General features: G+C 66.6%; 59 protein-coding genes (1 of these 59 only partly in view). 20 read left to right on the top strand and 39 right to left on the bottom strand.

The genetic code is table 11. The features are described 5' to 3' along the window. Positions 1-127, bottom strand: the beginning of a protein-coding gene (locus NA11_RS18315; protein ID WP_069163140.1) for a hypothetical protein. Its footprint begins 317 nt before the window's first position; the window shows 127 of its 444 coding nt (coding positions 1-127); the start codon lies at positions 125-127; its stop codon lies off the left edge, out of view. A 129-nt stretch (positions 128-256) separates the two neighbouring features. Here NA11_RS18315 and NA11_RS18310 point away from each other — a divergent pair, with 129 nt between their 5' ends. Then, complete coding sequence (locus NA11_RS18310; protein WP_069163183.1) at positions 257-1,048, top strand: helix-turn-helix domain-containing protein; 792 nt, start codon at positions 257-259, stop codon at positions 1,046-1,048. 70 nt (positions 1,049-1,118) lie between these two features. Here the strand turns inward: NA11_RS18310 and NA11_RS18305 are convergent, their stop codons facing one another. The 10 genes from NA11_RS18305 to NA11_RS18260 form a co-directional block, all read right to left on the bottom strand. Continuing rightward, positions 1,119-2,039, bottom strand: coding sequence for a LysR family transcriptional regulator (locus NA11_RS18305; RefSeq protein ID WP_069163139.1), 921 nt, complete (start codon positions 2,037-2,039; stop codon positions 1,119-1,121). Between the two features lie 133 nt (positions 2,040-2,172). Next, on the bottom strand, positions 2,173-2,763 hold the full coding sequence (locus tag NA11_RS18300) for a hypothetical protein (protein ID WP_069163138.1): 591 nt from the start codon (positions 2,761-2,763) through the stop codon (positions 2,173-2,175). Positions 2,764-2,767: 4 nt separating this feature from the next. After that, on the bottom strand, positions 2,768-3,178 hold the full coding sequence (locus NA11_RS18295) for a hypothetical protein (RefSeq protein ID WP_069163137.1): 411 nt from the start codon (positions 3,176-3,178) through the stop codon (positions 2,768-2,770). A 305-nt stretch (positions 3,179-3,483) separates the two neighbouring features. Further along, positions 3,484-5,049 carry a hypothetical protein gene (locus NA11_RS18290; RefSeq protein WP_069163136.1) on the bottom strand — a complete coding sequence of 522 codons (1,566 nt, stop codon included), beginning with the start codon at positions 5,047-5,049 and terminating at the stop codon, positions 3,484-3,486. Further along, positions 5,034-5,801 carry an ABC transporter ATP-binding protein gene (locus tag NA11_RS18285; RefSeq protein ID WP_069163135.1) on the bottom strand — a complete coding sequence of 256 codons (768 nt, stop codon included), beginning with the start codon at positions 5,799-5,801 and terminating at the stop codon, positions 5,034-5,036. Before NA11_RS18285 ends, NA11_RS18290 begins: the two co-directional genes overlap by 16 nt. A 67-nt stretch (positions 5,802-5,868) precedes the next feature. Then, complete coding sequence (locus NA11_RS18280) at positions 5,869-7,074, bottom strand: FAD-dependent monooxygenase (RefSeq protein ID WP_069163134.1); 1,206 nt, start codon at positions 7,072-7,074, stop codon at positions 5,869-5,871. Between the two features lie 186 nt (positions 7,075-7,260). Beyond that, a complete protein-coding gene (locus NA11_RS18275; protein WP_069163133.1) occupies positions 7,261-7,920 on the bottom strand; it encodes a PadR family transcriptional regulator in 660 nt (219 codons plus the stop codon). Positions 7,921-8,000: 80 nt separating this feature from the next. Continuing rightward, entirely contained in the window at positions 8,001-10,034 is a 2,034-nt protein-coding gene (locus NA11_RS18270; RefSeq protein ID WP_069163132.1) for an MDR family MFS transporter, read from the bottom strand. A 93-nt stretch (positions 10,035-10,127) separates the two neighbouring features. Then, positions 10,128-11,075, bottom strand: coding sequence for a sigma-70 family RNA polymerase sigma factor (locus NA11_RS18265; RefSeq protein ID WP_069163131.1), 948 nt, complete (start codon positions 11,073-11,075; stop codon positions 10,128-10,130). 77 nt (positions 11,076-11,152) lie between these two features. Then, positions 11,153-11,437 (bottom strand): hypothetical protein, encoded by a 285-nt coding sequence (locus tag NA11_RS18260; RefSeq protein WP_069163130.1) that lies wholly within the window; start codon positions 11,435-11,437, stop codon positions 11,153-11,155. A 101-nt stretch (positions 11,438-11,538) separates the two neighbouring features. Here NA11_RS18260 and NA11_RS18255 point away from each other — a divergent pair, with 101 nt between their 5' ends. Continuing rightward, complete coding sequence (locus NA11_RS18255; protein ID WP_069163129.1) at positions 11,539-12,174, top strand: TetR/AcrR family transcriptional regulator; 636 nt, start codon at positions 11,539-11,541, stop codon at positions 12,172-12,174. Here NA11_RS18255 and NA11_RS18250 read toward each other — a convergent pair. Further along, positions 12,159-12,797 (bottom strand): TetR/AcrR family transcriptional regulator, encoded by a 639-nt coding sequence (locus NA11_RS18250; RefSeq protein ID WP_069163128.1) that lies wholly within the window; start codon positions 12,795-12,797, stop codon positions 12,159-12,161. The genes NA11_RS18255 and NA11_RS18250 overlap by 16 nt on opposite strands. A 168-nt stretch (positions 12,798-12,965) precedes the next feature. On the opposite strand from NA11_RS18250, the gene NA11_RS18245 reads away from it, so the two are divergent. The 4 genes from NA11_RS18245 to NA11_RS18230 all read left to right on the top strand — a co-directional run bounded on the left by NA11_RS18245 (position 12,966) and on the right by NA11_RS18230 (position 16,399). After that, positions 12,966-14,372 carry a lipase family protein gene (locus NA11_RS18245; protein WP_069163127.1) on the top strand — a complete coding sequence of 469 codons (1,407 nt, stop codon included), beginning with the start codon at positions 12,966-12,968 and terminating at the stop codon, positions 14,370-14,372. A gap of 90 nt (positions 14,373-14,462) precedes the next feature. Beyond that, positions 14,463-15,338 carry an oxidoreductase gene (locus NA11_RS18240; protein ID WP_069163126.1) on the top strand — a complete coding sequence of 292 codons (876 nt, stop codon included), beginning with the start codon at positions 14,463-14,465 and terminating at the stop codon, positions 15,336-15,338. A gap of 99 nt (positions 15,339-15,437) precedes the next feature. Beyond that, positions 15,438-15,887 carry a transcriptional regulator gene (locus NA11_RS18235; protein WP_069163125.1) on the top strand — a complete coding sequence of 150 codons (450 nt, stop codon included), beginning with the start codon at positions 15,438-15,440 and terminating at the stop codon, positions 15,885-15,887. Between the two features lie 212 nt (positions 15,888-16,099). Then, on the top strand, positions 16,100-16,399 hold the full coding sequence (locus NA11_RS18230) for a DUF3817 domain-containing protein (RefSeq protein ID WP_069163182.1): 300 nt from the start codon (positions 16,100-16,102) through the stop codon (positions 16,397-16,399). Positions 16,400-16,737: 338 nt separating this feature from the next. On the opposite strand, the gene rdgB is transcribed toward NA11_RS18230, so the two are convergent. From rdgB to clpS, 10 genes are all read right to left on the bottom strand, one after another. Continuing rightward, positions 16,738-17,346, bottom strand: a complete 609-nt coding sequence (gene rdgB / locus NA11_RS18225) for an RdgB/HAM1 family non-canonical purine NTP pyrophosphatase (RefSeq protein ID WP_069163124.1) — start codon at positions 17,344-17,346, stop codon at positions 16,738-16,740. A gap of 2 nt (positions 17,347-17,348) precedes the next feature. Beyond that, the gene (gene rph, locus NA11_RS18220; protein ID WP_069163181.1) at positions 17,349-18,119 is read right to left on the bottom strand and encodes a ribonuclease PH; all 771 of its coding nucleotides are present in this window, start codon (positions 18,117-18,119) and stop codon (positions 17,349-17,351) included. A gap of 76 nt (positions 18,120-18,195) precedes the next feature. After that, a complete protein-coding gene (locus tag NA11_RS18215) occupies positions 18,196-18,960 on the bottom strand; it encodes a cyclic nucleotide-degrading phosphodiesterase (protein WP_084654733.1) in 765 nt (254 codons plus the stop codon). A 309-nt stretch (positions 18,961-19,269) separates the two neighbouring features. After that, on the bottom strand, positions 19,270-20,007 hold the full coding sequence (locus tag NA11_RS18210; protein WP_084654743.1) for a rhomboid family intramembrane serine protease: 738 nt from the start codon (positions 20,005-20,007) through the stop codon (positions 19,270-19,272). 126 nt (positions 20,008-20,133) lie between these two features. Next, a complete protein-coding gene (locus NA11_RS18205; RefSeq protein ID WP_069163122.1) occupies positions 20,134-21,096 on the bottom strand; it encodes a PLP-dependent cysteine synthase family protein in 963 nt (320 codons plus the stop codon). A 6-nt stretch (positions 21,097-21,102) separates the two neighbouring features. Further along, positions 21,103-21,375: a MoaD/ThiS family protein gene (locus NA11_RS18200; protein ID WP_069163121.1), complete on the bottom strand. Its 273-nt coding sequence runs from the start codon at positions 21,373-21,375 to the stop codon at positions 21,103-21,105. A 33-nt stretch (positions 21,376-21,408) separates the two neighbouring features. Then, entirely contained in the window at positions 21,409-21,831 is a 423-nt protein-coding gene (locus tag NA11_RS18195; protein WP_069163120.1) for a M67 family metallopeptidase, read from the bottom strand. A 206-nt stretch (positions 21,832-22,037) separates the two neighbouring features. Next, a complete protein-coding gene (locus tag NA11_RS18190; RefSeq protein WP_069163119.1) occupies positions 22,038-23,087 on the bottom strand; it encodes a P1 family peptidase in 1,050 nt (349 codons plus the stop codon). Positions 23,088-23,117: 30 nt separating this feature from the next. Continuing rightward, positions 23,118-23,687, bottom strand: a complete 570-nt coding sequence (gene aosR, locus NA11_RS18185; protein ID WP_069163118.1) for an oxidative stress transcriptional regulator AosR — start codon at positions 23,685-23,687, stop codon at positions 23,118-23,120. A 22-nt stretch (positions 23,688-23,709) separates the two neighbouring features. Further along, on the bottom strand, positions 23,710-24,060 hold the full coding sequence (gene clpS, locus NA11_RS18180; protein WP_069163117.1) for an ATP-dependent Clp protease adapter ClpS: 351 nt from the start codon (positions 24,058-24,060) through the stop codon (positions 23,710-23,712). A gap of 93 nt (positions 24,061-24,153) precedes the next feature. Between clpS and NA11_RS18175 the strand changes: the two genes are divergently transcribed. Beyond that, complete coding sequence (locus tag NA11_RS18175) at positions 24,154-25,506, top strand: nicotinate phosphoribosyltransferase (protein ID WP_069163179.1); 1,353 nt, start codon at positions 24,154-24,156, stop codon at positions 25,504-25,506. Positions 25,507-25,509: 3 nt separating this feature from the next. On the opposite strand, the gene NA11_RS18170 is transcribed toward NA11_RS18175, so the two are convergent. After that, a complete protein-coding gene (locus NA11_RS18170; RefSeq protein ID WP_069163116.1) occupies positions 25,510-25,698 on the bottom strand; it encodes a hypothetical protein in 189 nt (62 codons plus the stop codon). Between the two features lie 194 nt (positions 25,699-25,892). Here NA11_RS18170 and pncA point away from each other — a divergent pair, with 194 nt between their 5' ends. The 3 genes from pncA to NA11_RS18155 all read left to right on the top strand — a co-directional run bounded on the left by pncA (position 25,893) and on the right by NA11_RS18155 (position 29,433). Next, positions 25,893-26,459, top strand: a complete 567-nt coding sequence (gene pncA / locus NA11_RS18165; protein WP_069163178.1) for a pyrazinamidase PncA — start codon at positions 25,893-25,895, stop codon at positions 26,457-26,459. 55 nt (positions 26,460-26,514) lie between these two features. Further along, complete coding sequence (locus NA11_RS18160; RefSeq protein ID WP_069163115.1) at positions 26,515-28,560, top strand: ATP-dependent DNA helicase; 2,046 nt, start codon at positions 26,515-26,517, stop codon at positions 28,558-28,560. 177 nt (positions 28,561-28,737) lie between these two features. Next, positions 28,738-29,433, top strand: a complete 696-nt coding sequence (locus tag NA11_RS18155; protein WP_069163114.1) for a class I SAM-dependent methyltransferase — start codon at positions 28,738-28,740, stop codon at positions 29,431-29,433. Between the two features lie 149 nt (positions 29,434-29,582). On the opposite strand, the gene NA11_RS18150 is transcribed toward NA11_RS18155, so the two are convergent. The 10 genes from NA11_RS18150 to NA11_RS18100 all read right to left on the bottom strand — a co-directional run bounded on the left by NA11_RS18150 (position 29,583) and on the right by NA11_RS18100 (position 39,786). Then, positions 29,583-30,233, bottom strand: coding sequence for a hypothetical protein (locus NA11_RS18150; RefSeq protein WP_069163113.1), 651 nt, complete (start codon positions 30,231-30,233; stop codon positions 29,583-29,585). 1,543 nt (positions 30,234-31,776) lie between these two features. After that, a complete protein-coding gene (locus tag NA11_RS18145; RefSeq protein ID WP_069163112.1) occupies positions 31,777-31,995 on the bottom strand; it encodes a hypothetical protein in 219 nt (72 codons plus the stop codon). Beyond that, positions 31,992-33,317, bottom strand: a complete 1,326-nt coding sequence (locus NA11_RS18140) for an ATP-binding protein (protein ID WP_069163111.1) — start codon at positions 33,315-33,317, stop codon at positions 31,992-31,994. Before NA11_RS18140 ends, NA11_RS18145 begins: the two co-directional genes overlap by 4 nt. Before the next feature lie 167 nt (positions 33,318-33,484). Next, complete coding sequence (locus NA11_RS18135) at positions 33,485-34,252, bottom strand: ESX secretion-associated protein EspG (RefSeq protein ID WP_069163110.1); 768 nt, start codon at positions 34,250-34,252, stop codon at positions 33,485-33,487. Next, on the bottom strand, positions 34,249-35,613 hold the full coding sequence (locus NA11_RS18130) for a PPE domain-containing protein (protein ID WP_069163109.1): 1,365 nt from the start codon (positions 35,611-35,613) through the stop codon (positions 34,249-34,251). Before NA11_RS18130 ends, NA11_RS18135 begins: the two co-directional genes overlap by 4 nt. Beyond that, positions 35,613-36,023 carry a hypothetical protein gene (locus NA11_RS18125; protein WP_069163108.1) on the bottom strand — a complete coding sequence of 137 codons (411 nt, stop codon included), beginning with the start codon at positions 36,021-36,023 and terminating at the stop codon, positions 35,613-35,615. The genes NA11_RS18130 and NA11_RS18125 overlap by 1 nt, the downstream gene beginning before the upstream one ends. A gap of 34 nt (positions 36,024-36,057) precedes the next feature. After that, positions 36,058-36,639: a DUF3558 domain-containing protein gene (locus NA11_RS18120; RefSeq protein WP_069163107.1), complete on the bottom strand. Its 582-nt coding sequence runs from the start codon at positions 36,637-36,639 to the stop codon at positions 36,058-36,060. Positions 36,640-36,792: 153 nt separating this feature from the next. Beyond that, on the bottom strand, positions 36,793-37,188 hold the full coding sequence (locus tag NA11_RS18115) for a RidA family protein (protein ID WP_069163177.1): 396 nt from the start codon (positions 37,186-37,188) through the stop codon (positions 36,793-36,795). 546 nt (positions 37,189-37,734) lie between these two features. Beyond that, entirely contained in the window at positions 37,735-38,274 is a 540-nt protein-coding gene (locus NA11_RS18105) for a DoxX family protein (RefSeq protein ID WP_069163105.1), read from the bottom strand. A gap of 150 nt (positions 38,275-38,424) precedes the next feature. Next, positions 38,425-39,786, bottom strand: a complete 1,362-nt coding sequence (locus NA11_RS18100) for an NCS2 family permease (RefSeq protein ID WP_069163104.1) — start codon at positions 39,784-39,786, stop codon at positions 38,425-38,427. A gap of 138 nt (positions 39,787-39,924) precedes the next feature. On the opposite strand from NA11_RS18100, the gene NA11_RS18095 reads away from it, so the two are divergent. After that, positions 39,925-40,608 carry a hypothetical protein gene (locus NA11_RS18095; protein ID WP_069163103.1) on the top strand — a complete coding sequence of 228 codons (684 nt, stop codon included), beginning with the start codon at positions 39,925-39,927 and terminating at the stop codon, positions 40,606-40,608. 3 nt (positions 40,609-40,611) lie between these two features. Here NA11_RS18095 and glgP read toward each other — a convergent pair whose 3' ends face one another. From glgP to NA11_RS18085, 3 genes are all read right to left on the bottom strand, one after another. After that, a complete protein-coding gene (gene glgP / locus NA11_RS18090; protein WP_069163102.1) occupies positions 40,612-43,206 on the bottom strand; it encodes an alpha-glucan family phosphorylase in 2,595 nt (864 codons plus the stop codon). Between the two features lie 138 nt (positions 43,207-43,344). Further along, positions 43,345-43,566 carry a hypothetical protein gene (locus NA11_RS44855; protein ID WP_141717678.1) on the bottom strand — a complete coding sequence of 74 codons (222 nt, stop codon included), beginning with the start codon at positions 43,564-43,566 and terminating at the stop codon, positions 43,345-43,347. Between the two features lie 33 nt (positions 43,567-43,599). Beyond that, entirely contained in the window at positions 43,600-44,052 is a 453-nt protein-coding gene (locus NA11_RS18085) for a VOC family protein (protein WP_069163101.1), read from the bottom strand. A gap of 80 nt (positions 44,053-44,132) precedes the next feature. Between NA11_RS18085 and NA11_RS18080 the strand changes: the two genes are divergently transcribed. From NA11_RS18080 to glgB, 4 genes are all read left to right on the top strand, one after another. Further along, the gene (locus NA11_RS18080) at positions 44,133-44,729 is read left to right on the top strand and encodes a TetR/AcrR family transcriptional regulator (protein WP_069163100.1); all 597 of its coding nucleotides are present in this window, start codon (positions 44,133-44,135) and stop codon (positions 44,727-44,729) included. Between the two features lie 74 nt (positions 44,730-44,803). Then, positions 44,804-45,445 (top strand): LysE family translocator, encoded by a 642-nt coding sequence (locus NA11_RS18075; RefSeq protein WP_069163099.1) that lies wholly within the window; start codon positions 44,804-44,806, stop codon positions 45,443-45,445. 37 nt (positions 45,446-45,482) lie between these two features. Beyond that, positions 45,483-47,483 (top strand): alpha-1,4-glucan--maltose-1-phosphate maltosyltransferase, encoded by a 2,001-nt coding sequence (locus NA11_RS18070; protein ID WP_069163098.1) that lies wholly within the window; start codon positions 45,483-45,485, stop codon positions 47,481-47,483. After that, positions 47,483-49,639 (top strand): 1,4-alpha-glucan branching protein GlgB, encoded by a 2,157-nt coding sequence (gene glgB / locus NA11_RS18065; protein ID WP_069163097.1) that lies wholly within the window; start codon positions 47,483-47,485, stop codon positions 49,637-49,639. Before NA11_RS18070 ends, glgB begins: the two co-directional genes overlap by 1 nt. Positions 49,640-49,797: 158 nt before the next feature. Here the strand turns inward: glgB and NA11_RS18060 are convergent, their stop codons facing one another. From NA11_RS18060 to NA11_RS18050, 3 genes are all read right to left on the bottom strand, one after another. Continuing rightward, entirely contained in the window at positions 49,798-50,646 is an 849-nt protein-coding gene (locus NA11_RS18060) for a tetratricopeptide repeat protein (RefSeq protein ID WP_069163096.1), read from the bottom strand. Between the two features lie 61 nt (positions 50,647-50,707). After that, positions 50,708-51,076 carry a DUF3817 domain-containing protein gene (locus tag NA11_RS18055; protein WP_069163176.1) on the bottom strand — a complete coding sequence of 123 codons (369 nt, stop codon included), beginning with the start codon at positions 51,074-51,076 and terminating at the stop codon, positions 50,708-50,710. Between the two features lie 129 nt (positions 51,077-51,205). Beyond that, a complete protein-coding gene (locus NA11_RS18050) occupies positions 51,206-52,384 on the bottom strand; it encodes an acetyl-CoA C-acetyltransferase (RefSeq protein ID WP_069163095.1) in 1,179 nt (392 codons plus the stop codon). A 106-nt stretch (positions 52,385-52,490) separates the two neighbouring features. Between NA11_RS18050 and mce the strand changes: the two genes are divergently transcribed. The 5 genes from mce to NA11_RS18025 form a co-directional block, all read left to right on the top strand. After that, positions 52,491-52,952 (top strand): methylmalonyl-CoA epimerase, encoded by a 462-nt coding sequence (gene mce / locus NA11_RS18045; RefSeq protein ID WP_069163094.1) that lies wholly within the window; start codon positions 52,491-52,493, stop codon positions 52,950-52,952. Positions 52,953-53,038: 86 nt separating this feature from the next. Further along, a complete protein-coding gene (locus NA11_RS18040; RefSeq protein ID WP_069163093.1) occupies positions 53,039-54,040 on the top strand; it encodes a coiled-coil domain-containing protein in 1,002 nt (333 codons plus the stop codon). Positions 54,041-54,226: 186 nt separating this feature from the next. Then, positions 54,227-55,021: a DUF6585 family protein gene (locus NA11_RS18035; RefSeq protein WP_069163092.1), complete on the top strand. Its 795-nt coding sequence runs from the start codon at positions 54,227-54,229 to the stop codon at positions 55,019-55,021. Between the two features lie 197 nt (positions 55,022-55,218). Beyond that, a complete protein-coding gene (locus NA11_RS18030) occupies positions 55,219-55,527 on the top strand; it encodes a WXG100 family type VII secretion target (protein WP_167837668.1) in 309 nt (102 codons plus the stop codon). A gap of 3 nt (positions 55,528-55,530) precedes the next feature. Next, on the top strand, positions 55,531-57,324 hold a 1,794-nt coding region (locus tag NA11_RS18025; protein ID WP_141717677.1), incomplete at its 3' end, for a WXG100-like domain-containing protein.

Below are 57,324 nucleotides of genomic sequence, written 5' to 3'. Positions count from 1 at the left end.
GGGTCGCGGTGGGCGCCCAGAGCTCTCGGATCTGCTTGCGCCTGACCTCAGCGTCGGACTCGTTCCACAGTGCCGCGAACTGCTCGGCGAAGCGGGCCAGTTCGGTGTCGTTCAGTTGCTTGCTCATGGGACAGAGTTTTGCGAGCGCGACGATTCCGCGCGATTCCCAGCAGGGAATAGCCGAATCATGCCGCGGCTGCTTGCTCATACCCTCCGCGGAATCGCGCAGCCGTCCGTGCCCGGCCAGACTGAGCGCATGACAACGGTGATCGAGGCCGCCGGGTTCGCCCGCCAGCTCAAGCATTGGCGCACGCTGCGCCGGGTCAGCCAGCTCGACCTGGCGATCAAAGCAGACACCACGCAGCGGCATCTGAGCTTCCTGGAACAGGGCCGATCGCGCCCTGGTCGCACCATGGTGGTGCGGCTCGCCGAATCACTCGACCTGTCGCTGCGGGAACGCAACGGGCTGCTGCTCGCGGCAGGCTTCGCGCCCGCCTTCCCCGAGTCCACTTTGGACACACCGGAATTGGCGCCGGTGCGGGAGGCATTGCGCAGCATCCTCGACGGTCACCAGCCCTACCCCGCGCTGGTCGTCCGGCCGTACGGCATCCTGTTCGCCGCCAACGCGGCCTTCGAGGTGCTCACCGAGGGCGCCGCGCCCGAACTGCTGGAACCACCGGTCAACGTGCTTCGCCTCGCGCTCCATCCGGCGGGCCTCGCACGGCGCGTGATCAACCTGCCGGAGTGGGGGCGCCACGTCACCGAGGCGCTGCACGCCCGCGTCGCGCGCAGCCCAGATCCGGCACTCGACGAGCTGATCGCCGAGCTGGAAACCTATCTCCCCCAAGCCGATCCGGGACCGAACCACCTCGGCTTCGCGGTGCCGCTCCGACTACGCAGCGACGACGGTGAACTGCGACTGATCACCACCCTCACCTCCTTCGCCACCGCCGTCGACATCACCCTCGCCGAGCTGCACCTGGAAGCATTCCTGCCCGCCGACGCCCAAACCGCGGAAATCCTGCGCACCCGCGCCACGCGCACCTGACTTCGGGGGACACCGAACCAGCCGCTGGGGGCACAGGCTGGGACTTCGACACAGGCTCCAGGCTTGCCGACTACCAGTTTCGGGCCGCAGCGCGCAGCGTTGTGCATACCAGGTCGACGTGGGGGCGGGTGCTCGTGCCGGGGCGGCGGACCAGGAAGCCGGTGTTGATCGGCGGGTCCGGCGGCTCGAGCAGGGCCACCAGTCGGCCCGAATCAAGCTGTGCCGCAACGAGGTAGCGCGGCAGCACGCTGATGCCTGCACCTGCCGTCACCGCGGCGGCGACCGCGCGCAGGTCAGCGACGACCACGGACGCCTCGCCGATCAGTCGGATCCCGAACACATGGCGCCAATACCGCCGCAGGATCGGCAGCTCGCCCGCGTAGCTGACCAGCGGCACCCCGGCCAGCACGCCGGGGCCCGCCTGCAGCCGCGCGGTATCGATGCGTGCGGCCACTTCGGGTGCGGCGACCAGGACGAACTCCTCGTCGGACAGCGGCTCGGCCAGCACGGTCCGGCCCCGCGGCCGCATGGTCGACACCACCAGGTCGTAGGTCCCAGCGCGCAGCCCGGCCAGCAGATCCTCTGAAAGCCCGGCCGTCACGGTCAGCCGCACGCCACGCTCGATCAGCGGCGCGAGCGCGGGAAGCGCCTGCACCGCAAGCATTTCCGCGGGCCCGGCGAGCCGGACCGGCGGCTGCGGCACCGACTCTGTCGCGACGGACCGCCCGGCGACGGCAGTCAACGCGTCCAACGGCTCCGCGATGCGCGCCGCCAACTCGGCCGCCGCCGCGGTCGGCGCGACGCCACGCGGCAGCCGCTCGAACAACCGCCCGAGCCGCTTCTCCAGTGCCTGCAACTGCGCCGTCACGGTCGGCTGAGACAACCCGATCAGCCGCGCACCAGCGGTGATCGACCCCGCCCTGTACACGGCCAGAAACGTGCGCAACTGATTCAGATCCAGACTGCTGCCATCGGAATCCCTATCGCTCACCCCACCACTCTATTACTCCCCCGATCCGCCCACCGCGGCCCGTTCGGGCAGTCTCTAGCCACCGAGCAACACGTGGATGCCGCCGCCGACACCTCAACGAACTGCACCCGTCTGTCAGTGGGCGGTTCTCGGGTTACTGCTGCGCCGGGCGAACTTCGCTTGCCTTGCGGTACTTTCCGTGCCGGCCCTCGCCGACTAGCCAAGTCACCGGCATGCCTGGCGTGATGCGCTGTTCGTCGCCCTTGTATTGCCAGATGGAGAACGAGACATCGTCGCCGGAGCAACTAGCAATCAGGCCGTCGTAGCTGTGCGGAAGCCACCATCGGACCACACCGTCCAGGCCCGGGTCGGGATCCTTCGCCGTCTTGACCTGCCCGAACGGTATAGATCCAGCCAACCCGTGCCACCCGTTGTAGGTGGGGAGCAACGGCTGGTCTCCACCTGCCGGGTCGGCGGGCCATATCTTTCCGGTGCGAGCGAGGACATCATCGTGGATGCGCTGGGCTAGTTCGCACGCCACACCGCTGGGTGTGGATTCGCACGGGGTACAGCCGACAAGGACATTCAACGCAGGGATGGTGAATTCGATCCACCACCCCGGTGGGGAAGGTTGTCGGCGGAGGTGCTCCGGGATCGTTTCGTCGATGTGTACTTCGAAGCCGAGGGCCGACCTGATGTCGGTCGCAAGCAGCTCGGCACCTCGCCTCGATGTTCCTTGATCCATGTAGCTATCCTGCCGAATAGGGGACGGTACAACGGTTGATTGGGGTCACATACAGGTTTTTTCCGGCGGCATGCGAAGCGATTACGTGGATTTCATCCCCGGCTTCGTACACATATCGTCCGCCTTGATGCCGAGGGATCGTGAAGTGCAGGTTGTCATCCTTGTGGACCGTCTCCGTTTTCAAAGGCCTTCCGTTGACCAGTATCTGGTAGTCGTACCTGCCCGGTACATCAGCGAGGTTGTTGATAAACATGGCCCATGCGATGTTGCCGATGTAATCCGTTCCTACTGGCCTGGTATCGACTTCGACTCTGCCCCAGTTGGTCGTGACTCTGTAGTTGGTGCACGACTGATACGCGGCCCGTGCGGCTCCAGCGGCCTGCACACTCGCGATCATCAGGATCGTCGATACCACCGCGAGGAGAATTGTTCGACTGAATCTGCGCGCAGACCTCGACGTGGCTGCCCGATCCAGGTTCCATCGACTGAATCGGGCAGGCCAACCGGGAAGGCTCGCTTGCGTGGAAATACCGACCGTGTGGGAAAGGTTCATGAAGTGTTCCCCCGTGTGCACGACTGTGCATAGCAGCGCAGCTCCGAACCGTCGCAGGCTCGGAACTTGTTTTGTTACAGGGTTAGACGGCGCACCTCGCTGATCGGTTCCCCGGCTTCGGAAGATTTCCAACACGAATGCCGATTAGGGCGTGGCGGATGGTGGACTCAGCGGGCGCGAACGGCTTCGAGGAGTTCGGGGCCCTTGGTGGAGAGACGTTGCTCGGCCAGGCGGGCGCCGAGGAGAGCAGCGGTGATGCCGAGCGCGATGCCGACCGGGAGGGCAAGCCATTCAACCAATTTCAGCTCGGCGAAGTGCCCGACCAGCAGGATGACCAGGACAGGGAGCAACGCGAACATCTGACCGAAGACCATCGCCACCTGGATGAGTGCCTTGGCACAGCCTGGATTGCCCGACCCCGAGAACGGATTGCCGGTGCGTGGCGGCATCGGGTACGGCGCGATCACCGAAAGGATCAGTGCCGAGCACACGCCGACGCCGAGGGCCGCGGCGTGCAGCGACAGCACCCACGGATACATGCCCCACCGGCCGAGTGCACCGGGCAGGATCAGCGTGACCAGCAGCGTTGGCACGCCGATGACTACAAGCATGGCCAGCAGCCTGCCGCGGACATCCGCGCGCGCCGCACCCGGCGTGACGAGGGTTTGCCACACGGCGGTGCCGTCGTAGCCGTAGAGGTTGGCCCCGGCCAGCGCAGCGAACAGTGCCGCGGTCACACCGGCGAACGGCACGCCACCGGAGCTCCCGCCCTGGAAGACGGGGAACACCGGCATCATGACGCCGACCACGAGGATCGGCACCATGGTGGCCCGCCGACGGCTGTCCCGCCACCACGCGTGCAACTCCTTGATCGCCACCGCGCCGGTGGGACCGGTCTGCCGCACCCGGCTGAGCAGGCCGGCGCCCGAGGTTCCCGCCGTCGAGTTCATCGGGGTGGCGAGCCTGCGCGCGAGCAGCACCGACCACGCTTGCCACAGGCCGAGCGACAGTGCGGCGAGGCCGAGGATCCCGAGCAACGCGATCAGCCAATTCCCTTGCGCCGCACCCTCTACCGCAGCAGGTGCCCAGCCGAAGGGCAACCAGCGCAGCGCCGTCGCCGCCGCGGGCGGCACATCCTGCAAGGCGCTGATGTGCGAAAGCAACCAGCTCGCTGGGTAATACGCCAAGCCGAGCAGTCCGGCGAGCAGTACGCCGATGTCTTTACCGCGCCGCGATCGCATGGCGGCGCCGACCCAAGCCAGCATCACCCTGGACAGCAGCACCACGAACACCAGCTGCAGCACCACCCCGACCACGGCGACCAGTGTTGCCGCCCAACTCAATTGCGCGGCGAGCACGACGAGCCCGCCGAAGGCGATCAGGTTCACCACCGGCGCGGCCCCGGCGAACGATGCGGCCAACAGCCCGGTCGCCAGCTGCCTGTTGCTGAGCGGCAGCAGTCGCAGATGTTCCGGCTGCACCGTCTCGTCGCTGCTGCCGATCAGCACCGGCCCGCACAGCCAGCCCAGTGTCCACACGCCGTACACCGTTGCGGCGATGGTGATCGCGCGTGACACATCGCCGTCGCGCACCGAGAACCCGATCAGTGCCGCGGTGATGAGCGCGAAGACGAGCCCGACCACGATGCCGAGCACGAACGTGACGCCTTGCCACCCGTTGCGCAACGCCCGCTTGCTGAGCAGCAGGCGCATCCGAATCAGGACGCCAACCACGACAGCCCTTCTTCCCCGCCGACGCGCCCGCCGACCAGCCGGACGAACGTCTCTTCCAGCGTGGCCTCTCCGCGCACCTCGTCGAGGGTGCCTGCGGCGACCACCCGGCCCGCGGTGATCACCGCGACCCGGTCGCACATGTTCTCCACCAGCGCCATCACGTGACTCGACAGCACCACCGAGCCGCCCGCTGCGACGAAGCGCTGCAGGATGGTGCGAATCGTGCCGGCCGACACCGGATCCACCGCCTCGAACGGCTCGTCGAGCACCAGCAGTTTCGGGGCGTGCAGCAGCGCGGTCGCGAGGCCGATCTTCTTGCGCATGCCCGCGGAGTAGTCGACGACGAGAGTGCCCTCTGCGCCGGTCAATTCGAAGACCGACAGCAGTTCCTCGGCCCGCTCGCCGACGGTGCGCTCCGGCATGCCGCGCAAAAGCCCGGTGTAGGTGAGCAATTCGCGTCCGGTGAGCCGTTCCGGCAGCGCGAGCCCGTCCGGCAGCACCCCGGCCAAGGTCTTGGCGCGCACCGGGTCGGCCCAGACGTCGGCGCCGAAGATCTCGGCACGTCCCGCGTCCGGGCGCAACAGCCCGGTGGCCATCGACAACGTCGTCGTCTTGCCTGCCCCGTTCGGGCCGACCAGACCGAAGAAGGAGCCCGGCGGTACCGCCAGGCTCACGTTGTCGACGACCCACGGTCCGCCGAAGCGTTTACACAGGCCGTTCAGGTGCAGTGCGGGCTGGTGGTCGGGTTGCATTGTCCCCCCGTGTCCTCTCGGATCGATGTGCTCCAAGGGTACGGACCACCAGCCCGCGCGGTTCGAATCACACGGTGGCGAGTCCTGCCTGCACGGGCGCGTCCCAGTCGATCCGGTAGCGCTGCTCGGGGCCCATCGTCTTCTCCTGATTCATCATCTTGATGAACAGGGGCGCCGCGAGCGCCATCATCTTGCGCGCCACCGGACCGAGGGTCTTGCTGTGATTGGCCTTCGCGGCACGAGCCGCGACGCCTTCCACCCGACTCCGGCGCAGCTGCTCATAGGCAGCGAACGCCGCTGTCGGCGTTGGCATGTCGCGCAGGCACCGCGCCACCTGGACGGCGCTCTCGATGGCCAGCGACGCGCCCTGACCGGAACTGTTGGACGGCGCGTGCACCGCGTCGCCGACCAGCACCATGCGGCCGCGATACCAGTGCGGCACCGACGGCATGATGTGCAGCGCGCCGGTCACCTCCAACTGCTCCTCGGTGGTGCGCCTGGCGAACTCGCCGCCGGGTGTGTCGTCGGCGTAGGTCTCGCGCAGGATGGCGAGCCAGTGCGATTTCGGGATCGCCCGTGCGGCGGTGAGCGACAGGTACTCCTTGTGCGGCAGGTTCGCGCCCCACATCACCTGGCCGTCGCCGACCGATCCGTACAGGTAGTAGGCCTGTTTACCGAAGGCAAACGTCATCGATCCCGGCGCGACATCGCCGTCGAAATCGTCGATGACCGCCCCGAAACCGAGCATATTGAGGTATTCCGGTCCCGGCGCGTTCGGATCGATCAGGTCGCGCACCGTCGACCGGATGCCGTCGGCGCCGACCAGCACGTCGGCGGTGGCCGTGCTGCCGTCGGTGAACCTGGCAGTGATGCCCGACTCTTCCTCGACCACGTCGACCAGGCGCTTGTTGTACTCGAAGGGCACACCGGCAGCGACCGCGTGATCGTGCAGGACCCGGTGCAGGTCGCCGCGATCCACCAACTGCAACGGCGGCATCTCAGGAAGGCCCGGCACCGAAATCAGCTTGCCGCCGATCGACAAGCTCATCGTCGAGATCTGCTTCGCCATATCGCGGACCGGATCGCCGGCCCCGATGACATCAAGGGCGGCAATGCCGTTCGGCGCGAGCGCGAGCCCGCTACCGATGTTGTAGGACGGGCCGGGGTAGGCCTCGTAGACGCGGGCGTCGATGCCGGCCTTGCGCAGTGCGGTCGCGGCGACCGGGCCTGCGATGCCGCCGCCGATGACGAGTGCGGTACGTGTTTCAGACATGGGTGTCTCCAAGAATGTGCGATACGGGTTGTTGTTCGAATCCCCGAACCGACCCGTGCACCACGCACCCAGTTATTCTGTGGTTGCCAGCCTTGTAGCCGGGTGCGCGCATGCGGGCGCGGTTCGAGACTGTTCAATCGGGCTCGGCGGCGGTGTTGCCGCACCCCGCCGAGTCCGGTCTCGAGATCAGGATGATTCCGGTCTGGTCATCCCCCTCTCCACGGACGCGATGACTTCCGCCACTGGGATGTTGTCGGCGTGTATCTGCCGCCACCAGTCCACGCCGGGGAAGGTGCCCTCGCTGAGTTCCGCACGAAACGAACGTGCCCATGCCACTTCGGCTTCCAGCATCGCGATCCCGTATTCGGACTCGATGATGAACAGCCTCGGCAGCCCTGCGGCGACGGCCTTGGTTGTTTCGGCGCGCGCGCCGTCGATCGCCTGACTCAACGCATCGATGCGCCGGCCGAGCAATTCGATGACCTCATCGGGAGGTAGCACCGAGAGGATGGAAAGACCCGCGATGAACCTGGTCGCTTCCCACTCCGGGACGGCGACCAATTCCCTTGTCCAGTCGGCGAGTTCGGTGCGCCCGGCCTCGGTGATCTGGTAGATCACCCGCTCCGGCCGCGCGCCGTCACGCTCGCTGCCGACGATCTCCAGATAGCCGACCTTCTCCAGGTTCTGCACCACGGTGTAGAGCGAGCCCCACTTGATGGCCATGTCTTGCTCTTTGCCGCGGTCCTTGAGCGTCTGCGCGATCTCGTAGCGGTGCTTCGGCCGATCGATCATCACGGCGAGCACCGCCAACGCGAGCAGGTTGTTCACCTTGCGCTTCGTGGCCATCACACCTCCTTACTCGTCTACGAATATACGTGGACGAGTATTAGAGGCGCAATAGGGGTTCTCCCCGATATGGGCGCGTTTCAGACGCGGGCGGACTCGTGCTCGCGTGCTGCTTCCTCGAGAAGCTTGGCGGCGATGTTGTCCAGGGCCTGGTCGAACAGGGCGCGATCGGCAGGGTCGTCGTTGTTCCAGTCGTCGAGCCTGGTGTCCAGCCAGCGGCGCCACGCCGCCTTGACCCGATCGAGCTCGGCCCGACCGGAGTCGGTCAGCCGCAGCACCCGACCGTCGTCGACGAGGTAGCCCTTGTCGGCCACTCTGCGATAAATCGGCTCGAGCACATCGTCGGGCAGCTTGTGCGCCCGCGCGACCGAAACCAGTGTGGCCGTTGCGTTTACCCGATCGCGCAGATATACCTGACCGAGCGCCCATGCCTCGCCCCTGCTGAGGGTGCTGCCCGCGTCCGCGAGAATGCGTGGGCCGATCGGACCTTCGGCATCGGCTTTGCGCATGGATCCGGCGATGGCCCGTTCCAGGTGCACCACCCGGTCGGCCGAATTGGGCACCGAAAACCCTTCGCCCACATCGCCTGCGCTCGCCTTGGCGCTATCGCGCAGCGGCACTTCTTTGAGGAACCACGCGACCACGAAACCGACAAGCGCCACCGGAACCACCCAGATGAAAACGTGATCGATCGTTTCGGCGTAGGCGTCGATGATCGGCGCTGACACCTCCTCGGGAACCGCTTGCAGCGACTGTGGATTCGCCGCTGTCTCGGGCGGAACCACCCGCGCCTCAGCCAGCGCCGCACGCAGGTTTGGGCCGATCTCGTTGCTGTACAGCGTGCCGAAAATTGCGGTGCCGAAGGTACTTCCGAGTGTGCGGAAGAAGGTGACACCCGAGGTGGCGGTGCCGAGCTGCGCGTACGGCACGGTGTTCTGCACGACGATGGTGAGCACCTGCATGGTCAGGCCGATGCCGAGACCGAGCACGAGCATGTACAGCGATTCCTGCCAGAAGCCGGTATTGCGGCCCATGGTCGACATCAAGTACAGGCCGAGCGCCATCACCAGCGTGCCGACGATCGGGAAGTATCGATAGTGGCCGGTCTTGCCGACCACCTGCCCGGACAGGATCGACGTCACCAGCAGCCCGACGACCAGCGGCAGCGAACGCACGCCGGACATGGTCGCCGAAACCCCGTCCACGTATTGCAGATACGCGGGCAGGTAGGTCATCGAGCCGAGCATGGCGAAGCCGCAGATGAAGCTGAGGATCGAGCAGACCGTGAACACTCTGCTGCGGAACAGCTCCATCGGCAGCATCGGTTCCGCGGCGCGCAGCTCGATCACCACGAACGCCGCGAACAGCACCACCGACGCCGCGAACAGCCCGAGGATCATCGACGAGCCCCACGGGTACTCCTGCCCGCCCCATTCGAGCCCGAGGATCAGCGTCGAAACCGCAACGGCGACAAGCCCGATGCCCGCGTAGTCGATGATCGGCTTGATGACCGCGCGCACCCGCGGGATGGTGCGGGCCGACATCACGATCATGATCACCGCGATCGGCACGTTGACGTAGAAACACCAGCGCCAGCTCGCGTGGTCGGTGAACAGCCCGCCGATCGTCGGCCCGATCACCGTGGTGACGCCGAAGACCGCGCCGAGCGCGCCTTGATACTTGCCGCGCTGGCGCAACGGGATGGTGTCGGCGATGAGCGCCATCGCGGTGACCATCAGGCCGCCGCCGCCGAAGCCCTGGATGCCGCGCGCGATGATCAGCATCGTCATCCCGTTCGCCAGGCCCGCGATCATCGAGCCGACGATGAAGATCAGCGCGCTGAGCTGGAAGATCAGCTTGCGGCCGAACAGGTCGCCGAGCTTGCCTGCCAGCGCGGTCGCCACCGCCTCGGCGAGCAGATACGCCGTAATCACCCAGGCCATGTGCCCGGCCTCGCCGAGATCGGCGACGATCGTCGGCAGCGCGGTCGACACGATCGTCTGGTCGAGTGCCGCCAACAGCATGCCCAGCACAATCGTGGCGAACACCACATTGACCTTGGCGCGACTGAGCGGTTCCTGGGCTTTCTCGGCGACATCGACTGCACCGGTCATTGACTCAGTATGGTCCGAGTCCGTCGAGCTGTCCGTCCAGCGACACGCCAGCATCCCCCGTCGTCGCGCCGCGACGCGATGGGGGCGGTCGGCTCAGCCGAGCAATCCCTCCAGCACCTTGGCCCGCCCCGGTTGCCGCAGCTTGGCCATGCCCTTGGCCTCGATCTGACGGGCCCGTTCGCGGGAGACGCCGTAGGTCTTGCCGATCTCGTCGAGCGTCTTCGGCTCGGTGCCGTCCAGGCCGAAACGCAGCGCGATCACCCTGGCTTCCCGCTCGGTCAGCCCGGCGAGCACCCGGTTGAGTTGGCCGCGCACGGTGCGCGCCAGCACCGCCTCGGACGGGTCCGGCGCCGTGTCGGGGATGAACTCGCCGATCTCGGCGGCGTCGTCACCGATCGGGGTGTGCAGCGAAACGGGTTCGCGCGCATGGTCCAACAGCTCGCGCACCTTCGCCGGAGTCAGGTCGAGCTCGGCGGCCAGCTCGGCAGGCGTGACCTCGCGGCCGAGTCGCTGCGCCATAGCGCGCTGCGTGCGAATCACCCGGTTCAGTACGTCGACCACGTGCACCGGAATGCGGATGGTGCGCCCCTGGTCGGCCAGCGCGCGCCCGATCCCCTGCTTGATCCACCAGGTGGCGTAGGTGGAGAACTTCAGGCCGCGGTGATGGTCGAACTTGTCCACCGCGCGCATCATGCCGACAGTGCCTTCCTGCACCAGGTCGAGCAGCGACATGCCCGCCGGTGTCGGGTAGCGCTTGGCGATCGAGACGACCAGGCGCAGGTTGGCCTCGACCATGTGGTCCTTCGCGCGTTGTCCGTCGATGACCTGGCGACGCAGCGCACGACGTGCGGCGACATCGAGTTCGGCGTCGTCGGCGAGTCGCGCGGCGGCCACCGTTCCGGCCTCGATCCGCTCGCCGAGTTCGAACTCCTGGGTCCCGGTGAGCAACGGCGTGCGGCCGATGAGCCGGAGATAGTCCGTGACCTGGTCGTCGCTGACGGTGCCCGCGAGCCGGGCCGGGCGAGTCGTGCAGTACTGCATGGGAAAGTCCTTCCGAAGGGGGCGAACCGGTCGCCGACGCCTGCGCGCCGGCGACCGAGGGATGCTGCTCGGCGGCCTCAGCCGCGGCCGGGAATCCGTCGCGGGTGCTGCGCATTGGCACGGAAGGCCTGGTTGCGCGGCAGCCCGACGCCCTTTCGTTCGATCCGTGCGGTCACGGGAAACCCGTTGCCGCGGCGATGCTTTCGGTTCGGCACCGGTACTTCGCCCGGCGGCACGAGACGGCCGAGGACGGCTTCGGTGGCGGTCTGCGCGGTGGTCTTGTCGGCCATGGTGGCTGGTCCCTTTCGGTCGATGGTGAAGGTGGTGCTGGCCGGGATTGCCTCGACAAGTCCGAAATTCATACGCGGTGACGCTCCTTCGTTCTGAGTACGAGGACAAACTTAGATCGGACCTAAAAATATGTCAAGCATAAATTTTGGTCGATATCAGCTATGGTGATGCCATGGACATAGAGACCCTGGGGCTTCGAGACCGAAAAAAGCTCCAGACCAGGGAGAACATCTCCAACCAAGCGACCAGGCTCTTCCTCGAGCACGGCTTCGACAAGGTGACGATCGCCGACGTGGCGGCCGCCGCCGAGGTCGCCAAGATGACGGTGACCAACTACTTCCCGCGCAAGGAAGACCTGGCCCTCGACCTGCACGACGTCTTTGTCGACCTGCTCGCCCGCGTCGTCCGCGAGCGCGAGCCCGGCGAATCCGCACTGGCCGCGCTGCGCCGCGCCTACCTGACGGCGGCGGCCGAGCAGGACCCGGTGGTCGGCTTCTCCGGCCCCGAGTTCGCCACCCTGATCAACGACAGCCCGGCCCTCGTCGCCAGGCTCCGCGAATTCCATGACGAACGCGAACAGCTGCTCGCCGCTACCCTCGCCGCCGAGACCGGCACCGCGGCAACGGATATCACGCCGAGGGTGGCCGCGGCCCAGCTCGGCGGCGTGCACCGGGTGCTGTTCGACGAGACGATGCGCCGCACCCTCGCCGGTCAGTCGAACGACGAGATCGCCACGGCCATCACCGAATACATCGGCGTCGCGTTCGACGCACTCACGCCGTCACTCGGGCACTACGCGGTGCGCTGATCCGGCATTTCCAGCAGCGCCAGCGCGATCGGCACCAGCAGTTCCACCAGCAGGTCCGCGGGGGGACGTGGCTCGGCAAGCACCCATTCGTGCGTCAGGCCGTTGATCGCGCCGATGAGCGCGCTTGCGCCCCAGGCACCTCCACCACGAATCCGGGCGCCGGGCGCCACCGCCGGCACGACGACGGAATCGAGCAACGCCGCCCAGCTGTGCCGCCGCTCGCGCCGGTGCCGCTCCATCCGGTCGCTGACGCCGACCACTTCGATGAAGGCAACCTTGGCGCGATACGGGTCCGAGCCGATCGACCCCGAATACGCCGACACCATCGCGGTCATCGCGGCGGTCATGTCGTAGCGCGGATCCAGATCGGCCAGCGCAGCAAGCACGGCCGCCGCCGCGTCGTCCTGGATCCGATCGTAGGCGGCGACCAGCACGTCTTCCCTGGTCTGGAACTCCTCGTAGAACTGCCGCTTGGACAGGCCAGCGGCGGTGCAGAGGTCGGCGAGTGAGCAGTTCGCGTAGCCGCGTTCGGCGAAGATCCTGGTCGCCGCGACCAGGAAACGCAGACGGCGTTCGGCCTTGCGTTCGGTGACGGCACGTCCGCCGTATTGCCTGCTCACCATCGTCACGCTTCCACCGTAGACGAGCGGGCGCGCAGCAGCCGTGACCAGGCGAGAGACACCTCTCACTGACCGCTGTTTGTGATCCGCGTCATGACGCTGCATACTCGACCTCAGTCTGAAACCAACTGGGCTCACATAGACGGAGCTCTGCACCAACGAGGTTGTTCTGTGGTCACACCGCGCAAGCACGCATCGAAGCTGCTGATAGCCCTCGCCGTGGTGGCGGCCGGGCTGCCCTTCGCCCTCACCGGAGCGGCCGCCGCCGAACCGGGCACTCCCCCAGTGCAACCCGCGTTGCCGTTCCCGATTCCGCCGCTGCCGCCCGGCTTCGACCCGGCCTTCTACCGCCCGGCGCCGCAGGCCTACGCGAATCTGGCACCGGGCCAACTGATCGCGGCCAGGCAGGTGAATGTGGCGAACCTGTCGCTGATCCCGGTCAACGTCGACGCCTGGCAGCTGTCGTACCGATCGACCAACACCCGCGACGAGCCCATCGCCGCGGTGGCCACTGTGTTGAAGCCGCGCGGCTATATGCCCGACCGGCCGCTGTTCTCGTATCAGATCGCCGAGGACTCCACCGGCAACTACTGCATGCCGTCCTATCAACTACAGATGGGCTCCATCCCGGCTACGATCACCGGCTCCGTCCTGGTCGCCGGGCAGTTCCTGGAGATTCAGGCCGCACTCGCCCAGGGCTGGGCCGTGGTGGTACCCGACCATCAGGGCCCCGATTCCGCCTATGCCGCAGGGCCTTTGGCTGGTCGGATCACACTGGACGGCATCCGCGCCGCGGCCAACTTCGACCCGATGCAGTTGTCCGGCACCGCAACCCGCGTCGGCCTGATGGGTTATTCCGGCGGCGCCATCGCGACCGGCCATGCGGCCGAACTGAAGCGGAGTTACGCACCGGAACTCAACATCGTCGGCGTCGCCGAGGGCGGCATCCCCGCCGATCTGTCCGCCGCATTGCGGATGGCCAACGGCAACCTCTCCGCCGGACTGATCTTCGCGGGCGCGATGGGCGTCGCGCGCGAGTATCCGGAGCTGCGAAAGTTCCTCGACGACAACATGAACGGCCTCGGCAAGCTGATGATGGCGGCCAAGGAGCAGCTGTGCGCGAGCTACCAGTCGATCTTCTTCCCGTTCGCCGACAACATCGCCATGCTCGGCAAGAACCCGTTCGCCGATCCGACGGTTCTCGCGGTACTGGACAAGACCAAGATGGGCAAGGCGGTCCCGGACATGCCGATGTTCATGTACCAGTCGAACCCGGACTGGCTGATTCCCGTCGGTCCGGTCAACGATCTCGTCGGCTGGTACGCGCAGGATCCGAATGCCCGCGTCGAGTACACCCGCGATCACTTCAGCGAGCATCTGACCCTCGACCCGATCGGTGCGCCTCGAGCCTTGCTGTGGCTTAAGGACCGCTTCACAGGCTTGCCGGTCGCGCCGGGCGTCCGCACTATCGACGCCGGTTCGATGATGCTCGATCCGGCCACCTGGCAGGTGTGGGGCGAGACCGTCGGGACCACGCTTGCGGCCGCATTCCAGCAGCCCATCGGCAGTGGTCGGTGAGTGGCGGTCATCACACTCTGTCTGAGACACTTTGGCTAGGATTCGAGTGGATCTCTTCCCTCGGAACTTACTCAAGAGTAAGGTTGTCTCATGGCGTGGAAACCTACTGAAATCCCGGATCAGACCGGGCGCACCTTTGTGATCACCGGCGCGAACGGGGGATTAGGCGCTATCACCACCGAGGTCCTCGCGGCCAACGGTGCAACGGTCATCATGGCCTGCCGCAATGCGGAAAAAGCCAAGGCCGTCGCCGACGCGATCCCCGGCGACGTCCGGGTTGCCGAGCTGGATCTGTCCGACCTGGCCTCGGTCCGCAAGTTCGCCGACGCACAGGGCGAGTTCGACGTGCTGATCAACAACGCCGGGCTGATGAACGTCCCGTTCTCGCGCACCAAGGACGGCTTCGAGACCCAGTGGGGCGTCGACCACCTCGCCCACTTCGCGCTGACCGGTCTGCTGCTCGACCGCATCACCGACCGGGTGGTGACGCTGGCCAGCATCGCGCACCGGCAGACGCCGAAGCTGTGGGTCGACGACCTCAACTACGAGCACCGCCGCTACCAGCGCAATCTCGCCTACGCGCAGGCCAAGCTGTCGAACCTGATGTTCGCGCGGGAGCTGCAGCGCAGGCTGGCCGAGGCAGGCTCGGACAAGCGCTCGTACGCGGTGCACCCCGGCGTGGCGGCCACCGACCTGTTCTCCAGGACCGAGACGCCGATCGACAAGATCATCAAGCCGTTCGTCGCGCTGGTCGGGCACGCGCCGCGCAAGGCCGTGCACTCCACACTGTTCGCGGCCACCATGCCCGACGCCGACCCGCAGGTCTACTGGGGTCCGCGCCGGTTCTTCGAGACCCAGGGGCCGGTCGCCGCCGCGCCGTCCAGCAGGCTGTCGAAGAAGCAGGACCTCTGGAAGCGGCTCTGGGAAGAGTCCGAGCGCTTCACCGGCATCACCTACAAGTTCTGACCTCGGCGGTCCCGCCCGCGGGGAGGCGGGCGGGACGCTGAAGGGACAGGGCCCACCTGCCTCCTACGGATCGTGTAGTAGACGAGTACCGTAGTACCCGTGTCCGCTTCACCTCGCCGCTCGGCACACAATCGCCCGGCCCTCATCGCGCTGGTGACTGTCGCTACGCTCGGCTGCCTCGCGTTGGCGTGGTGGCAGTGGGAGCGGTTCGAATCGTCCAGCGGCACCGGCCAGAATCTGGGCTATGCGCTGCAGTGGCCGTTGTTCGCCGGCTTCGCGGTGTTCGCCTATTTCCGGTTCGTGCGGCTGGAACGGGAATCCGAAGAAGCCGAAAACCCGAGTGGCACCCCGAGGCCTGCCTCGAAACCTGTTGCACCGCGTGAGATTCCGGCAGGCATCCTGCCGGATCGCCCGAAAGCGGTGCGCGACGAAGACCCGGTACTCGCCGAGTACAACCAGTACCTGGCCGCATTGCACGCTCGAGACATCGATGATCAGGTCCGCGAGGCGGGCCTGCGCGCCCGCGACACCGAGAGGAGCGCCGGTTGACAACCCCCGGGAATCCCACCGACAGCGCGTCAGCGATCGAGGCCACGGAAGCGGCCGAGGAGCACATGCTGCACGCCAGCGACGCCACCGTGGCCTCGGCCGAGGGCGGCGCTCTCGCCGCCGCCGCGGCGACAGCGGCGCTCACCAATAGCGCGACATCGTTCGCTGAGGAGGAGGCAGCGCAGAACACCAAGTTCGCGCCAACGGACAAGATCAAGTCCGCGCTGCTGCGCTATCGCACGCTCGCGTGGATCACCGGCCTCTGGCTGCTGCTGCTCACCGGCGAGATGATCGCCAAATACGGCTTCGGCGTGCACACCCCGAACTGGATCGCCGTCGTGCACGGCTGGGTGTACTTCGTGTACCTGCTGTGCACCGCCGACCTCGCGGTAAAGGTGCGCTGGCCTGCGCCGCGCACCCTCGGCACGCTGCTCGCAGGCACCATTCCGCTGCTGTCGTTCTTCGTCGAGCACATCAACGCGAAGCAGGTCAAGCAGAAGTTCCTCGTCTAGGCCGGGCCTGTCGAGCGGTCCGGCCAAGGTTGGCAGCCTCCAACATCCGGTCACCCCCAGATCCGCACTACTTCTATGAATCCGCCCGGTTCTGGCTGCCCAGAGCGGGTGCGGATCCGCAGAAGGTATGCGAACCCTTGGCGGGGCGCCGGATCTGCCCTGCTGGCCGGGTAGGAGCACAGAGGCTTCCTACTATTCACACAGGCTGGAACCTTTGTGAATAGTGGACGGGGCTTGTGAGACCTCGACGAGAGGGGCGGGAACCGGCCGAACTGCGCGGCGTTGGGGTGATCTCGGGCGCAGGCCATGCGGAGACCGTCACGGCGCTGTGCGGCAGCTCAATTCGCGAGCTCGGCCAGCGCAGGCAGGAGCTGGGTGAGCGCGCGGCCACGATGCGAGACCGCATCCTTCTCCGCCGGCGTCAGCTGGGCCGCCGAGATGTCGCCGCCCTCGGGGATGAACAGCGGATCGTAGCCGAATCCGCCGTCGCCCAACGGCTTCCGGCCGACCGAGCCAGGCCATTCGCCGCGTACCACGATCTCGGATCCGCCGGGCACGACCAGCGCGCAGGTCGAGACGAACCTGGCACCGCGCCGCTCGTCCGGCACATCCCCCAGTTGCGCGAGCAGCAGCGCGTTGTTCGCCGCGTCGTCGCCGTGCCGCCCGGACCAGCGCGCAGACAGCACGCCGGGCATCCCGTTCAATGCGTCTACCTCGATACCGGAATCGTCTGCGACACAAGCCAATCCGGTCGCCGCGGCACCATCACGGGCCTTGGCGAGCGCGTTCTCCTCGAACGTCGCGCCGGTCTCCGGCGCCTCCTCGTAGGCGGGCACGTCATCGAGCCCGACGATCTCGATCCCGGCGATCCCCGCGTCGGCGAGGATGCGCCGCAGCTCGTTCAACTTCTTCGCATTGCGGCTGGCGACCAGCACCCGACGTGCCACGACTACTTCTTCTTCGACTCGGACGGCTCAGGCAGCACACCAGGATACGGCAGCGCCAGCGCCTTCTTCTGGATCACGAACAGCTGATCACAGCCCGCCAGCGCGGAGTCGAGCAGCTTGTCCAGGGTGGAGCGCGGGAAGGTCGCGCCCTCGCCGGTGCCCTGGATCTCGACGAGAGTTCCGGTATCGGTGGCGACCACGTTCATGTCGACCTCGGCGCGCGAATCCTCTTCGTACGGCAGGTCAAGACGCACCCGACCATCGACGACGCCGACGCTCACCGCGGCGATCCCGCAGGAGATGGGCTGCGGGTCGGCGAGTGCGCCCGCCGCGGCCAGGTAGGTCACCGCGTCGGAGAGCGCGACATAGGCGCCGGTGATGGCGGCGGTCCTGGTGCCGCCGTCGGCCTGCAGCACATCGCAGTCGATCGCGATGGTGTTCTCGCCGATGGCGGCCAGGTCGATGCACGCGCGCAGCGAACGGCCGATCAGGCGGCTGATCTCCTGGGTACGGCCGCCGACCTTGCCCTTCACCGATTCCCGGCCACTGCGGGTATGCGTCGCGGCGGGCAACATCGCGTATTCGGCGGTGACCCAGCCGAGCCCGGAGTCGCGGCGCCACGGGGGCACACCCTCGGTGACGCTCGCGGTGCACATCACCCGCGTCTGGCCGAATTCCACCAGCACCGAACCTGCCGGGTGCGTGGTGAAGCCACGGGTGATTCGGACCTCGCGGAGTTCGTCGTCCGCCCTGCCATCGGCTCGTCTAGACACGGGCACAGCCTAGGGGATGGCAGCCGACACCGACGGGGTGGGCAAGAACTAGCCCTGATGGCAGTCGGAACTCCGGTCAGAGGTCGAATGTCTCGCCCGGCGCGACCGCGTGCACCGGTCCGGAGAACTGCGCCTTGGCCTCGGCGATCACGTCTTCGCGCGAGGTCCACGGCGGAATATGGGTGAGCAGTAGCTCTTTCACACCCGCCTCGGCGGCGATCATGCCCGCCTCGGTGCCCGAAAGATGAATGCCCGGTGGCCGATTCGCCGGATCGTGGGTCCAGGAGGCCTCGGCCATCAGAATGTCGGCGCCCTCGGCGAGCTCGCGCACCGAGTCACACATCGCGGTGTCGCCGGTGTAGACGAAGGTGCGCCCGGCTGCGGTGGTGATGCGCAGCCCGTAGGACTCCGGCGGATGGAACATCCGGCTGGCCGACACGGTGTGGCCAGGCCCGAACTCGACCTTTTCCCCGGCGATCCACGGTTGATGGTCGATCACGTCGGACCAGTCGTCGCATTCGCCGCCGACCTCGGCCGAGGCATTGCCGATCCGCACCGCGCTGTCCGACGGCCCGCGCACGATCGCGCGGCCGACCGGCGGTGTCGGGTGGTAGCGCCGCCAGACCAGCAGGCCGGGCAGGTCGAGGCAGTGGTCGGCGTGCAGGTGGGTCAGGAAGATGTCGACCTCACCCGGGTCGGCATGGCGCTGCAACGCGCCGAGCACGCCAGGGCCGAAATCGATCACGACCGGCCGCATATCGGGCCCGGTCAGGAGATACCCCGACGCTGGGGAGTCCGGGCCGGACACGCTGCCCGAGCACCCGAGGACGGTTAGGCGCATTCCCCCATGCTGCCACGCTGAACTGTCACTCATGACTCCGCCTCGCTACGCTCAGCTCCGTCATGCGCGAAGCACGCTGTTTCGATGATTCGCTCACTTCGTTCGCTCATGACTCCGCCTCGCTGACGCTCGGCTCCGTCACGAGCGAATGCTCGGCTGTGCCCGTGATTCGCTCACTTCGTTCGCTCATTTGACACCACCTCGCTAACGCGCGCCGCTGCCCCGTGCGACGGCGCGGCTGCGTCCATTGTTCGCTCGCCCGGCCCGGTCGAGAAACCAATTCCCCATATTTCCTGGCGGGCCGCCCGATCACCGTGGCGACGCAATGACTCCAGCCCGATCCGCGCGACGGTGTCGACGTTCATCACCAGAGAGTACCCAGCCGGCAAGGAGTCCACCCACCGCCCCGAAAAGGTGTCCCTGCCAAGAGATTCCAGGTTGGCCCGGCAATACGCCCCACAAAAGCGACCCGTAAACCGCCAGGACGACGAGTCCGAGGATGATCTGGCCGATGTTGCGGGCGAACCAGCCGCGCGAGATCAGGAACGTCAACCAGCCGAACACGAGCACCGACGCGCCGAGGTGCACGCTGCCGGACTGGCCGGTCAACCACGTGCCGATACCGGCCACCACCCAGATGATCGCGGTCGCGGCCACACCGCGGCCGATGCCTGCGAGCAGGGCGAGAAAGCCGAGGACGAGCACCGGCAGCGTGTTGCCGACCAGATGCGACCAGTTGGCGTGCAGGACCGGCGCCCACAGAATGCCCCAGAGCCCGTCGGCGTCACGTGGGTGGATGCCCGCGTTGTTCAGGTCGTTGTTGTCGAGGTAGTCGACGCCCTCGATGCCGTAGAGCAACGCGACGAAGCCGGCGATGAGCAGCCCGGCGCGCAGCCACAGCTGTTTGATGGCGGCGAAGTTGTCCGACCTCGGCTTGACGGGGACACCGGGCGTCGGGCCCGGTGCCTTCGCGCCTGGGTTGGCCAGTTGCGCGCGGATCTGCGCGATCCGGTCGGGGTCGAATGATGAACCGATGCCGCCGGCCATCGCAGCCTCCTCGTCGAGCAGAAGATCCGACGGCCGCGCATCGGCGTGCGCGCCGTCGTCCTGCCCCTCCGAGCGTACCGGCGCGGATGCTGACCAGGCAGCACTTGCGCGCGGCACGCGCCGAGGTCACGCCCAGAGCTGCCCGTCGAGGCGGTCCTCGGCCTCTTCGAGGGTGCCGTCGTAGGCACCGGTCGACAGGTACTTCCAGCCGCCGTCGGCGACCACGAACGCGATATCGGCGCGCCTGCCTGCCTGCACGGCCTTGCGGGCGATACCGAGGGCCGCGTGCAGGATCGCACCGGTCGAGATGCCTGCGAAGATGCCCTCTTCGAGGACCAATTCGCGGGTGCGCTTGACCGCGTCGTACGGACCCACCGAGAACCTCGTGGTCAGCACCGACTGGTCGTACAGCTCGGGAATGAAGCCCTCATCGATGTTGCGCAGCCCGTAGACGAGCTCGCCGTAGCGCGGCTCGGCCGCGACGATCTCGATGCTCGGCACCTTCTCGCGCAGGAAACGACCGGTGCCCATCAGCGTGCCCGTCGTGCCGAGGCCTGCGACGAAGTGGGTGATCTCGGGCAGATCGGCCAGGATCTCGGGGCCGGTGGTCTCGTAATGCGCCAGCGCGTTCGCCGGATTGCCGTACTGGTAGAGCATCACCCAGTCCGGGTTCGCGGCCGCGATCTCCTTGGCCAGCGCCACCGCCTGATTGGACCCGCCCGCAGCCGGGGAATCGATGATCCGCGCGCCGAACATGGTGAGCAGCTGCCGCCGCTCCACCGAGGTGTTCTCCGGCATCACACAGACCAGCTGGTAGCCCTTGAGCTTGGCCGCCATGGCGAGGGAGATGCCGGTGTTGCCGCTGGTGGGTTCCAGGATCGTGCAGCCAGGCGTGAGCAGCCCGTCGACCTCGGCCTGCTCGATCATCCGCAGTGCAGGACGATCCTTGATGGAACCGGTCGGATTGCGGTCCTCCAGCTTCGCCCACAGCCGCACGTGGTGCTCGCCGTCCCATCGCGGAGACAGGGTGCGCAGGCCGACCAGCGGAGTGTTGCCGAGGGTCGCGATCAGCGATTCGTAGCGAGCCACGGATCGTCAGCCGCCCGCGACGGCAGGCAGGATGGTCACGCTCGCCTCGGCGGGCACCTCGGCGTCGAGACCGCCGGCAAACCGCACGTCCTCGTCGTCGACGTAGATGTTGACGTAGCGGTTCAGCTTGCCGTCCTTGAGCAGCCGCTCGGCCAGGCCGGGGTGGTTCGCGTCGAGGTCATCGATCAGGGCGGCCAACGTGGCGCCCTGCGCCTGCACGCGCTTCTCCCCTCCGGTCAGGCCACGCATGATGGTCGGGATGGACACGGTTACCGGCATGAGAACTCCTCGGTTTCACGAACAGGCATCGGTTCAGACGGTTTCGTACGCGGCGACGACCTGCACCGGCTCCTCGGTGACCACGCCGTCGACGATCCGGTAGCTGCGCAGCTCGTGCTGCTCCGGATCCCTGGTGGAGATCAGCACGTAGTGCGCGAACGGCTCGGAGGCATAGGACACGTCGGTGCGGCTCGGGTAGGCCTCGGTGGCGGTGTGCGAGTGGTAGATGACCACCGGCGTCTCGTCGGCGTCGTCCATGGCACGCCAAACACGCAGTTGCTCACCGGAATCGAAGCGATAGAAGGTGGGCGAACGCTCGGCATTGACCATGGCGACGAAGCGCTCGGGGCGATCCGAACCCTCCGGTCCCGCGATGACGCCGCACGCCTCGTCGGGGTGATCGGCACGCGCGTGCGCCACCATCGCCTCCACGAGGTCGGCTCTGATCACCAGCACTAGTCGAACCCTTCCCGCAACGCCGACCCATCGCAGTCGACAACGAGTCAGAATATTCGGCTATTCCCCCGGGCACCGCGCCGGTCCTGATTCGGTGCCGTTGACCGGGCGCCTTTGTGGTGGTCGGCGTGTCGCGGACCCGCGGAATCGAGGGGGTACTGGTGTAGGCATCACGCGAGAAGCCACCTACACCAGTACCCCCTCGATCAATGCGGGAAGAGGTCCCGATACGCGGGGATACCGGCGACTGCCTTGGCGGACAGGATCGCGTCGACGATCGCGCGTTCCACGCAGACCGCGGCGGCCGTGCAGACCTCGTCGATCAGCATCAGGTCGGGAGGGAAGGACGGCGGCAGCGGGAAGCTCGCCGACCACGGCGCGGTGCCCGTGCTCACCGCGAAGATGGTGTCGCCGTCCAACGGTGAATGGGCGGGGCGGATCGCGCGGGCCAAGCCGTCGTGCGCCGTCGTCGCCATCCGCTGGCAGCCCATCGGATCCAGCGGCGCGTCGGTGGCCACCACGCCGAGAGTTGTGTTGAGCACTGTGCCTTTCACCGCGAGCGCGTTGGCCTGCGCCAGCTGCGCCGCGGTCCCCGGTCGCAGTCCGAAGTGTTCCGGGCCGTCGGTGCCGACACCCCACGGCAGCCCCGTGCGTGGATCGAACACCGAGCCTGCGGGATTCGCCACGATCAGCGCGGACACCGTCACGCCGTCCTCGAGCACCACGCTCGCGGTGCCGACGCCGCCCTTGATCGAACCGGCCCGCGCGCCGACACCGGCCCCGACCACACCGCGCTCGAAGTCCACCGCCGCGGCGGCCGCCGCGCGGTAGCCGAACTCGGGGGTCGGCCGAATGTCCCACGCGCCCACCGGAAGATCGAAGATCACCGCGGCGGGCACGATCGGCACGACCAGGTTCGCGTTGGCCGGATCCATCGGGATGCCCTCGGCGTGTTCCTCCAGCCAGCGCAGCACCCCGTCGGCCGCGCCGAGGCCGTAGGCGCTACCGCCGGTGAGCAGGATGGCGTTGGCCTGGCGCACGGTGTTGGACAGGTCGAGGACGTCGGTTTCCCTGGTGCCTGGTCCGCCGCCGCGCACATCGACGGCCGCGTTCGCGCCGCCGGGGGCGTAGACGACGGTGCAGCCGGTGGCCGCGCCGGTGCCCATGGTGGCGTCCTCGTCGAGCACGTGGTGGTGGCCGACCAGCAGACCGGAAACATCGGTTAGCGAATTGCGTTGTCCTGGCTGCACTTTCAACGATTCACTCCCGACGTCGGTTTCCGGAACTCAGGGTGCCAGCGCCTGCAGCAAGGAATCCTGCATCCAGGTGAGCCAGTGGTACACGTCCAGATGCGGGCCCCGCGGATCGTCGGGGCCGAGATGGTCCGGCGTGTCCGCGTCGATGCCGAGCACGGTGCCGAGCGCAAGCCGCACATCGGTCAGCGCGGTCAACCAGGCGTCGGCCTGCTCCGGGGTGAGCACGATCTTGCCGCCCGAGGAGGGCAGCGTCTCCAGGATGACACTGCCTGCGGCCAGCTTGGCGTCGATGATCTCCGGCTCGTGCAGCCCGCGCAGCGCGCTGTTCAGATCGGCGCGCTCGGCATCGGGGGAACCGGGTTCATTGCGATGGAAGTCCGGCAGCAGCCTGCGCAGCCGCGGATCGTCCGGCGGGGTGGTGTTGCCGGTGCGCAATCCGGTCAGCGCGGCCAGCTCGTCCTCCGGTGCGGCATCGGCTCTGTCGGTCAGCAGTCCGGAGACCGCGCCGACCAGCGAGCGCAACACGTTGGCCTCGCGTGCGTCCATCTCGGACCGCAGTTTGAGACCGCTCAGCGAGTTCTTCCTGCTCCACTTGCGCACGGCGTCAGGGTAGTCGTCCTGGTCAGTCGTCCCGCTGCATGGTCGCCCAGAGCCCGGCGGCGTGCAGCCGCTGGACGTCATGTTCCATCTTGTCCCGCGAACCCGAGGAGACGACCGCTTTGCCCTCGTTGTGCACCAAGAGCATCAACTCGGTCGCCTTCGCTTTGCTGTAGCCGAACAGCTTCTGGAATATGTAGGCGACGTAGTGCATGAGGTTGACCGGATCGTCCCAGACCACCGTGACCCACGGGCGATCCTCCGCCTCCAAGATCTCGGTGTATTCGACCGCCTCGGGAGTCGCCTGTGCCGCGGACAGTGTCGCGTCCACGGCGTCCACCACGACGCCGCCTTCGACTATGTTGCACAAGGCCATAACGTCTAGGGTACGGCCCGACTCCGAATGAGCAACACCCGTTCCGCCCGGATTCGCGCAATTCCCGGCCCCATGGGCGGGCACGCGCCTATGATGCGCGGCCGCGCTGTCTACAGTGGGCTGGTGGACATCCGCGACGGCGTCAGCACAGCCCTCCTGACCGACCAGTACGAGCTCACGATGCTGGCCGCGGCGCTAGCCGACGAATCCGCCCACCGGCATTGCACCTTCGAGGTGTTTGCCCGCAGGCTCCCGCACGGCCGCCGCTACGGCGTCGTCGCGGGCACCGGCCGCGTGCTCGACGCGCTGGAGCATTTCCAGTTCGGCGCCGCCGAGCTGGATGTCATCGCCCATTTCCTGCCTGCCAAAACGGTGGACTGGCTGCGCAACTACCGCTTCAGCGGTGACATCGACGGCTACACCGAGGGCGAGCTGTACTTCCCCGGCTCCCCCATCCTCTCGGTGCGCGGCAGCTTCGCCGAATGCGTCGTGCTCGAGACGCTGATCCTGTCGATCCTCAACCACGACAGCGCGATCGCCTCGGCCGCGGCGCGGATGGTGAGCGCGGCGGGCGGACGTCGGATGATCGAAATGGGTTCGCGGCGCACCCACGAACTCGCCGCGCCGTCCAGCGCACGCGCCGCCTATCTGGCCGGCTTCGATGCCACCTCGAATCTCGAGGCAGTGCGCCGCTACGGCGTGCCGGGGGCAGGCACCAGTGCGCACGCATTCACGTTGCTGCACACCGGGGCGGCAGGCGGCGGCGACGGCGAGCACGAGGCGGTCGCGTTCCGCAGCCAGGTCGACGCGCTCGGCATCGGCACCACACTGCTGGTGGACACCTACGACATCACCAAGGGCGTGGCGACCGCGATCGAGGTCGCCGGACCCGAACTCGGTGGTGTGCGTATCGATTCCGGCGACCTCGGCGTGCTGGCCAGGCAGGTGCGTGACCAGCTGGACAGCCTCGGCGCCACCAAGACCAGGATCGTGGTGTCCGGTGATCTCGACGAGTACGCCATCGCGGCGCTGCGCGCGGAACCGGTCGACGTGTACGGCGTCGGCACCTCGCTGGTGACCGGCTCCGGCGCGCCGACCGCAGGCATGGTCTACAAGCTGGTCGAGGTCGACGGGGTGCCGGTCGCCAAGCGCAGCAGCCACAAGGAGTCGCGCGGCGGAACGAAGAAGGCGGTCCGGCTGGCCAGGCCCACCGGAACGATCATCGAGGAGATCGTCTATCCGGCAGCCGGTCCCACACCGGCGGCCAACGGATACGAGGCGCGTGAACTGCTTGTTCCGCTGGTGCGGGAGGGTAAGCCGGTCGCGGACCTGCCGACGCTGTCCGACAGCAGGGACCAGGTCGCGCACGGGTTGATCAGCCTGCCGTGGGAGGGACTGAAGCTGTCCGCGGGCGAGCCTGCCGTGCCGACCACGTTCGTCAGCTGAGCGTCAACGCTGCTTGGCGTAGCGGTTGAACAGCACCAGCCCCATCGAGAAGAGCATCGCGAACAGCGCACCGCCGACGGCGAATCCGATCCAGCCGCCGTCGGTGTTCGGGCGGTCGCCGAGCAGGAACGAGACGGCGAGATACGCGGTGGTGCTGATGATCACGGCGAGCGCCAGTTTGGTGCGGGACATGAGGTACTCCGTGCTGAGTGCTGTGGGCGGTATGCGGGTCGGCCCCCGGATGAGAGGCGCACCAAGTAATCAGCGGACGGCGGCGCGATGTTTACAGCCCGGTCCATGTGATTTCGCCCCGGCCGACCGCGACGGCCCGCCGCACGGGCGGCACAATGCACATCAGCACACAGTTCACTCCGCGGGAGGTCACCATGACCCGAGCCCTGATCATCGTCGACGTCCAGAACGATTTCTGCGAGGGTGGCTCGCTCGCCGTCACGGGCGGCGCCGCGGTCGCGACGCGCATCAGCGACCATCTCGAGACCACCGAGTACACGACGATCGTCGCGACCCGCGACTATCACATCGACCCCGGTGATCATTTCTCCGCGCACCCCGACTACGTCGACTCCTGGCCGCCGCACTGCAGGGCAGGCACGCCGGGCGCGGACTTCCACCCGAACCTGAACACGGCCGACGTCGCCGAAATCTTTTCCAAGGGTGCGTATTCCGCCGCCTACTCCGGTTTCGAGGGCACTGCCGCGGACGGCACCGCGCTGGCCGACTGGCTGCACGACCGCGGCATCGATGCGGTCGATGTGGTAGGCATCGCCACCGATCACTGTGTCCGCGCCACCGCGCTGGACGCCAGGATCGAGGGCCTCACCACGCGCGTGCTGCTCGACCTGACCGCGGGCGTTGCGCCAGACACCACCGACGCCGCGCTGGAGCGGATGCGCACCGCGGGCGTCGACCTCGAAGGCAGCGTCGGCGGGTAGCAGGCTTCCCGCAAGGCCTTCGGTCGGTGTCGGTGCCGAGCAGTACGCTGCTCGGGTGCCCGAACTCCCGCCCGTACCCGAACTTTTGGCCACTGCCGTCCAAGCGCTCGGCGGGAAAGAGCGCGTCGGGCAGGTGACGATGGCGACGGCGGTCGACCACGCCATCGACACCAAGGAGCACCTAGCGGTGCAGGCAGGCACCGGCACCGGCAAGTCGCTCGCCTATCTGGTGCCGAGCCTGCGGCACGCGGTGCGGACCGGCCGCACGGTGGTGGTGTCGACCGCGACGATCGCGCTGCAACGCCAGCTCGTTGATCGCGATCTGCCCCGGCTGTCCGAGGCGCTGAGCAAGCCGCTCGGGCGGGCGGCGAAGTTCGCGATTCTCAAGGGCCGCAACAACTATCTGTGCCTGAACAAGATCAATAGCGTGATTCCGGACGAGCCTGCCGAGGCCGAGTTGTTCGACGCGTTCGCGATCTCCTGGCTCGGCAGGGAGGTGCAGCGGCTCAACGAGTGGGCCTCCGACACCGAGACCGGCGACCGCGACGAGATCGTGCCAGGCGTCACCGACCGCGCCTGGCGCCAGGTGAGCGTGTCCTCGCGGGAATGCCTCGGCAAGTCGCGCTGCCCGTTCGGCCAGGACTGCTACGCCGAACGCGCCCGCGCCGAGTCGGCGCAGGCCGACGTGGTGGTCACCAACCACGCATTGCTCGCCATCGACGCGATCAGCGGCATCCAGGTGCTGCCCGAACACGATGTGGTTGTCATCGACGAGGCGCACGAGCTGGTCGACCGGGTCACCGGCGTTGCGACGGCCGAGCTGGCCTCCTCGGCGATCAGCGCGGCCGCGCGCCGATGCACCAAGCTCATCGACGAACAAGAGGTTGACCGCCTCGAAGGCGCCGCCGAAGCGTGGCACGAGGTGCTGGAGGACCTGCCCGCCGCCCGCTGGGAGCGATTGCCCGACGGCGTCGCGCCGGTGCTCGCCCTCGTCCGCGACGCGGCATGGAACGCACGCACCGCGCTCGCACCGCAGGGCGGAACCACCCAGCAGGGTGATCCCGAGAGTGCCGCAGCCCGCACCCAGGCGCTGGCCGCGATCGACGAGGTGCACGACAGCGCGGTGCGCGCGCTCACCGCGTTCGACGAACCGGATCCGGCGAATCGGCGCGACGTCATCTGGCTGTCCGCCGACGAGATGCGCGGCGTCACCAGGCGGTCGCTGCGGATGGCGCCGCTTTCGGTGGGCGGGTTGTTGCGCAGCAGGCTCTTCGGTACCGCCACCGTGGTTTTGACCTCGGCGACGTTGCAGATCGGCGGCTCGTTCGACGGGCTCGCCATCACCTGGGGGCTGCCCGCGCAATCGTCGGCGCGCGGCGACACCGGCACCGCCAACGGCGCGGAGGCGCCCTCCGACGCGGACAAGGTGCGCTGGAGCTCGCTCGACGTCGGCTCGCCGTTCGACCACGCCAAGTCGGGCATCCTGTACGTCGCCAAGCATCTGCCCGCGCCGGGCCGTGACGGCCTCGTGCCCGCCTACCTGGACGAGGTCGAGCGGCTGATCACCGCGGCGGGCGGGCGCACACTCGGGCTGTTCTCCTCGATGCGCGCGGCCAAGGCGGCGACCGAGGCGCTGCGCGAGCGACTCGACACGCCCGTGCTGTGCCAGGGCGACGACTCGACCGGTGCGCTGGTGCGCAAGTTCGCCGACGATCCGGAGACCTCGCTGTTCGGCACGCTGTCGCTCTGGCAGGGCGTCGATGTACCCGGCCCCTCGCTCAGCCTGGTGATCCTGGACCGCATCCCGTTCCCGCGCCCGGACGACCCGCTGCTCACCGCGCGCCAGCGTGCGGTGGAATCGCGCGGCGGCAACGGGTTCATGGCGGTCGCGGCCAACCATGCGGCGCTGCTGCTCGCCCAGGGCACCGGCCGATTGCTGCGCAGTGTCGACGACCGCGGCGTGGTCGCGGTCCTGGATTCCCGGCTGGCCACCGCCCGCTACGGCGGATATCTGCGTGCGTCGCTGCCGCCGTATTGGGAAACCTCCGATCCCGAGGTTGTCGTCAAAGCACTGAAAAGGCTCACCACAAACGCAGTGTGATACCGCGCACATTGGGGTCGCGCATAGTTCCGAACAGAAGTAAATTAACAGTGGTACTTCGGTGAACCCCCAATTCCCACCGAATGTATCGGCGGTCCCCGCGCCAAGCCCTGCACGCGGCGCGGGGACACTACCGAATTCGCTTCGCACCAGGTCGATACATGAGACCGTTTTCAGATGAAGCACCCTGCACCCGATAATGATCATTTGGGCGAATTCCTCATCAGCGCAAGATCATTCACCGAATATCGCGCCATATTCGCGCTCTCCGACGCCGACCTGCACGGCCGGATTCTCGACTGTCCCGGCGGGGCAGCGAGTTTCACGGCCGAGGCGAGTGCACTCGGTGCCACCGTCACCGCCGCCGATCCCGTCTACGCCCGCAGGCCCGACGAGCTGCGCCGCCTGGCCATCGCGGAAACCGATCGCGGAAGCAGCTGGGTAGCAGCGCATTCCACGAGATATCGGTGGGACTGGTACGGCGGCGCGCACCGGTTCCGTGCCATGCGGCACGCGGCGGCGCACCGGTTCGGCGTCGATCTGCTCGAACATCCGAACCGATATGTCGCCACCGAGCTGCCGTCGCTGCCCTTCCCCGACGACAGCTTCGATCTGGTCCTCAGCTCCCACCTGCTGTTCACCTACGCCGATCGGCTCGACGCCCACTTCCACCTCACGGCCATGCTGGAGCTGGCCCGCGTTTGCGTCGGCGAAACCCGGCTGTATCCCCTGGTCGACCACATCGGTCGCCAGCTGGGCGACCTGGTCGCCTACCTACGAAAGGAACTCGAAGACAAAGGTATTCGGACCAGCCTCCGCGAAACCAGCTACGAATTCCATCACGGGGCGCACACCGTGCTCGTGCTGAACTGACTTCCAGCGGTACGCCACCCCATGGTCTAGATGTGCTGAAGGTATAGAGCCCGCGTTAGGTACGCGGGCCCTATTGACGGCTTCAGCCTGTTATTCCTTGCGCGGCAACCGGATCGGATGGTGGTCCGCCACCGCCAGGTCGACCGGAATTACGGGCCGACGGTGATCGGCTGCGCGGGATCGGTCGTGTTGTTCAATGCGAACGTGGCCGATGTCGTACCCGACGTAGGCCTCGGGCACGCAGCATCGCCGCTGGCCTTGATCGGCACCGTGACGTTGGTGGCCTTGACCGTCGAAGGATTGCCGTTGGTGAAGACGCCCGCCACTGTCATGGGCCCGTCCGGCGAGAGCACGGCGGTGCAGGACAGCGAACCGCTCGTCTTCAGCGTTACTCCGGCAGCGGGAGCCAACAGGCTGCCCGCAATCGGCGACCCGTTCTGCACCGACACCGCCCAGGCGCCGGAGGTGGTGACCGTGGCCTGGACAACGCCGGGCAGGTTGGTCGTGCAGTCTTTGATGCTCGGCGCCGCGATCGGCAGCGACACCGAGCCGCTCGCGTTGTGGTTGTTCGGCGCCGCCGGCACGGAACCAGAGGCGGTCACCGTGTTGCAGGTGACCGTCACGAGGCCCGCCTTGAAGACGATCGGACCCTGGTTGGTTGCCGTGACTGCGGCTCCGGCCGGGGTGACCGTGGTCGAGCCTGCGGGGGCACCCTCGGCCGCGCCGCCGACCGCCATTGTGACCGCGGTACAGCTCATCGCGGCAACCGCCACCCGCGCAAAAAACAGCTTGCTCGCCATTACATACTCCTCAGGGAATGCGATAATCGAAAGAACAACCCGACATTGAATCGAACCAGGGCTGTCGAATAAAAACGTTACGAACGATTCTTCGTTTCAGCAATGGTCCGTGACCAGGCATTATTCTGCGTAGAGTATCCAGTTGAACGACCTGCGTTTGCGCTGAATAGGCGAGATACACTGAGAGATTTCGAATTCCAACGATGCAGCTCAATTCTTTCAATATTGTTCCAAATGGAAAGATGATGTGATAGCATTGAACATGTGGCGTGTGTAACTTTTTGACGCTATCGCCGCCCGGCCGACAAACCTCGCCAGCTGACGCACCCTGGCGCCTCGGCGAAACTCCTTGATCTGCAACAATTCCGGCATCAGCGAATCCCGATGAGCATTACACGGCAGCGAAGTTCGACATCGGCAAGCGGCACTCGACGCCGAATAATTGTCGGTGACAAGTCATTTAAGTCGAGCCAGCCACGGCAATGTGATATACGTCACATGCGACCCATTTCGGCCAATTGGCGCACGAGTTACCAGGGCCGATTTCGGCCAGCCGCCCGCGAACGCCGACACCGCACGGAAGAGCGTCTACGTGCACTGGGCGCCTGTGCCGATCTTTGCGCGGTGCCGCGATACGGCACCTCATCGGCATCGAACCGCGACTACGCCCGCCACAGCACTACTCTTCCTACGGAGCGCGCGGATCGGCGTGAAACCGGTTCCCCGCAAGAGGCTTTCATCGCCAGCCACCAGGTCCGCCACTGACCTGGCCGCACCGACGATCGCGAAGGTGTGGTTGCGCGCGGGAGAGACGCTCGACGCCTCGCCACCAACTCCGCTTGGGTAAGCTACCCGGATCACAGCCGAAAGCTCCTGATGGAAACTGGGTTTGGGTTTCGATGTTGCCAAACCCGAGGTCCAGTTCACCTCCAGACGCCCGTGAAGCACTGGCGGGCTACAGGTTTGAGCACTGCGACTTCCGCTTCGGCGCAACGGCACCCACACATGACATGGCCACAACCCCGTGAACCACGATCAACTCGAGGCGCATTCCAACCCGTCGGTAAGCATCGACGCAGGCCAGCAGGCCGCCGACCAAGATTCGGACAAAATATTCCATATAGTATGTCGAGTTACAGCGATGTGATATGGGTCACATGCGACTGTGACCATGGCGTGACTCACTTCCGTGCTCTAGCATTTCCACACGGAATCGTGATCGCGATTCAACAAAAGTTCATCACACAATGATGAAAGATGAGGACTGAAATGGAATCCGGCTCGTCGACATTTATTTTTCTGCTGAAGATCTTCGAAGCTCTGCTTGGGTCCGCTTAAGCTACGACTTTCCAGTCCGACTGCTCGTCGAAATCGTCGGGTCAGCCGCTCGGGCCGATGGCACCGTTGTCCGACATGGCGACCATTGGCTCCGGGCTCTGACCTCAATTCCAAGAGGAATTTCGGCGAGGCAATAACACCGACCGCTTCCGGTGGCACCGTGTCGGACAAATAGGTTGATTACGCGCACTGTGGACCGCAGGCGTCAATCCCTGTGGGATACCGGCGCCGACGCGGCGAACAAATCAGGAGCCGCGAAACTCGACAGTCTCTGTGCGGCCTGCGCGCGCACCCGCGCATAGTCCTCGTAGGCTTCCACGCCCTCGACGGTATAGCGCAACGGATACGGCAACCGGTCACGGCCGAGCGCCTCCAGCGCCACCTCGAACATCAAACCATCCAGGCGCCAGCGGGATTCGTTCATCCGCCGATGACTCCGCCCGGCGGGAGCGCGGGCGGCTGCGTGCCATGTTCAGTCGGGGGTATCCACAGTCGATCGAGAGGCAAGACGTGCAGCTTGTCTTCGTAGGTGTATGACTTCTGGCCGAGATTGATGACTGCGCCGCCTACGAAGGCACTGCCCAGCTTGTCGCGGAGCATCCGGAGCCCTTCGAAGTCGCGGTCGGTCACCGTGCCTGCCGCTTTGACCTCGATCGCGGCGACAGACCCGGTGACGGTTTCGACTACGAGGTCGACCTCTTGCTGCTCTCGGGTTCGAAAGTGGGAGAACTCAACTTCCTGCTGTGCCCAGCCGGCCTGCTTGATCAGCTCGTTCACGGTGAAGGTTTCGACGAGGTGGCCGAACTGGCTGAGTGTCGCAGGGATACGACTGGACAGTTTGTGCTCGGTCAGCCCCGTAAGGTACGCGGCGAGGCCGGTGTCGACAGCATGGACTTTCGCGCTTCGAATAGTCCGTTGGGTAGCCGATCTGGTGAACGGTTCGATGCGATGGACGAGGAAGACCGCTTCAAGGAGGCCGAGATAGTCTTTGACCGTGCCCGAGTCGAGTCCGACAGAGTCGGCGATGTTCGAGATGTTGACTACTTGGCCCGTCTGGCCTGCGAGCCTTTGAAGTACCTGTGGCAGTACTTGCCGCTGGCGGACTTTGCGGATCTCCATGACATCGCGCTCGACGACAAGGTTGACGAAGTCTCGGAACCACCGGTCACGGGAGCGACCAGGTGTGCGGGCCACAGCGAGTGGGAACCCGCCGGCGAGCACGGCGCGCTCATAGTCGGCACGGGTGCTTGTCGACGAGCTGGCAGTCACCAGTGCTGCAGGGTCGCTGATCAGTGCGTCCAGAGCCGATTCGCGCGTTCCTGACAATTCTCCTTGGGAGAGTGGCCACATCGTCACGACATGGGCCCGGCCAGTCAGCGACTGTCCAGCAGTCGGGAGTGATCCGTAGCGAGTCGAGCCCGTAAGTAGGAAGCGCCCGGGCCGTAGATCCTTGTTGAGTTCGGCCTTGATCGCGTCCAGGAGCAACGGAACATGCTGGAATTCGTCGATACAGACCGGCGCCGGTCGATCCGAAGCCACGAATAGCGCAGGGTCGGCGGAAACGGCTCGCCGGGTCTCCAGATCATCCAGATCGAGTACATGTAGGCCTGCGGTCCTGGCGCATGCGGAGAGCAGGGTGCTCTTCCCGACGGTGCGGGCGCCAGTCAGCACCACCACAGGTTCGTCATGGACCAGCTCGGCCAGCACGCGCTGCAGGTGGCGTTCGATCAGCTTGGGCTCCGGCACTGTCGGTCCTCTCTAACCTGGAATCTGCCAGCGATATAATCGCACATTCGCGACACTTGAATCCCAGAATTGCCAGACCTTTAGTCCAAGATCCGCCGGACCCTGCTAGTCGGCCATCCGTCCAGCACCCGGCCAGGTCGTTCCCATACGCGCTTGTCCTGCTGTGACTACCAGCTGTGCGCCACCGCACGGTAGGTGGTCTGGATGAGGGCATGCAGCTGACGCTGAATCTCCTCTGCCGGGCCCGGCGTCAAAGCGAACTCGTCGGCGTCGCGGTTGTGCAGCAGGTAGCGGCCGTCCGCAGGCAGATAGTCCAGCCAGTGGAAGCCGCGGCCGTCGGTGGTCGGCCTGCTGTCGATCGCGCCGCCGGCGAAGACGCCGACCTCGCCGAGCCCGGAACGCGGGCGCCGCACGATGCGGTTGAGCTGTTCGGTGTGCGACAGGCGGGTCGGATGCTTGGCATATTCGACCTTGGTCAGATCCGAACGGCGACCGTTGATCGCCGGATATCGTCCTGGCGCACAATTCGGCAGTTGCGCGGCGAGCTGCGCGGGCAATGCTTGCGGCGGACAACGGGTCAGAATGATATCGCGGCCGTATTCCTGTGTGGGGCCGGGTAATTGGACCGCGATGGTGGCCGAGTGGCCGGTCATTCCTGCGTGCACGCGCACCACCTGATGGAAGTCGCGGCCGTAGAAACCATGCATCTCGACCCGAACTTGCGGCTCCAGCAACACATTCAACGCGGCGAACAAATCAGGAGCCGCGAAACTCGACAGCTTCTGCGCGGCCTGCGCGCGCACCCGCGCATAGTCCTCGTAGGCTTCCACGCCCTCGACGGTATAGCGCAACGGATACGGCAACCGGTCACGGCCGAGCGCCTCCAGCGCCACCTCGAACATCAAACCATCCAGGCGCCAGCGGGATTCGTTCATCCGCCGATGACTCCGCCCGGCGGGAGCGCGGGCGGCTGCGTGCCGAGCAACTCGGAACCGCGGTCGTAGATGAGGTAGTCCGGGGTGGTGTGCTCGTCGTCGTCATCGCCTTTGCCGCGGGCGCCGGGTGCGCCCATGCCACCGAAACCGGAGGCGCCCGCCCGGCCCGTTGCGCCTGCGCGGGACGCGGTTGCCGCCGCGGCGGGGGTCGCGGTGGACGGGGTCCCCTTGCTCGGCACACTCGTGCCCGGGCCCGCAGTCTTGCTCGGGGAACCGGGGACACCGGAGCGGGTGCTCGGAGTGCCTGGCGTGATGGTGGACGGGGTGTTCGTCGGCGTGTTTGTCGGGGTATTGGTGGGTGTCGACGGGGTGCGCGACTTGCTCGGATCGTCGGTGCTGGTGGTGGTGCTCGCCGGGGTTGTCGAAGCAGTGGTCGTGCTCTGCTTGTCCGTGTCGTTCGGATTCGTGGTCGCGTTGTCCGTCGACTGCGTGGTGGTGTCGTCGGACTTCGTCTCGTCCGAAGTCTTCTTGGTCGGGTCGTCGGTGGTGCCGGACGGACTGTTCGACGTCGGACCACCGGGGCCACTCGTACCCGGGTTGGATCCCGGATCACCCGTCCAGCCCTTGCCCACCGTGCTGGTCGGCTCAGGCAGGATCGGCGTGATGCCGTCGACCTCGTTGACGCCGGGACGGTAGTTGTCGATCATCACGCGGCGGGCGTCGCTCTCCGCTTCCTCGGCGCGGTAGGTCGGACCTTTGATGACGTTCTGCTTCGGCAGCATGTCGAGAATCTTGTCGCCGACGGTGTAGTTGTCCGGCTCGGGGACAGAGCCCTTGGCCTGCGCAAGGTGTCCTTGCGTCAAATCCAAACCGTGGCCGACCATTTGGAACGAGGCGGCGAGCTTCTTGAAGGTGGTGGAGAAGTCTTTGGTGGCGTCGATCGCGCTGCTGCCCGACTTCCCGTTCCACTTCTCGCTGATGGACTGGTTAACCGCGTTGGAGAACTCCTCCACCGCGCTCTTGCCCTTCGTGGCCATGTTGCGCCAACCGTCAGCCGCTGAGTTGATTGCTGCCGAATCCACTCCTTGGAGCGCTTCGTAGATCTCCTTGTGCGACATGGTCTCAAACGGGTCTTGCACGGTGATGGCACGGCCGTCGAACGTGGTGCTGCCGTACTCCGAGAGCAGTGAGGACCACTCAGTGTTGACGTCCGCGCGATCCTGGTCCCACTTCGTCTTCTCATTGGTGGACTGCTGTTGATCGTCGTGCTTGTTCTTGTCGGCCTGGCGCCGCGAGTCGGAGAGTGGGCTCACAGCGATCTCACCGACCCCCGCGAGCCAGTCAGGAAAGGACAGTCCCATTACGAATCCCCCGTGTTCAGCTTCGAATACTGAGCTGCTGCAGACTGATCAGATTCGGTCAGTTTGCCGATGGCGAGCTTGTAGGTCTCGCTCATCAAGGTGACGACGTCGATGCTCTGCTTGAGCCGTTCCATGGCTGAATCGTTGCCACCGTTCGCCTTACGCTCGAACTTGCCGCGCAGGGCTTCTGCCGATTTCAGCGTGCCGAACCCGCTCAAGCGATCGAGTTCGCTGGCGTCGTTCAGGATCTTGTTGAGCTTGGTGCGCATCTGATCGGCGTGATTTGCCAATTCCGTTCCGACTTGCTCGTCCAGGCGAAGCTCGCCCCCCTCGGCCTGCTTCTTCAATGTCTGCCAGCGAGCTACCGCGGCCTCCATCTGGGCGCCTTCGCTCTGCTCAGGCTCCGCCATCGTCCCTCCTCACGAACATCAACTGTCGCAACATCTACTTCGGCAAAAACGGTTCGAGCTCCTTGGCATGCCGAATTGCCAGATCACACGGGGGCGCCTGAGGCAGCGATGCTCGTTCGCTATAGAGCCAGCCGATACCCACTTCCACCGAGCCCTGCTTCGCGGGGAGACTGACGTGGCATCGCAGCTTTTCGTTGTCGGACTTGTCTGAAGAGATCAGGCCAGAACGAGAACCGATCTGAACTTCACGCAGGACAGTGACCTTGTCGTTCTTGCGGAGATCGTCCAGCGTGTACGTCAGCGACGAAACGTTTACGAGGTAAGGACCGTCGGTCGAGTCCCATCGGCAGATCCGCGCTACGACATCACCCGTCGGCGCGTCGGTGACGGTGCCCTTCGACGCCGGGTCCACCCGAGTGCCCCGCAACGCCTCATCAGACAGCTCCGTGCACGGGTTGAAGATCTTCTGCTCACCGTTGGTCGGGCTCCCGCTCGTCGTCTTCGGATCCCCATCCTTCGACGACGGCGAACACCCCGTGACCAGCCCGGCCACCGTCACACCGGCCAGCACTGCCCCCAGCACGACCTTCGCCGGCACAACCATGGCGGTTCGCATATTTCTCCTGACTCCGGATCAGACACCCCGTCACAGGATAGGACGCACAAGATCCCCATTCGGTTCCAGTCCAAAACAAACTGTTCCAAAAGGACCGTTCCACCCCGCCACCGGGGACCCGGCACTCGCGCCAGATCCCCGGCGGCACCTCGGTCAGCCGCGCACGGCTACCGCATCCACCTCGAACTGCATCCCGGGCAGCGCCAGCGCCGCGACCCCGGTCAACGTCTGCGTCGGCGGCCGCTCACCCCAGATCTCGGCAACCTTCTTCCCGATCACCGCAAGCTTTTCCAGGTTGTGATCGACGATGAAGGTCCGCAATTGCGCGACCTCAGCAAAGTCGAGACCGACTGAGCGCAAAGCGATCCCGAGATTCGCGAACGCATTGTCAACCTGTGTAGCGAAATCGTCGCTGGTCGTATGCCCCTGGGCATCCGAATCATATTGCCCCGCAACAAACACCAGCTCACCACTGACCCGCGCCACATGGCTGTACCCAAACCCCGTTGGATCGTGCAGTTCCGACGGGTTGCTGATCTCGATGGCCATCATCGTCTCCTTGTCACTCAACTCAGCACAACAAGAGAACGACGACGCAGCATCCCCAACTGTGACATGACAGCGATCACCAGCCTGACTGCCATCCGGCTGCCATGAATCAGCACACACGCGTCGCATTGTGCGATCTCGCCGTAGGGTCGAACTCGATTCGTCGCTTCATCGGGAGGGAAAATGAAAGCGAAATCGACTGCTGCCGTTGCCGGTATTGCTGCCGCGATGTTCCTCGGCATCACAGGGACAGCCAGTGCGAACCAACCCCCGTGGTGGGGTAAGCCTGACGCCAGGTACGTCGGTCTCTATAAGACTGACAAGGACTGCTGGGGCGCAGCCGCAGACGAGATGGGGCGAGACCCCAAGCGCATCAATTACGTCTGCTCCTTCGAGCACAACACATTGCACTGGGCCTTGTGGATGTGGCGATAGCAAGCGCAGGTCCGTCCTCCGTCGAGAGGCGAGACCCGCGTGATCGCCGAACGGCTAACGGCGCGCCGACCCAAGGGATTACCACGCCCCGATCGAATGGAGGATCGGAACTCAGAGCAACCACTTCAGGATGAGCGTGAGCACCGCAGCCACCACGGCGACGATGACCGCGCCCGCGCCGAGCGCGAAACTCGGGCGCTGCCATGGCCGACCGGCGTCCAGCGAGAACTTGCCCGCGCCGGTAAAGGCGAACCCTGCGCCGATCGCGGCGAACAGCAGCCCCAACTCGAAGTTCTCCTTGCCGAACAGGCCCAAACTCCACGTAACGTTGATCGCGTTGATCATGGTGCCGAGGATGATGGCACCGGCCAGCGGGGTCAGCAGGCCGACGACGAGCAGCAACCCGCCGACGAATTCGCTGAGGCCGGCGAGGGTGCCGAAGAGTTTGCCCGGGTTGTATCCCATACCGTCGAAGCCGTCGGTGGTTGCCGTCCAACCGGCCCCTTCGAACCAGCCGAAGAGTTTCGCCGCACCGTGTGTGGCCATCATCCCGCCGAACACGACGCGGATGATCAGGAGTCCGATGTCTGCAGTGACACCGTCTAGTTCAGGATTGGCGGTCGTTCGTTCGAGTACTGATTTGGTGGTCATGCTGGTCCTCGTCCCTGCAAGTCGATTCCATACATCTGGGTCTATCAGCCTCGGCGATTAATCGGACTACGGTCCAATTACCACTCGAGTGGTGCCAACTTCCCAAGACCTCTTCTTATTCCGGTACTACGATTTCGCCCTGACCTGGGTTCATTCTGCGAGGAAGAAGAAATAGCCCAGGAACACGACGAGCAGTGCCCACATCGCCGGATGCACCTCTCTGATCCGGCCCTTCGCGACCATGACTATCGGGTAGAACAGCATCCCCATCGCCAGGCCATTCGCGATCGAGTAGGTCAGCGGCATCATCACGATCGTGATGAATGCGGGCACTGAATATTCAAGCCGATTCCAGTCGATCTCGCCGAGTGACCGGGCCATCAGGACGCCGACCACGATCAATGCAGGCGCTGTCACCTCGCCGGATCCCGCGACCACCGCGAAGATCGGATAGCAGAACATCGCGAGCAGGAACCAGCCCGCGGTGGCGACCGCGGTCAGCCCGGTGCGACCGCCTGCGGACACCCCGGCCGTGGATTCGACGTAGGCGGTGGTGGTGGAGGTGCCGATGACCGCGCCTGCCATGGTGCCGACGGAATCGGCGGCCAGCGCGCTCGCGGCACGCGGCAGCTGCCCCTTGTCGTCGAGCAGACCCGCCTGGTTGGCGACGCCGATCAGCGTGCCGGATGCATCGAAGAAGTCGACGAACAGCATGGTGAGGATGACGACGGCCATCTGCCCGGTGAACGCGTCGGGCAGATGGATGATCGCCTGACCGAAGGTGTGTTCCAGGCCTTTCGGCGCCGCGACGACACCGTTCGGCAGGTCGACCAGCCCACTGACGATGCCGACCGCTGCCGTCAGCACGATCCCGTACAGCACCGCGCCGTGCCAGCCGATGACGAGGAAGACCACGGTCACGACCAGCCCGAACAGCGCGAGGAGGGTGGTCCCCTTGGTGAAATCACCCAGCGTGACGAGGGTGGCGTCGCTGTTCACCACGATGCCTGCGTTCTTCAACCCGAGGAACGCCACGAACAAGCCGATGCCAGCGCCGACCGCCAGCTTCATCTGCATCGGGATCGCGTTGAGGATCCGTTCACGCACCTTGGTGACGGCGAGCAGGAAGAAGATGACGCCGGAAAGGAAGGTGCCCGACAGCGCGACCTGCCACGGAATTCCCATGCCGAGCACGACGGAATAGGCGAAGAAGGCGTTGAGTCCCATGCCTGGCGCGAGCGCGATCGGATACTTCGCCCACAGTCCCATGACGAGGGTGCCGAACACCGCGGCGATGGCGGTCGCGGTGAACACCGCCTGCATCGGAATGCCCTTGGCGCCGAGCGCGCCCTCGTCGCCGAGCACCGACGGGTTCACCGCGAGCACATACGACATGGCAAGGAACGTGACCGTGCCCGCCATCAGCTCGCGTTTCATGGTCGAACCGGTCGCGCTGATGCCGAAGAACGCGTCGATGCGACCTCGAGGCTCGGTCGGTGCGGCGGTGGACATGGGCGGTCTCCAGTCGGGAAATGGTACGGGCGTGCCCAGGAACGGTAGCCGACGATTTACTGAATCAGACAACTCGGCTCAGCGGTAGCCATCTCAGACAGTTTGTCCTACGCTGTCTCCGACAGAGGGGAACTGAAGGTGCGCAATAGTTTTCGTGATCCCGGCATAAAAGACGGCGAACTGTCCCGCTACGTGGTGACCATCGGCGATGCCCCTACGGAGTATCGAGCGGCCTCGTTGGTCGAGCACGACGGCGACGACCGCTACCGGACAAACCTGAAGGTCAACCTGCCCGACGACTTCGAAATGGAAGTCACCCAGGTCTTCGACCGCAGCGGCGGCACGCTCGCCACCGTGAGCTACGTCGCGGAGAGCAAGCTGGGCGAGACCGTCGTCAGTCGCGAGGAGGGCAACTTCGTCGGCACCTCGCACCTGCAGTTCGGTGGCAAGGTCGAGCCGTTCCCAAGCCCACTCACCTCACTGCTCGGCGGTGCGACCACCTTCCGCGGGCTCGACTTCCGCAAGGGCGCGAAGGCGACGATCAACCTGTGGCTGGCGTACTCGGTGCACTGGCCGGTGGAGGTCAGGGTGGACAAGCGCACCACTGTCGAGGTGCCCGCCGGGCGCTTCGATGCCTGGCAGGTGAAGGCGAAGCCGAGCTTCGCCCACATCAACGGCCTGCTCGACAAGGTGATCCACGGGATCCTGCCCGCGTTCACGCTGCACTTCGAGGCGGAGTCACCGCATCGACTGATCCGGTTCAGCTTCCCGACCGGACCACTGCCATGGGACCCGAAGGGCCTGATGCAGCTCAGCGACTAGCGCTCACGCGCTCGGCGCCGCAACCAGCCCGAGCTCGGCATCGCCGGCGAGCAGCTCGTTGCGCGGAAGCACCCGCACGGTGTAGCCGACGGCGCCGGACAGCGGGACGGGCGTGTCCACCGCGAAAAGCTCTGCGCCGGAATCGGATCCGGTGTGCGTCATCGCGACGGTGGTCACGTCGGACAGGTCGTCGGACGGCGAAACCCGGCCGAGCACCGCCTGCACGACCACATCGGACACCTGCAGACCACCCAGATCGATGCGCGCGGACAGCGACAACTGGGCGCCGATGATCGGGGTGTCCGGCAGGCCTGCACTGTCCACCTGGATCACCTTCACCGACGGCCAGGCCGCTTCGACGCGGCGTCGATAGTCGGCGATGCTGCGGGCGACCGCGAACTCGTCGGCCGTCGCCCGCTGGTAGGCGGCGGCGGCCGGCGCGTAGTACTCGACCGCGTAGTCGCGAACCATCCTGGAGGCCAGCACCTTCGGGCCGAGGGTCTGCAGGGTGTGCCGCACCATCTCGACCCAGCGCACCGGCATTCCGGCGGCGTCGCGGTCGTAGAAGCGGGGTGCGACCGTGCGCTCGAACAGGTCGTAGAGCGCGGCGGCCTCGAGATCGTCACGGCGGTGCTCGTCGGTGACGCCGTCGGCAGTCGGGATGGCCCAGCCGTTCTCGCCGTCGAACATCTCGTCCCACCAACCGTCCCTGATGGACAGGTTGAGCCCGCCGTTGAGCGCGGACTTCATGCCGGAGGTGCCGCACGCCTCCAGCGGGCGCAGCGGATTGTTCAGCCACACATCGCAACCCCAGTACAGGTACCTGGCCATCGACATGTCGTAGTCGGGCAGGAAGACGATGCGGTGGCGCACCTCGGGATCGTCGGCGAAGCGGACCACCTGCTGGATGAGCGCCTTGCCGCCGTCGTCGGCGGGATGGCTCTTGCCCGCGACCACCAGCTGCATCGGGCGTTGCGGGTCGAGCAGTCTGGCACGCAACCGTTCCGGGTCACGCAGCATCAGGGTGAGCCGCTTGTAGGTCGGCACCCGGCGGGCGAAGCCGACGGTCAGCACGTCGGGGTCGAAAACGCTGTCGACCCAACCCAATTCGGCCTCCGCCGCGCCGCGATCCAGCCAGGACGCACGCACCCTGCGGCGCACCTCGGTCACCAGGATGCCGCGCAACGCATTCCGGGTCGACCACAGCTCACCGAGGTCGACGTCGCGCAGCCGCTCCCAGCCGCGCGCCTCCTCGACGAGCTCGGCGCCGATGTGCTCGCGCGCCTTGTCGAACCATTCGCGCGCGGCCCAGGTCGGGGCGTGCACACCGTTGGTGACCGAGCCGATCGGCACCTCGGCCGCATCGAAACCGGGCCACAATCCGGCGAACATGGCGCGACTGACCTCACCGTGCAGTTTCGATACGCCGTTGGCGCGCTGGGCAAGTCGCAGACCCATGTGCGCCATGTTGAAGACCGAGGGATCGGCTTCGCGCCCGAGCGCCGCGATCCGATCCACGGAAAGGCCAGGCAGCAGGGCGGATTCGGATTCGCCGTGTGCGCCGCCGAAATAGCGGCGCACCATCGGCATCGGAAAACGGTCGATGCCCGCGGGGACCGGGGTGTGCGTGGTGAACACCGTGCCAGCCCGGACCGCGGCCAGTGCGGTGTCGAAATCTTGTCCGGCGGAGACGAATTCACGGATCCGCTCGACGCCGAGGAAGCCTGCGTGGCCTTCGTTCATGTGGAACACGTCGGGGTCGGGCAGGCCGTTCGCGGTGGTGTAGGCGCGCACCGCGCGCACGCCGCCGATCCCGGCGAGGATCTCCTGCCGGATCCGATGCTCCTGATCGCCGCCGTAGAGCCGGTCGGTGACCGCGCGCAGCTCCGGATCGTTCTCGGCGATATCGGAATCCAGCAGCAACAGCGGCACCCGGCCGACCTGCGCAATCCACACCCGCGCCCGCAACACCCGCTGATCGGGCATCGCCACGTGGATGAGCACCGGCGCGGCTTCCGCATCCGGCCCGCCGTTGGTGGAGGTCAGCAGCCGCAGCGGCAGCCCTTGCGGGTCGAGGTCGGGGTAGTGCTCGGTCTGCCACCCGTCCGCGGACAGCGTTTGCCGGAAATAGCCGGAGCGGTACAGCAATCCGACGCCGATCAACGGCAGTCCCAGATCGGAGGCCGCCTTCAGATGATCGCCCGCGAGGATGCCCAGACCACCCGAATAGTTCGGCAGCACCTCGGTCACACCGAACTCCATGGAGAAGTACGCGATCCCGCGCACCCCTTCCTCCCCGGCCCTGCGCTCGAACCAACTCGGCGCGGCGAGGTACGCGCGCAGGTCCGCGGCGGCGGCGTCCACCCGGCGCACGTACTCCGGGTCCGCGGCCAGCTCGTCCACGCGGGCGGCAGGCACTTCCCCGAGCATCCGCACCGGATCGTGCCCCATCTCCAGCCATCGCCGCTGATCCATCTCCGCGAACAGATCCTGGGTCGGCGGATGCCACGACCAGCGCAGATTGGTAGCGAGCTCGGCCAGCACCGCCAGCCGCTCTGGCAGATGGGCACGGACGGTGAATCGACGCAATGCCTTCACCCGGCGAAGACTACCGAACAGCGACCAGGTCGGCCGCCCTGCGGTGCAGCGGGTAAAGCGACGCGCACGGGTGCCGCGCCCAGGCCCGACGCGGCGATTGCCGGCTGCCTCGCCAGCGAGCGCTCCGCTACGGCCACGTCACGCAAAGAATCGTCGTAGCTCGGCGGCGACGAGTTCGGGCCTCCCGTCGTTCAAGGACGCGGTGTCGCCGACATCGGGCAGCGTGACGCGAACCACGTCCGGCAGGGCCGCTTGCAGGCGTTCCAACGCCGCAGCCAGGACTGCGACTCCCGCCGAGCAGCAGCACGGCGGGGCATAACCCGGCCAGCCGGTCCCACGGTTGCGCCACTCTTGCACCACGCTGTCTCCGATGCGGCGTCTCCGGGTCCTGCGTCACTCCCCTGTGGTGCCACCGAACTTTTCGGCCGCGTACTCGTCGCTGAACTGTTCGACATACGTAGCGGCAGGCGGGATTTCGGTGATCACGTCGATCAGGACGCCGCTGGGGTCGGCGATGATGAAGTGGCGCTGGCCGAATTCCTCGGAGCGGATTTCCAGTTCGGCCTTGTGACCGCCTTGGACGACGAGACGCTCCCACTCGGCGTCCACGTCGTCCACCTCGAAGTTCAGCAGCAGGCCCTGGACCGGCTTGCGGTAGGCCTCAGGGACGGTGGGGTGGGTGTAGTCGAGCAGCGCGAGTTCGTAGGTGACGTCGCCCTTGCGCCGCAGGCTGATGTACCAGTCCGCCTCGAAGGTGATCTCGAAGTCGAACCACTGTGTGTAGAAGTCGCGGGCCGCCGCGATTTCGGGGGTGCCGATGACTGGGTAGAAGCCGCTCAGTTTCAACTCTCTCGCCTTTCACATACCGTTGGTATGTGAGCTAAAGTAGTTGGCATACCGCTGGTATGTCAACAGGAAGGTGCTCGATGCCGAGCAAGATCCGCACCAAGCAGCGGGAAGAGACCCGGCGCAGTCTGCTGCGCGTGAGCAGGCGGCTGTTCGCCGCGAAAGGTTATGCGGCCGTTGGCTTGTCGGAGATCGTCGCGGACGCCGGGGTGACCAAGGGCGCGCTCTACCACCACTTCGACAGCAAGACGGATCTGTTCGCCGCGGTGCTGGAGCAGATACAGCACGAGGTCGGCGAACGGGTGCTGGCGGCCGCCGACGCGGCCGCAGATCCTTGGGACCAGCTGGTCACCGGCTGTGAAACTTTCCTGACCACCTGCCTCGATCCGGAGATCCAGCGGATCATGCTGATCGACGGGCCCGCCGTGCTCGGCTGGCACGCATGGCGAGCGCTGGACGCGGCCGCCTCCGGCCGCCACCTCGGCGACGCCTTGACCGTGCTGATCGAGGAAGGCGTGATCGACCGCCAACCGGTCGCTCCGTTGACGCATCTGTTGTCCGGCGCGATGAACGAGGCGGCATTGTGGTTGGCCACCTCGACCGATCCGCAAGCGCCTGCCGACGCCACGGCGGCGTTGCGACGACTGATGTCCGCCTTACGGACCACACCGGACTAGCTGCGCGGCGGACACCCTCCCGCACCGGGAAAAATACAGTCGCGGAGGGGAGTTCGGCGTGACAGGATCGCGAGATGCCGCACTGGGTACAGGTTCTCCCCCAATTCCTGCTGGCCTCATTGATTCTGGCCGCGTTACCCGGACCCGCGACTGCCCTCTTCCTGCAACGCTCGGTGCGCGACGGCCGCAAAGCCGGGCTCGCCGCGGTGGCAGGCAACGAGATCGGTGTGCTCGGCTGGAACATCGCAGGCGGCGCAGGCCTGTCGGTGCTACTGGTCGCCAACCAGTTCATGAACAAGGCGCTGCATATCATCGGCGCGGTGGTGCTGATCTGGCTCGGCATCCAAGCCTGGCGCGGGGCGCGCGGCGATGACGAGTTCGGCAGCACCATGACCAAACTCTTGCCCTCGGGACGCACCCCGGCCGCGGCCTTTCGCGCGTCACTGATCTCGATCGCGGCCAACCCGAAGGCGGCCGTCTTCGGACTGACGATCCTGCCCCAGTTCCTGCCGTCGACCGGTCCGGTCCTGCCCACCGTCCTCATCCTCGTGCTGGTGGCGTCGGTGGTCGACACCGTGTGGTGCGTCGGCATCGTGCTCGCCGCGGACCGCGCGGGCAACTGGCTGCGCCGCACCGGCGTGCGGCAACGGGTGGAACGCGCACTCGGCGCGATCCTGGTCGCGCTCGGCCTCGGTCTCGCCGCTGACGCGCGCTGATCCCGTGCAATGCCCGCCCTGACGGTAGGTTGGTCCCGTGACCGGCCGGATCGCTATCGATGACACTGCACCGTCCATCGCGGGCGGTCGGCCCGCCAAGGCCGTCGTCGGGGAGGTTTTCCCGGTGCGCACGGTGGTGTGGCGGGAAGGACACGACGCAGTCGCCGCGACGCTGGCGGTACGCGCGCCCGGCTCTTCGCGGCCGATCCGAATCCGGATGACGCCCGATCTGGAGCCGGACGTGTTCAACGCGATCTTCACGCCGAACCTGCCCGGCGTCTGGACCTACCGCATCGAGGGGTGGAGCGATCCGATCGCGACCTGGCGGGCCGCCGTCGAGGCGAAGCTTGCGGTCGGGCAGACCGCGGCCGATCTCGACAATGATCTGGAGATCGGCGCCAGGTTGTTCGAGCGGGCCGCGCAGGCCGTGCCGAAGACACCGTTCGAGCGGTTGCGCGCCGCCGCGGCCGCGCTGCGCAGCAACGAGCAGCTGCCCGCCAGGGTCGCGCCCGCGTTCGCCGAGGAGATCACCGAGATCTTGCGCGCAACCCCGTTGCGCGACATGGTGACCCGCGGCCCGCAGCACACCGTGCTGGTGGAACGCCAACGCGCGCTGTACGGCTCGTGGTACGAGTTCTTCCCCCGCTCGACCGGCGGCAGGGACAAGGCGGGCAAGCCGGTGCACGGCACCTTCGCCACCGCGGCGAAGGAATTGCCGCGCATCGCCGCCATGGGCTTCGACGTGGTCTATCTGCCGCCGATCCATCCGGTCGGCGAGGTCAATCGCAAGGGCCGCAACAACACGTTGGTCGCCGAACCGGACGATGTCGGCTCACCGTGGGCGATCGGCTCGAAGGACGGCGGGCACGACGCCGTGCATCCGCGGCTCGGCACCGAGACCGACTTCGCCGAATTCGTCGACACCGCCGCACAACTCGGCCTCGAGGTGGCGCTCGATCTGGCGCTGCAATGCGCGCCGGATCATCCGTGGGTGGCCGCGCATCCGGAGTGGTTCACCACGCTGCCCGACGGCACCATCGCCTTCGCCGAGAACCCGCCCAAGAAATACCAGGACATCTACCCGGTCAACTTCGACAACGACCCCGACGGGCTGTACGCCGAGGTGCTGCGCGTGGTCCGGCATTGGATCGCGTTGGGCGTGAAGATCTTCCGGGTCGACAATCCGCACACCAAGCCTGCCGACTTCTGGGAATGGCTGATCGCGACGGTGCACGACACCCACCCCGACGTGCTGTTCCTGTCCGAGGCGTTCACCCGCCCCGCCCGGCTGTACGGGCTCGCGCGCCGCGGCTTCAGCCAGTCCTACACGTATTTCACCTGGCGCGTGGCGAAGTGGGAGCTGACCGAGTTCGGCAACGAGCTGGCCGCCAAGGCGGACGAGGCGCGGCCGAACCTGTTCGTGAACACCCCGGACATCCTGCACGAAAGCCTGCAGCACGGCGGGCCGGGCATGTTCGCCATCCGTGCAGTGCTCGCCGCGACCCTCGCACCGGCCTGGGGCGTGTACTCCGGATTCGAGCTGTTCGAGCATCAGGCCGTGCGGCCCGGCAGCGAGGAATACCTGGATTCGGAGAAGTACGAGCTGCGCCCGCGCCCGTTCGCCGAGGCGCTGGCGCGCGGAGAATCGTTGGAGCCGTGGCTCACTCGGCTCAACGAGATCCGCCGGGTGCATCCCGCCCTCCAGCAGTTGCGCTGCATTCACTTCCATCACGTCGACAACGACTCGCTGATCGCGTACTCGAAGATCGATCCGGTCAGCGGCGACGCGGTGCTTGTCGTGGTGAACCTGAACCCGTTCGGCGCCGAGTGGGGCATGGTGTCGCTCGACCTGCCCGCCATCGGACGCGAATGGCACGACCGTCCGGTGGTGTACGACGAGGTCAGCGGCGAGGAATTCCACTGGGCACAAACGAATTACGTGCGGCTCGACCCGTCCACCGCGGTCGCGCACATTCTCACGCTGCCGCCGGTGTCGCAGCAGGCCCGCACCGAACTCGCGTATCGGAATACCTTCTGATGCGCCGCCGCGATCTGATGTTGCTCGCCGCGGGCACGCACGCCGACCCGCACACCGTGCTCGGCGCCCACCCCCATCCGGACGGCACAGAGGTGAGCGTGCTTCGCCCGCACGCGGATTCGGTGGCCGCGCGGGTCGGCGAGGTCGACCATCCGCTGAAGTCGTTGGGACACGGGATCTTCGCAGGCGTGCTGCCCTACCCCGACCTGATGGACTACCGCATCCTCACCAACTATCCGGGCGGGCAGACCATTCTCAGCGCCGACGGCTACCGGTTCCTGCCGACGGTCGGCGAATTGGACCTGCACCTGATCGGCGAGGGCCGCCACGAACACCTGTGGGATGTGCTCGGCGCACATCCGCGCCGCTACACCACCCTCGACGGCGAGGTGTCCGGCACCTCGTTCGCGGTGTGGGCGCCGAATGCGCGCGGAGTCACCGTGTTCGGCGACTTCGACCGCTGGGGTGGACACACCGCGCCGATGCGCTCGCTCGGCACCTCCGGGGTCTGGGAGGTTTTCGTGCCCGGCGTCGAACCGGGCACCAAATACAAGTTCCGGGTGCACGGCGCCGACGGCCGCACCGTCGATCACGCCGACCCGATGGCGTTCGCGACCGAGCTGCCGCCCGCCACCGCGTCGGTGGTGACCGAGAGCAGGCACGTGTGGCACGACCAGGCGTGGCTGGATACCCGTGCGAGCACCGATCCCGCCCGCGCACCGATGAGCGTCTACGAGGTGCACCTCGGTTCCTGGCGGCCCGGCCTCGGCTACCGCGAATTGGCCGATCAGCTGGCCGATTACGTGCAGGCGGCGGGCTTCACCCACATCGAGTTGCTCCCCATCGCCGAGCACCCGTTCGGCGGTTCCTGGGGATATCAGGTCACCTCGTACTACGCACCGACCGCGCGCTTCGGCACGCCGGACGACTTCCGCGCCTTCGTCGATCGACTGCATGCCGCAGGCATCGGCGTGCTCCTGGACTGGGTGCCCGCGCACTTCCCGCGCGACGAATGGGCGCTGGCCCGCTTCGACGGCACCCCGCTGTACGAGCACGCCGACCCCCGCCGCGGCGAGCAACTCGACTGGGGCACCTACGTTTTCGACTTCGGCAGGCACGAGGTCCGCAACTTCCTCGTCGCCAACGCGCGCTACTGGATCGAGGAGTTCCACATCGACGGCCTGCGCGTCGACGCCGTCGCCTCCATGCTCTACCTGGATTACTCACGCCCCGAAGGGGGTTGGGAGCCGAACGTGCACGGCGGGCGGGAAAACCTGGAGGCCGTCGACTTCCTGCAGGACCTCAACGACACGGTGCACCGCCATCATCCCGGCGTGCTCACCATCGCGGAGGAATCCACCAGCTGGCCCGGCGTCACCCGCGGCACCGACGTGGGCGGGCTCGGCTTCACCATGAAATGGAACATGGGCTGGATGCACGACACCCTCGGCTTCCTGGCCCGCGATCCGATCCACCGCTCCTGGCACCACAACGAGATCACCTTCTCGCTGATGTACGCGTGGAGCGAGAACTTCGTGCTGCCGATCAGCCACGACGAGGTTGTGCACGGCAAGGGCACATTGTGGACCAGGATGCCCGGCGACGATTTCGCCAAAGCCGCTGGGGTGCGGGCACTTCTGGCTTACATGTGGGCGCATCCCGGCAAACAGCTGCTGTTCATGGGCCAGGAATTCGGCCAGTTCCGCGAGTGGTCGCACGACCGAGGACTGGACTGGGCGGAGCTGGAAAACCCACTGCACCAGGGGATCACGACCGTCGTGCGGGATCTCAACACGGTCTATCGCGCCCATCCCGCGTTCTGGACCCAGGACACCACGCCTGGCGGCTACTCGTGGATCGAGGCGAACGACCAGGCCAACAACGTGCTGGCGTTCCTGCGTTACGGGTCGGACGGGTCCGTCGTCGCGTGCGTGTTCAACTTCTCCGGTTCGGTGCACGGCGAGTACCGGGTCGGCCTGCCGTTCGCCGGGCAGTGGACCGAGATCCTCAACACCGACGCCGCCGAGTACGGCGGCTCCGGCATCGGAAACATGGGTGCCGTCAAGGCCACTGACGAATCCTGGCACGGGCGCCCTGCCTCGGCGACGATCGCCTTGGCGCCGAACAGCGCGGTCTGGTTGGCACCGAGCAGCTGACGCCCGGATAAGCCGTGCGGCTGGGATTCAGCGGCCGAGTGGCTGGAAAGAGCGGCCGAGTGGCTGGCGCTGGGCAGGAGGCGACGATCGGCTCGCCCGATCTGTGCGTATCGTCCGATCCCTCGGCCGGGACCGTCCCTGCGCCAGCCGAATCCGGCTCAGTACAGCGCGGCGGCGAGCTTGCGACGGGCCGCGACCACGAACGGCTCGGCCTGGTCGAACAGCTCGAAGAGCTCGAGCAGCCTGGTGCGCACCTTGGTCCGGTCGTCGCCTGCGGTGCGCTTGACGGCCCCGATGAGGCGGTCGAACGCGGCCTCCGGCAGCTGGTTCATCATCTCGACGTCGGCGGCGTCCAGTGCGGCGTCCACGTTGGCGGGATCGGCGTCGGCGGTGGCGATCGCGGACTCCGGGATGCCTTGCGCGCGGGCGAGGAACCGCAGTTGGCGCAGCGCGCCCTTGGCCTCTTCGTTGCCGGGCTCCGCGGCGATGATCGCCTCGTACGCGGCCTCGGCGCCGGCCAGGTCGCCCTGCTCCAACGCCGTTTCCGCGGCGACGAAGCGCGGATCTTCCGGCGCCTCCGGTGCCTCTTCGCCGCCGGGCAGCTTGCCTGCCACCGCGTCGATGACCGCGCTCAACCACTGCCGCACCTGCGGTTCGGGCTGGGCGCCCTGGAAGTCGGCGAGCGGCTGCCCGCCCGCGACCGCGATGACGGTCGGAATGCCCTGCACGCCGAATGCCTGCGCGATCCGCATGTTGGCCTCGGCCTCGACCGTGGCCAGGTCCCACGCGCCGCCTGCCTCGCCGACCAGCCGCTCCAGCGTCCTGACCAGCTCGACGCTGCCCGGGCTGCGCTGCGAGTACAGCGCGACGATCACCGGCACCTGCACCGAGCGGCGCAGCACCTTCGCCTCGAAGGTGGTCTCGTTGACCGCGTAGTCGCCACCGGTCGCGCCGGCGGCGCCCGCGGGCGGCTGCTTCAGACTGGACAGATCCACCGCACCGGACATGGCGGCGGCAACGGCGGGCGAAGTTCGGCGTGCGGCAGGTCGAGTCACGGTTTCCAGTTTGTCACGACGTGGCAGAGGCCGGGGCTGCGGTGTCAGCAGAATTCGCCGCGCTGAGTTCGGCGAGCTTGCCTGCCCGGACCGCCCAGATCTCGAACAGCAGGGTGAAGAACGGCGGGATGCTCGACAGCAGGCTGAGCACCGTGGTCTTCGCGTTCCAGCCGAGCTCACGCGCGGCCATGACGGTCGCGATGACGAACAGCACGAAGATGATGCCGTGCGTCATGCCGAAGACCTTGACCGGCCACAGCACCGGCTCCGGCAGCCGCTTGAACACCATGCCGATGATCAGGAAAACCCACGAGATCGCCTCGAGCACCGCGATGAAACGGAACCGCTTCGCGGGAGTGCTGAGGTCGAATGCATTGCCCATGCGCACCATTGTGCCGGATGCACTACGACGCGTCGTAGTGGGACGGGTCACAGCTCAACAGGCCCGAAAGACATTCGCGCGCCACACAGCGACGGTGCGGCGCGCGAACATGGTGTCCGACTTAGGAATTTAGACCCGGACAATCAGGGCATCGCCCTGACCGCCGCCACCACAGAGCGCGGCCGCACCGACGCCGCCACCGCGCCGCTTCAGCTCGAACACCAGATGCAGCAGAATGCGGGCGCCGGACATGCCGAGCGGATGGCCGATCGCGATGGCGCCACCGTTGACGTTCACCTTCGCCGGATCGATGCCGAGCTTCCTGGTCGAAGCGACGCCGACCGCGGCGAACGCCTCGTTGATCTCCACCAGATCCAGGTCGGCGGGCGAAATACCTTCGCGCGCACACGCCTTCGCGATGGCGTTGGCAGGCTGATCCTGCAGCGACGAGTCGGGGCCTGCGACGACGCCTGCGGCGCCGATCTCGGCGATCCAGCTCAGGCCGAGCTCTTCGGCCTTCGCCTTGCTCATCACCACGACCGCGGCGGCGCCGTCGGAGATCTGCGAGGCAGTGCCAGCAGTGATCGTGCCGTCCTTGCGGAACGCCGGGCGCAGCTTGGCCAGCGACTCCGCAGTGGTGTCGGCCCGGATGCCCTCGTCGGCCGCGACCAGTAGCGGCTCGCCCTTGCGCTGCGGCACCGTCACCGGAACGACCTCGTCGTCGAAGATGCCGTTCTTCCACGCCTCGGCCGCGCGCTGGTGCGAGGCCGCCGCGAACGCGTCCTGTTCCGCGCGGCTGACCGGCTCGGTGTCGTTGCGCTGTTCGGTCAGCGCGCCCATCGGCTGGTCGGTGAAGATGTCGTGCAGGCCGTCGTAGGCCATGTGGTCGCGCAGCGTGACATCGCCGTACTTGAAGCCATCGCGGCTCTTCTCGAGCAGATGCGGCGCCTGGCTCATCGACTCCTGGCCGCCCGCGACCACGATCTCGTACTCGCCGGCGCGGATCAGCTGGTCGGCCAAGGCAATTGCGTTGATACCGGACAAACACACCTTGTTGACGGTCAGCGCGGGCACGTCCATCGGAATGCCCGCGGCGACGGCCGCCTGCCTGGCCGGGATCTGGCCCGCGCCCGCGGTGAGTACCTGGCCCATGATCACGTAGTCGACCTGCTCCGGCGCGACGCCGCCACGCTCCAACGCCGCCTTGATGGCGAAGCCACCCAGATCGGAACCGCTGAAGTCCTTGAGGCCGCCGAGCAGCCGACCGACCGGAGTACGCGCACCGGAGACGATCACGGAATTGGTCACGACGAGCCTCGCTTCTTGTTTCGCAGGATTCCGTACTCCACGGTAACTGCTCACTTCCGGTTGCCGGTACGCAGGTAAGCGCTACGTTCGAGTGGTGAGCAACGATATGGATTCGTCTAGTTTCATCCCCGCCGACTACGTCGTCGCGGTCGACCACGTCGGCATCGCGGTGCCCGATCTCGATGTCGCAGTTGCCTGGTATGCCGAGAATTTGGGCATGGTCGAGACCCATCGCGAGGTCAACGAAAGCCAGGGCGTCACAGAGGCGATGCTCTCCCTGCCCGGCGCACCGGATCGGGCGACTGCCCTGCAGTTGCTGGCCCCGCTGAATGCCGAGTCGACCATTGCGAAGTTCATCGATCGCAACGGACCGGGCCTGCAACAACTCGCCTACCGGGTCACCGACCTCGATGCGGTCTGCGCGCACCTGCGCGCACGAGGCTTGCGTTTGCTGTACGAGGTGCCGAGGCCTGGAACAGCGGATTCTCGCATCAATTTCCTGCATCCGAAGGATGCTGGCGGTGTGCTGATCGAGCTGGTCGAGCCGAGCCCGAATGTTACGCACTAGTATCAAGATCGAGCCTGAAAATTTCTGCCTAATCACATTCGCGGTCGAGTCACCATGAGGACTCGGTAGGCTGTAGTTTGTGTGCCATGTCGTCACCTGAGTCCGATCGCAATCGCTTCGTTGCACTGCCCTTCACCGTTGTGCGCAAGGGTTATGCGCAAGACGAGGTACGCAACTACTTCGACCGCTTCGACGCCGAACTAAGGGTCACCGCTACCGACCGGGATGCTGCTGCGGCACAAGCCCGTAACCTCGCGAGCCAGCTCGAGGATGCGCGTGACGAGATCGACGAGCTCCGCAAGGAGGTCGACCGTCTCTCGGTGCCGCCAACGACCGCGGAAGGCATGTCCGACCGCATCTCCCGCATGCTGCGGCTGGCCTCCGACGAGGCCTCCGAGGTCCGTGCCCTGGCACAGGCCGAGGCCGCGGAGATGGTGTCGATCGCGGAGCAGCAGGCCACCGAAATGCGTGGCAAGTACGAGTCGTTGCTGGCCGAAACCAAGGAAAAGCGCGAAGCGCTCGAAATCGAGTTCGAGCAGACACTGGCCAACGCGCGCACCGAGTCCGCCAAGATCATCGAGGCCGCCCAGGCCGAGGCCGACCGTCTCGGTAAGGAAGCCGACGCCAAGCGCAAGGCGACCCAGCAGGACTTCGAGGTCACCATGGCCGAGCGGCGCACCAAGCTCACCCGCGCCATGGAGGAGCTGGAGGCCACCAGCCGCGCCGAGGCCGCACAGCGGATCAAGGACGCCACCGACGAGGCCAACCGCCTCATCACCTCCGCCACCCAGACCTCCGAGCGCAAGATCGCGCACGCGAAGGAACTGGCCGAGGAGATGCGCGTGCTGCGCGGCCGGGTGCTCGCCCAGCTGCTCGGCATCCGTGGCCAGCTCGACTCGGTGCCCGCCATGCTCGCCGCCGTCAACCGGGAAAGCGAACTGCTGGACGGTGTTCCGGATCAGCGCAAGTCGATCGGCGGCAACACCAAGCAGGTCTCCGGCTCCAACCGCAAGGCCATCCCCGAGGTTTCGACCGAGGAGGACGACATTGTCGACGAGGAGCGCGAAAACGCCGATATCAGCAACTGACGCCGACATCAACAATTAACGGCGGGCGACGCGGCGACTAACGCAGTACCCCAACCGAATCCACTCTGAAGGCCGCCCCGGACGGGGCGGCCTTCCTGTATTCGCGGGGTCGTGCCGCAGGACGAAGCCGTACAGGTTCCGTCAAGGACGATGGTCAGATGTGCTGCGGCCGGGCACGATGGCGGCATGCGCGGAATCGCGGCGACCAGGACGTACGGGCCTCGGACCGACGTCGGCCTGGCCGCAGGCGCGGCGGGACTGGGTGCGCATCGTGCGACATACCTTGCGTCGGAACCCAGTTCGCGACGGTACGTGATCGAAGCGGTCGGGCTACTGCTGACCGGGCTGATGTCGCTGGTCGGCGTGGTGAGCGACGCGGCGATCCTGACCATCTTCGGGGTCACCGGCGTGGTGCTGATCGGTGGTCGCTTGCTCGTCGACGTGCTGTGGCTGGTGTACGTGCGTGAGCGCAACCGCGGCAGTCGGCTCGATCTGTACGAGCGCGGGTTGGTTGTCCGCATCGGCGGCGCGGCGCGGGCGGTCCGCTACGACAGCACAACACTGCGCCGAAGCATCGTCGAGCATGCGAACAACCCTGCCCCGAACCAGGTTTCGCACTCCTACACCCTGGTCGACACCGTCGGCACGCCCTTGGTGTTGCGGCAGGGCATCGAGCACCCGGAGCGCTGGGGTCCGGAGATCGACCAGGCGATCAGCGATGCTCAGCTGCCGTCGGCGGCCGCCACGCTCGCGGCAGGTGGGCGGCTCGACTTCGAATACTTCTGGATGACCGAGACGGAGATCGGGGCCGGACAACGGCAGGCGTTGTGGACCGACGTCACCGACATCTCGGTGCACACAGGGTGGGTGCGAGTCAGCGTGGCCGGACAGCCTCGGCCCCTGGAATCGCTTCCGGTGAGCCTGGTTCCGAACTTCACCGTCTTTCTGACACTGGCGCAACGGTTGCGGGCAGGGCAGTAGACCGTCAAGAATTCGCCAACGCGTGGCCGCATCGGCGGCGGGCGCATCGGGCACGGGACCGGCCTCGACCTGGACACTACCTAGACCCGTTGCCGGGCAACGCATATCAAAGACTCGCAAAATTGGCCGACGACCCCTGTTCTGTGTGGTCCGCCGATGCCATCGTCTGAATGGTTGTGTGCGCGAAGGGATTTGTGGTGAAGGTCAGCGTCACGTCAGGTGAATTGCGTAGTGCGGCAGGAAAGATGGGCAAGCTGCGGGACCAGGTGCACGGCATTCTCACCAACCTGGAAACCTCGCTGGCCGCCAGAGGCGCCGCGTGGGGCGGTGACGGCTACGGCAGCACATTCGCCGACGGGCCACAGGGCTACCTCGCCGCACACAAGAACCTGACCGAAGGCCTCGGCAACACGGCGAAAACCCTTGGCTCATACTGCGACGGCCAGTACGAGGCCGCGGACTTGCTCGACGGCATGGATCGGCATTCCGCCGGTTCGTTCCGGTAGCCAGTGTCGATCACCATCCCCAGCGAGCTGGAATGGCTCGGCTGGATCGCAGGCTCCGACTGGCCCGACGGCGACGAAGACAAGATGTGGGCCATCGCCGCCGACTGGCGCAAAGCCGCCGCCGACATCCGAGACCTACTCCCCGACCTGGCCGCAGCGCAGAAGGCGACCATCGACTCCTACCCGTGGGGTGTAGGAGTCGAGGCCATCACCGCGTCGCTGGACAAACTCGACCATGGCCCGGAATCACTGCGGCAACTGGCCGACGTCCTGGACATGGTCGCGGAATCCGCGGACGCACTCGCCGCCGAAATCCAGTACACCAAGATCCTCGTCATCAGCTCGCTGGCCATGCTTGCCGTCGAAATCATTGCGGCATGGGCCTTCCCGCCGACCGCTCCGCTGGTCGAAGCGGCCGCAATCGCCGCGACCCGCCTGGCCGTTCGGCTACTCGGCCAACGCGCCGTCAGCGCGATCGCGCGTTTCGCCGCCAAGACCGGCATCGCCGCGGTAGCGAAATTCACCGCCAAACACGTCGTCATCAGCACCGTCCTCGGCGCGGGCCAAGACCTGGCCATCCAGGCTTACCAAGTCCGCGAGGGTATCCGCGACGGCATCGACTGGAACCGCGTCGGCACCACCGCATACACCGCCGCGGCAGCGGGCGTCGTCGGCGGCCCGGCAGGCGGCCTGCTCGGCAAGGCGGCAGCGAAAGTTCCACTGCCCAGCGGACGTTGGGCCGGCGCCGTCAAAGGCGCTGCGGTCGGCGCCAGTTCAGGCATGATCGGCGCAGTAGGCGCCTGGGGCGTAGGCGGCTTCGCCAACGGCTGGACCTGGGATCCACGCCTACTCACCAGCGGCACCGCCTACGGCGTATTGACCGGCGGCAGCAAGGGATTTCGCCACGCATCCCCCGGGAAAGGTCCCACGGCAGACAGGTTCACCGCCACACCCCCCGCGCATTTCGGCAGCACCAGCGACGGAAGCGCACCGCCGGTACGGCCTGCAAGCGCAGGCGACCCCGTTTCCGCAACCCACACAACCGATCCGGCGACCACCGCACCCGAAAGTCGTCCACAAAACCCGCCACCCGCGACCACGGGAACTCCCGGTCGCCTCGGATCGAATGAGCCACAGACCGGCACGTCTACAAACAGCGAACCAGATGCCCACGGCACCCAACCGACGAACCACAGCACCACAGAACATCACGGTGAGTCCACGAACCCCGTTGGTGAACAACACAACAACCAACCAGCCAACGCCGCAGCACACAACGCTGAACCAACGAACCCTGGCCCCCAAGGACACAACGCTCACCCCACAAACCCCGGCACCCAAGGACGCATCGCTGAGCCGACGAACCCCGGCGCCGACGGTCACAACGCTGAGCCGACGAACCCTGTCGCCGACGGTCACCGCGGCGAGCCCACGAACAACGGTGCTGCGCAACACAACCAACCGGCGGGCACGGGCGCAGGAGAACACGCCAGCCAACCGAAGAACAGCGACGCTGTGGAACACAGCAGCCAGCCACCGAATGGACCCGGAAGCACCGGCGAGACGAAGGCCGACGTCGGCCGCGCAGGCACGCCCGACGTTGACGTAACACGCGCCGAGCCCACCGGAGGTCACGAGTCGGGGATCATGGCCGGCCCCAAGGAATCTCAGCCGTCGCCCACCGTGGCGGGCAGCGACGACACGTCCGGTTCGACACACGAGCCAGCAGCCAAACCAAACCAACCCCCGGTTCACACGGGCGAAGGCACGAGCAGCGGTGCCCGCGAGGAAGGCCCC

Source organism: Nocardia altamirensis NBRC 108246, assembly GCF_001612685.1.
In the GTDB taxonomy this organism is placed as follows: domain Bacteria; phylum Actinomycetota; class Actinomycetes; order Mycobacteriales; family Mycobacteriaceae; genus Nocardia; species Nocardia altamirensis.
Note: the sequence above shows the minus strand (reverse complement) of the source record. Positions and strands in the feature narration are given on the sequence as shown.

Bases quoted from the DNA above. Each gene is read 5' to 3' on its own strand.
- NA11_RS18310 (WP_069163183.1), top strand. From the start codon at position 257: ATGACAACGGTGATCGAGGCCGCCGGGTTCGCCCGCCAGCTCAAGCAT.
- NA11_RS18265 (WP_069163131.1), bottom strand. From the start codon at position 11,075: ATGCAGTACTGCACGACTCGCCCGGCCCGGCTCGCGGGCACCGTCAGC.
- NA11_RS18240 (WP_069163126.1), top strand. From the start codon at position 14,463: ATGGCGTGGAAACCTACTGAAATCCCGGATCAGACCGGGCGCACCTTT.
- NA11_RS18170 (WP_069163116.1), bottom strand. From the start codon at position 25,698: ATGTCCCGCACCAAACTGGCGCTCGCCGTGATCATCAGCACCACCGCG.
- glgB (WP_069163097.1), top strand. From the start codon at position 47,483: ATGCGCCGCCGCGATCTGATGTTGCTCGCCGCGGGCACGCACGCCGAC.
- NA11_RS18075 (WP_069163099.1), top strand. From the start codon at position 44,804: ATGCCGCACTGGGTACAGGTTCTCCCCCAATTCCTGCTGGCCTCATTG.
- clpS (WP_069163117.1), bottom strand. From the start codon at position 24,060: ATGGCCTTGTGCAACATAGTCGAAGGCGGCGTCGTGGTGGACGCCGTG.
- NA11_RS18280 (WP_069163134.1), bottom strand. From the start codon at position 7,074: ATGTCTGAAACACGTACCGCACTCGTCATCGGCGGCGGCATCGCAGGC.
- NA11_RS18080 (WP_069163100.1), top strand. From the start codon at position 44,133: ATGCCGAGCAAGATCCGCACCAAGCAGCGGGAAGAGACCCGGCGCAGT.
- NA11_RS18130 (WP_069163109.1), bottom strand. From the start codon at position 35,613: ATGGGACTGTCCTTTCCTGACTGGCTCGCGGGGGTCGGTGAGATCGCT.
- NA11_RS18120 (WP_069163107.1), bottom strand. From the start codon at position 36,639: ATGCGAACCGCCATGGTTGTGCCGGCGAAGGTCGTGCTGGGGGCAGTG.
- NA11_RS18125 (WP_069163108.1), bottom strand. From the start codon at position 36,023: ATGGCGGAGCCTGAGCAGAGCGAAGGCGCCCAGATGGAGGCCGCGGTA.
- NA11_RS18135 (WP_069163110.1), bottom strand. From the start codon at position 34,252: ATGAACGAATCCCGCTGGCGCCTGGATGGTTTGATGTTCGAGGTGGCG.
- NA11_RS18300 (WP_069163138.1), bottom strand. From the start codon at position 2,763: ATGGATCAAGGAACATCGAGGCGAGGTGCCGAGCTGCTTGCGACCGAC.
- mce (WP_069163094.1), top strand. From the start codon at position 52,491: ATGGATTCGTCTAGTTTCATCCCCGCCGACTACGTCGTCGCGGTCGAC.
- NA11_RS18285 (WP_069163135.1), bottom strand. From the start codon at position 5,801: ATGCAACCCGACCACCAGCCCGCACTGCACCTGAACGGCCTGTGTAAA.
- NA11_RS18275 (WP_069163133.1), bottom strand. From the start codon at position 7,920: ATGGCCACGAAGCGCAAGGTGAACAACCTGCTCGCGTTGGCGGTGCTC.
- NA11_RS18250 (WP_069163128.1), bottom strand. From the start codon at position 12,797: ATGGTGAGCAGGCAATACGGCGGACGTGCCGTCACCGAACGCAAGGCC.
- NA11_RS18150 (WP_069163113.1), bottom strand. From the start codon at position 30,233: ATGGCGAGCAAGCTGTTTTTTGCGCGGGTGGCGGTTGCCGCGATGAGC.
- NA11_RS18270 (WP_069163132.1), bottom strand. From the start codon at position 10,034: ATGACCGGTGCAGTCGATGTCGCCGAGAAAGCCCAGGAACCGCTCAGT.
- NA11_RS18055 (WP_069163176.1), bottom strand. From the start codon at position 51,076: ATGGGCAATGCATTCGACCTCAGCACTCCCGCGAAGCGGTTCCGTTTC.
- NA11_RS18210 (WP_084654743.1), bottom strand. From the start codon at position 20,007: ATGGCCGGCGGCATCGGTTCATCATTCGACCCCGACCGGATCGCGCAG.
- pncA (WP_069163178.1), top strand. From the start codon at position 25,893: ATGACCCGAGCCCTGATCATCGTCGACGTCCAGAACGATTTCTGCGAG.
- NA11_RS18115 (WP_069163177.1), bottom strand. From the start codon at position 37,188: ATGGCCATCGAGATCAGCAACCCGTCGGAACTGCACGATCCAACGGGG.
- NA11_RS18060 (WP_069163096.1), bottom strand. From the start codon at position 50,646: ATGTCCGGTGCGGTGGATCTGTCCAGTCTGAAGCAGCCGCCCGCGGGC.
- NA11_RS18200 (WP_069163121.1), bottom strand. From the start codon at position 21,375: ATGCCGGTAACCGTGTCCATCCCGACCATCATGCGTGGCCTGACCGGA.
- NA11_RS18215 (WP_084654733.1), bottom strand. From the start codon at position 18,960: ATGCGCCTAACCGTCCTCGGGTGCTCGGGCAGCGTGTCCGGCCCGGAC.
- NA11_RS18255 (WP_069163129.1), top strand. From the start codon at position 11,539: ATGGACATAGAGACCCTGGGGCTTCGAGACCGAAAAAAGCTCCAGACC.
- NA11_RS18105 (WP_069163105.1), bottom strand. From the start codon at position 38,274: ATGACCACCAAATCAGTACTCGAACGAACGACCGCCAATCCTGAACTA.
- NA11_RS18100 (WP_069163104.1), bottom strand. From the start codon at position 39,786: ATGTCCACCGCCGCACCGACCGAGCCTCGAGGTCGCATCGACGCGTTC.
- NA11_RS18260 (WP_069163130.1), bottom strand. From the start codon at position 11,437: ATGAATTTCGGACTTGTCGAGGCAATCCCGGCCAGCACCACCTTCACC.
- NA11_RS18035 (WP_069163092.1), top strand. From the start codon at position 54,227: ATGCGCGGAATCGCGGCGACCAGGACGTACGGGCCTCGGACCGACGTC.
- NA11_RS18175 (WP_069163179.1), top strand. From the start codon at position 24,154: ATGCGCGGCCGCGCTGTCTACAGTGGGCTGGTGGACATCCGCGACGGC.
- NA11_RS18155 (WP_069163114.1), top strand. From the start codon at position 28,738: ATGAAGCACCCTGCACCCGATAATGATCATTTGGGCGAATTCCTCATC.
- NA11_RS18145 (WP_069163112.1), bottom strand. From the start codon at position 31,995: ATGAACGAATCCCGCTGGCGCCTGGATGGTTTGATGTTCGAGGTGGCG.
- NA11_RS18040 (WP_069163093.1), top strand. From the start codon at position 53,039: ATGTCGTCACCTGAGTCCGATCGCAATCGCTTCGTTGCACTGCCCTTC.